This is a genomic window from Salegentibacter sp. UBA1130, from assembly GCF_002311535.1.
In the GTDB taxonomy this organism is placed as follows: domain Bacteria; phylum Bacteroidota; class Bacteroidia; order Flavobacteriales; family Flavobacteriaceae; genus Salegentibacter; species Salegentibacter agarivorans.
Map to the genome: position 1 here is coordinate 1 of NZ_DCAP01000042.1, position 57,671 is coordinate 57,671.

At 36.3% G+C, this 57,671-nt stretch carries 50 protein-coding genes (1 of these 50 running past the window's edge); 20 read left to right on the forward strand and 30 right to left on the reverse strand.

Annotated features, from left to right (window positions below; translation table 11 throughout):
• Positions 1 to 103 precede the first annotated feature (103 nt).
• Positions 104 to 565 carry a universal stress protein gene (locus B4F31_RS17415; protein ID WP_286761842.1) on the reverse strand — a complete coding sequence of 154 codons (462 nt, stop codon included), beginning with the start codon at positions 563 to 565 and terminating at the stop codon, positions 104 to 106.
• A gap of 92 nt (positions 566 to 657) precedes the next feature.
• A complete protein-coding gene (locus B4F31_RS17420; protein ID WP_075326944.1) occupies positions 658 to 1,275 on the reverse strand; it encodes a hypothetical protein in 618 nt (205 codons plus the stop codon).
• A 161-nt stretch (positions 1,276 to 1,436) separates the two neighbouring features.
• Here B4F31_RS17420 and upp point away from each other — a divergent pair, with 161 nt between their 5' ends.
• Both upp and B4F31_RS17430 read left to right on the forward strand, forming a co-directional pair.
• Positions 1,437 to 2,096, forward strand: a complete 660-nt coding sequence (upp, locus tag B4F31_RS17425) for a uracil phosphoribosyltransferase (protein WP_286761843.1) — start codon at positions 1,437 to 1,439, stop codon at positions 2,094 to 2,096.
• Between the two features lie 96 nt (positions 2,097 to 2,192).
• Entirely contained in the window at positions 2,193 to 3,206 is a 1,014-nt protein-coding gene (locus B4F31_RS17430) for a zinc-binding alcohol dehydrogenase family protein (RefSeq protein ID WP_286761844.1), read from the forward strand.
• Between the two features lie 165 nt (positions 3,207 to 3,371).
• On the opposite strand, the gene B4F31_RS17435 is transcribed toward B4F31_RS17430, so the two are convergent.
• The 6 genes from B4F31_RS17435 to B4F31_RS17460 form a co-directional block, all read right to left on the reverse strand.
• Positions 3,372 to 4,484: an alkene reductase gene (locus B4F31_RS17435; protein WP_286761874.1), complete on the reverse strand. Its 1,113-nt coding sequence runs from the start codon at positions 4,482 to 4,484 to the stop codon at positions 3,372 to 3,374.
• A gap of 118 nt (positions 4,485 to 4,602) precedes the next feature.
• On the reverse strand, positions 4,603 to 5,175 hold the full coding sequence (locus tag B4F31_RS17440; protein ID WP_286761845.1) for a Crp/Fnr family transcriptional regulator: 573 nt from the start codon (positions 5,173 to 5,175) through the stop codon (positions 4,603 to 4,605).
• 11 nt (positions 5,176 to 5,186) lie between these two features.
• The gene (locus tag B4F31_RS17445; RefSeq protein WP_286761846.1) at positions 5,187 to 7,457 is read right to left on the reverse strand and encodes a BamA/TamA family outer membrane protein; all 2,271 of its coding nucleotides are present in this window, start codon (positions 7,455 to 7,457) and stop codon (positions 5,187 to 5,189) included.
• 97 nt (positions 7,458 to 7,554) lie between these two features.
• Positions 7,555 to 12,549: a translocation/assembly module TamB domain-containing protein gene (locus B4F31_RS17450; protein WP_286761847.1), complete on the reverse strand. Its 4,995-nt coding sequence runs from the start codon at positions 12,547 to 12,549 to the stop codon at positions 7,555 to 7,557.
• Positions 12,550 to 12,633: 84 nt separating this feature from the next.
• A complete protein-coding gene (locus B4F31_RS17455; RefSeq protein ID WP_286761848.1) occupies positions 12,634 to 13,041 on the reverse strand; it encodes a hypothetical protein in 408 nt (135 codons plus the stop codon).
• Positions 13,042 to 13,100: 59 nt separating this feature from the next.
• A complete protein-coding gene (locus tag B4F31_RS17460) occupies positions 13,101 to 13,487 on the reverse strand; it encodes a hypothetical protein (protein ID WP_286761849.1) in 387 nt (128 codons plus the stop codon).
• Positions 13,488 to 13,869: 382 nt separating this feature from the next.
• Between B4F31_RS17460 and B4F31_RS17465 the strand changes: the two genes are divergently transcribed.
• Complete coding sequence (locus B4F31_RS17465) at positions 13,870 to 14,697, forward strand: OmpA/MotB family protein (RefSeq protein ID WP_075326950.1); 828 nt, start codon at positions 13,870 to 13,872, stop codon at positions 14,695 to 14,697.
• A 124-nt stretch (positions 14,698 to 14,821) separates the two neighbouring features.
• Positions 14,822 to 15,118, forward strand: a complete 297-nt coding sequence (locus B4F31_RS17470) for a hypothetical protein (RefSeq protein ID WP_075326951.1) — start codon at positions 14,822 to 14,824, stop codon at positions 15,116 to 15,118.
• Positions 15,119 to 15,203: 85 nt separating this feature from the next.
• Here the strand turns inward: B4F31_RS17470 and B4F31_RS17475 are convergent, their stop codons facing one another.
• On the reverse strand, positions 15,204 to 16,601 hold the full coding sequence (locus B4F31_RS17475; RefSeq protein WP_286761850.1) for an amidohydrolase family protein: 1,398 nt from the start codon (positions 16,599 to 16,601) through the stop codon (positions 15,204 to 15,206).
• The gene (locus B4F31_RS17480; protein WP_075326953.1) at positions 16,601 to 17,017 is read right to left on the reverse strand and encodes a DoxX family protein; all 417 of its coding nucleotides are present in this window, start codon (positions 17,015 to 17,017) and stop codon (positions 16,601 to 16,603) included. The genes B4F31_RS17475 and B4F31_RS17480 overlap by 1 nt, the downstream gene beginning before the upstream one ends.
• Before the next feature lie 291 nt (positions 17,018 to 17,308).
• On the opposite strand from B4F31_RS17480, the gene B4F31_RS17485 reads away from it, so the two are divergent.
• From B4F31_RS17485 to B4F31_RS17515, 7 genes are all read left to right on the forward strand, one after another.
• Positions 17,309 to 17,809 carry a DUF4402 domain-containing protein gene (locus tag B4F31_RS17485; protein WP_075326954.1) on the forward strand — a complete coding sequence of 167 codons (501 nt, stop codon included), beginning with the start codon at positions 17,309 to 17,311 and terminating at the stop codon, positions 17,807 to 17,809.
• Between the two features lie 177 nt (positions 17,810 to 17,986).
• A complete protein-coding gene (locus B4F31_RS17490; protein WP_075326955.1) occupies positions 17,987 to 18,472 on the forward strand; it encodes a DUF4402 domain-containing protein in 486 nt (161 codons plus the stop codon).
• A 92-nt stretch (positions 18,473 to 18,564) separates the two neighbouring features.
• Positions 18,565 to 19,059 (forward strand): DUF4402 domain-containing protein, encoded by a 495-nt coding sequence (locus B4F31_RS17495; protein ID WP_093305482.1) that lies wholly within the window; start codon positions 18,565 to 18,567, stop codon positions 19,057 to 19,059.
• An 81-nt stretch (positions 19,060 to 19,140) separates the two neighbouring features.
• Positions 19,141 to 19,959 carry a fimbrial biogenesis chaperone gene (locus tag B4F31_RS17500; protein ID WP_286761851.1) on the forward strand — a complete coding sequence of 273 codons (819 nt, stop codon included), beginning with the start codon at positions 19,141 to 19,143 and terminating at the stop codon, positions 19,957 to 19,959.
• A gap of 56 nt (positions 19,960 to 20,015) precedes the next feature.
• A complete protein-coding gene (locus tag B4F31_RS17505; protein WP_286761852.1) occupies positions 20,016 to 25,115 on the forward strand; it encodes a hypothetical protein in 5,100 nt (1,699 codons plus the stop codon).
• An 8-nt stretch (positions 25,116 to 25,123) separates the two neighbouring features.
• Positions 25,124 to 25,642 carry a DUF4402 domain-containing protein gene (locus B4F31_RS17510; RefSeq protein ID WP_286761853.1) on the forward strand — a complete coding sequence of 173 codons (519 nt, stop codon included), beginning with the start codon at positions 25,124 to 25,126 and terminating at the stop codon, positions 25,640 to 25,642.
• A gap of 18 nt (positions 25,643 to 25,660) precedes the next feature.
• On the forward strand, positions 25,661 to 28,228 hold the full coding sequence (locus B4F31_RS17515; RefSeq protein ID WP_286761854.1) for a hypothetical protein: 2,568 nt from the start codon (positions 25,661 to 25,663) through the stop codon (positions 28,226 to 28,228).
• On the opposite strand, the gene B4F31_RS17520 is transcribed toward B4F31_RS17515, so the two are convergent.
• Genes B4F31_RS17520 through B4F31_RS17530 form a run of 3 tightly spaced genes read right to left on the reverse strand, consistent with a single transcriptional unit; the run spans position 28,229 to position 31,970 of the window.
• Positions 28,229 to 29,575, reverse strand: a complete 1,347-nt coding sequence (locus B4F31_RS17520; RefSeq protein ID WP_286761855.1) for a GntP family permease — start codon at positions 29,573 to 29,575, stop codon at positions 28,229 to 28,231.
• Positions 29,575 to 31,476 carry an NADP-dependent phosphogluconate dehydrogenase gene (gene gndA / locus B4F31_RS17525; RefSeq protein WP_093305468.1) on the reverse strand — a complete coding sequence of 634 codons (1,902 nt, stop codon included), beginning with the start codon at positions 31,474 to 31,476 and terminating at the stop codon, positions 29,575 to 29,577. Before gndA ends, B4F31_RS17520 begins: the two co-directional genes overlap by 1 nt.
• Entirely contained in the window at positions 31,476 to 31,970 is a 495-nt protein-coding gene (locus B4F31_RS17530) for a GreA/GreB family elongation factor (protein ID WP_075326962.1), read from the reverse strand. The genes gndA and B4F31_RS17530 overlap by 1 nt, the downstream gene beginning before the upstream one ends.
• A 136-nt stretch (positions 31,971 to 32,106) precedes the next feature.
• Between B4F31_RS17530 and B4F31_RS17535 the strand changes: the two genes are divergently transcribed.
• Positions 32,107 to 33,918 carry an SLC13 family permease gene (locus tag B4F31_RS17535; RefSeq protein ID WP_075326963.1) on the forward strand — a complete coding sequence of 604 codons (1,812 nt, stop codon included), beginning with the start codon at positions 32,107 to 32,109 and terminating at the stop codon, positions 33,916 to 33,918.
• 42 nt (positions 33,919 to 33,960) lie between these two features.
• Positions 33,961 to 35,208 carry a glycosyltransferase gene (locus B4F31_RS17540; RefSeq protein WP_286761856.1) on the forward strand — a complete coding sequence of 416 codons (1,248 nt, stop codon included), beginning with the start codon at positions 33,961 to 33,963 and terminating at the stop codon, positions 35,206 to 35,208.
• Positions 35,209 to 35,262: 54 nt separating this feature from the next.
• Here the strand turns inward: B4F31_RS17540 and B4F31_RS17545 are convergent, their stop codons facing one another.
• On the reverse strand, positions 35,263 to 36,600 hold the full coding sequence (locus tag B4F31_RS17545) for an aspartate kinase (RefSeq protein ID WP_075326966.1): 1,338 nt from the start codon (positions 36,598 to 36,600) through the stop codon (positions 35,263 to 35,265).
• 167 nt (positions 36,601 to 36,767) lie between these two features.
• Between B4F31_RS17545 and B4F31_RS17550 the strand changes: the two genes are divergently transcribed.
• Positions 36,768 to 37,412, forward strand: a complete 645-nt coding sequence (locus B4F31_RS17550) for a hypothetical protein (protein WP_075326967.1) — start codon at positions 36,768 to 36,770, stop codon at positions 37,410 to 37,412.
• Positions 37,413 to 37,534: 122 nt separating this feature from the next.
• Here B4F31_RS17550 and B4F31_RS17555 read toward each other — a convergent pair whose 3' ends face one another.
• Together B4F31_RS17555 and B4F31_RS17560 are read right to left on the reverse strand one after the other, a co-directional pair.
• Positions 37,535 to 37,681, reverse strand: a complete 147-nt coding sequence (locus tag B4F31_RS17555; protein WP_177195705.1) for a hypothetical protein — start codon at positions 37,679 to 37,681, stop codon at positions 37,535 to 37,537.
• A gap of 61 nt (positions 37,682 to 37,742) precedes the next feature.
• Positions 37,743 to 38,618 (reverse strand): hypothetical protein, encoded by an 876-nt coding sequence (locus B4F31_RS17560; RefSeq protein ID WP_075326968.1) that lies wholly within the window; start codon positions 38,616 to 38,618, stop codon positions 37,743 to 37,745.
• A 152-nt stretch (positions 38,619 to 38,770) separates the two neighbouring features.
• Between B4F31_RS17560 and B4F31_RS17565 the strand changes: the two genes are divergently transcribed.
• Complete coding sequence (locus B4F31_RS17565) at positions 38,771 to 38,902, forward strand: hypothetical protein (protein WP_257787182.1); 132 nt, start codon at positions 38,771 to 38,773, stop codon at positions 38,900 to 38,902.
• On the opposite strand, the gene B4F31_RS17570 is transcribed toward B4F31_RS17565, so the two are convergent.
• Genes B4F31_RS17570 through B4F31_RS17580 form a run of 3 tightly spaced genes read right to left on the reverse strand, consistent with a single transcriptional unit; the run spans position 38,903 to position 41,920 of the window.
• A complete protein-coding gene (locus B4F31_RS17570; RefSeq protein WP_286761857.1) occupies positions 38,903 to 39,973 on the reverse strand; it encodes a transporter substrate-binding domain-containing protein in 1,071 nt (356 codons plus the stop codon).
• 6 nt (positions 39,974 to 39,979) lie between these two features.
• Complete coding sequence (locus B4F31_RS17575; protein WP_075326970.1) at positions 39,980 to 40,429, reverse strand: 3D domain-containing protein; 450 nt, start codon at positions 40,427 to 40,429, stop codon at positions 39,980 to 39,982.
• A gap of 24 nt (positions 40,430 to 40,453) precedes the next feature.
• Positions 40,454 to 41,920 (reverse strand): Gfo/Idh/MocA family protein, encoded by a 1,467-nt coding sequence (locus B4F31_RS17580; protein WP_075326971.1) that lies wholly within the window; start codon positions 41,918 to 41,920, stop codon positions 40,454 to 40,456.
• A 284-nt stretch (positions 41,921 to 42,204) separates the two neighbouring features.
• On the opposite strand from B4F31_RS17580, the gene B4F31_RS17585 reads away from it, so the two are divergent.
• The gene (locus B4F31_RS17585) at positions 42,205 to 42,636 is read left to right on the forward strand and encodes an FKBP-type peptidyl-prolyl cis-trans isomerase (protein WP_075327974.1); all 432 of its coding nucleotides are present in this window, start codon (positions 42,205 to 42,207) and stop codon (positions 42,634 to 42,636) included.
• Between the two features lie 151 nt (positions 42,637 to 42,787).
• Positions 42,788 to 43,201 carry an OsmC family protein gene (locus tag B4F31_RS17590; RefSeq protein ID WP_075326972.1) on the forward strand — a complete coding sequence of 138 codons (414 nt, stop codon included), beginning with the start codon at positions 42,788 to 42,790 and terminating at the stop codon, positions 43,199 to 43,201.
• Between the two features lie 152 nt (positions 43,202 to 43,353).
• Here the strand turns inward: B4F31_RS17590 and B4F31_RS17595 are convergent, their stop codons facing one another.
• Genes B4F31_RS17595 through B4F31_RS17605 form a run of 3 tightly spaced genes read right to left on the reverse strand, consistent with a single transcriptional unit; the run spans position 43,354 to position 46,705 of the window.
• Positions 43,354 to 44,034 carry an N-formylglutamate amidohydrolase gene (locus B4F31_RS17595; RefSeq protein ID WP_075326973.1) on the reverse strand — a complete coding sequence of 227 codons (681 nt, stop codon included), beginning with the start codon at positions 44,032 to 44,034 and terminating at the stop codon, positions 43,354 to 43,356.
• On the reverse strand, positions 44,031 to 45,251 hold the full coding sequence (locus B4F31_RS17600; protein WP_075326974.1) for a carboxylate-amine ligase: 1,221 nt from the start codon (positions 45,249 to 45,251) through the stop codon (positions 44,031 to 44,033). The genes B4F31_RS17595 and B4F31_RS17600 overlap by 4 nt, the downstream gene beginning before the upstream one ends.
• A 2-nt stretch (positions 45,252 to 45,253) precedes the next feature.
• Positions 45,254 to 46,705 carry a RimK family protein gene (locus B4F31_RS17605; protein WP_286761858.1) on the reverse strand — a complete coding sequence of 484 codons (1,452 nt, stop codon included), beginning with the start codon at positions 46,703 to 46,705 and terminating at the stop codon, positions 45,254 to 45,256.
• A gap of 140 nt (positions 46,706 to 46,845) precedes the next feature.
• Here B4F31_RS17605 and B4F31_RS17610 point away from each other — a divergent pair, with 140 nt between their 5' ends.
• Positions 46,846 to 48,135: a dipeptidase gene (locus B4F31_RS17610; RefSeq protein WP_286761859.1), complete on the forward strand. Its 1,290-nt coding sequence runs from the start codon at positions 46,846 to 46,848 to the stop codon at positions 48,133 to 48,135.
• A gap of 80 nt (positions 48,136 to 48,215) precedes the next feature.
• On the opposite strand, the gene B4F31_RS17615 is transcribed toward B4F31_RS17610, so the two are convergent.
• From B4F31_RS17615 to B4F31_RS17640, 6 genes are all read right to left on the reverse strand, one after another.
• On the reverse strand, positions 48,216 to 48,764 hold the full coding sequence (locus tag B4F31_RS17615) for a type 1 glutamine amidotransferase domain-containing protein (RefSeq protein WP_075326977.1): 549 nt from the start codon (positions 48,762 to 48,764) through the stop codon (positions 48,216 to 48,218).
• 130 nt (positions 48,765 to 48,894) lie between these two features.
• Positions 48,895 to 49,905 (reverse strand): YihY/virulence factor BrkB family protein, encoded by a 1,011-nt coding sequence (locus B4F31_RS17620; RefSeq protein ID WP_075326978.1) that lies wholly within the window; start codon positions 49,903 to 49,905, stop codon positions 48,895 to 48,897.
• The gene (locus B4F31_RS17625; protein ID WP_075326979.1) at positions 49,905 to 50,426 is read right to left on the reverse strand and encodes a DinB family protein; all 522 of its coding nucleotides are present in this window, start codon (positions 50,424 to 50,426) and stop codon (positions 49,905 to 49,907) included. The genes B4F31_RS17620 and B4F31_RS17625 overlap by 1 nt, the downstream gene beginning before the upstream one ends.
• A gap of 1 nt (position 50,427) precedes the next feature.
• Positions 50,428 to 53,001 (reverse strand): phosphoenolpyruvate carboxylase, encoded by a 2,574-nt coding sequence (locus B4F31_RS17630; RefSeq protein WP_286761860.1) that lies wholly within the window; start codon positions 52,999 to 53,001, stop codon positions 50,428 to 50,430.
• Between the two features lie 95 nt (positions 53,002 to 53,096).
• On the reverse strand, positions 53,097 to 53,576 hold the full coding sequence (locus tag B4F31_RS17635) for an Lrp/AsnC family transcriptional regulator (RefSeq protein ID WP_037314044.1): 480 nt from the start codon (positions 53,574 to 53,576) through the stop codon (positions 53,097 to 53,099).
• Positions 53,577 to 53,651: 75 nt separating this feature from the next.
• Positions 53,652 to 54,815 carry a M14 family zinc carboxypeptidase gene (locus B4F31_RS17640; protein WP_093305358.1) on the reverse strand — a complete coding sequence of 388 codons (1,164 nt, stop codon included), beginning with the start codon at positions 54,813 to 54,815 and terminating at the stop codon, positions 53,652 to 53,654.
• Between the two features lie 278 nt (positions 54,816 to 55,093).
• Here B4F31_RS17640 and B4F31_RS17645 point away from each other — a divergent pair, with 278 nt between their 5' ends.
• Both B4F31_RS17645 and B4F31_RS17650 read left to right on the forward strand, forming a co-directional pair.
• Positions 55,094 to 55,504 carry a helix-turn-helix domain-containing protein gene (locus tag B4F31_RS17645; RefSeq protein ID WP_075326983.1) on the forward strand — a complete coding sequence of 137 codons (411 nt, stop codon included), beginning with the start codon at positions 55,094 to 55,096 and terminating at the stop codon, positions 55,502 to 55,504.
• 49 nt (positions 55,505 to 55,553) lie between these two features.
• Positions 55,554 to 55,928, forward strand: coding sequence for a lipoprotein (locus B4F31_RS17650; RefSeq protein WP_075327975.1), 375 nt, complete (start codon positions 55,554 to 55,556; stop codon positions 55,926 to 55,928).
• Between the two features lie 2 nt (positions 55,929 to 55,930).
• Here the strand turns inward: B4F31_RS17650 and mscL are convergent, their stop codons facing one another.
• Together mscL and B4F31_RS17660 are read right to left on the reverse strand one after the other, a co-directional pair.
• A complete protein-coding gene (gene mscL / locus B4F31_RS17655; protein ID WP_075326984.1) occupies positions 55,931 to 56,386 on the reverse strand; it encodes a large-conductance mechanosensitive channel protein MscL in 456 nt (151 codons plus the stop codon).
• A protein-coding gene (locus B4F31_RS17660; RefSeq protein ID WP_093305362.1) for a DNA gyrase/topoisomerase IV subunit A crosses the window boundary here: on the reverse strand, positions 56,387 to 57,671 show its 3' end. It continues 1,364 nt past the right edge of the window; the window shows 1,285 of its 2,649 coding nt (coding positions 1,365–2,649); its start codon lies off the right edge, out of view — the gene reads right to left on this strand; the stop codon is at positions 56,387 to 56,389. It abuts the gene before it with no gap.

The following is a 57,671-nucleotide window of genomic DNA, read 5'->3' on the forward strand; positions in this document are numbered from 1 at the left end:
AAAAGAAGAAGCACTTCTCTCACAAAAACTTTTATCAATAAAAAAGGCCATCTAAATCCTTTTTAGACGGCCTCTTTTTTATTATTGGAATTTTGATTTCTTATCAATCCTTCTTAATTGGCACCATAAAAACCGGAACTTCAGTTTTTTCTAATACGCTTGAAGCAACTGTTCCCATTAAAAGTTTTTCAAAAACCGAATGGCTATGCGTGCCCATTACCACCAAATCGGCATTCCAGGTTTTAGAATATTCTAGAATAGCGGTGGCGGCATCGCCTTCGGCTAAATGCGTTTCTACATTTTCATCGTTAAGGTGTTTTGCTGCAGTTTTCAGAAAATCTTCTACAACCTCCCGCATTTCCTGGGCTATATCTAAATTTACAGCCATTTCATCATAGCCTGAATATCCCATAAACGTAGGATAATCAATTCCGTAGTAACTTACATTGGCCATTACGTGAAGTAAACAAACCCGGGCATCTAATTGTTTGGCGAGTTTGTAACCGGCTTCAGCCACTTTTTCTGAAACAGGATGATAATCTATTGCAATTAATATACGCTTCATAAGATTGGGATTTCTTATAAAGTTATTAAATGAATTTTAAAAATTAGAATAATTGGTAATGAATCGGTTGAAAAAAGAAATCTGGTTAAATTTTATTCTTTAACCACAATTAAGCTCGCTTTGGCGCCGGTTAAAAGGTTCCATTCTTTAGAAGCAACCAGGTTTCCGTTTTCTTCCAAAACTTTTAACTGCGCGGTATTAGGACCGGAAGATCCCTGGTTTATCGCTTCAAATTCAATATTATTAAATCCGCTTTCTAATGTAACCAAAACCGGGTGATACCCACTTCCCAGCACTACACGTTTTACAAAATTACCATTTACATAAATATTTACCTGGTCACCATCTACAAACTGATGGTCGCGGCAATACAGCTCCACAAATTTACCGGTAGTTTTAAAGTCGCCTAAATACTGGTCTTCCTTATATTTATTTAAAGCTTCTTTATCTGCTGTCCACTTCTCCTTTACTGCATCTCCAGCGGTTTTTAAATTATTAGGTTTTTCTCTAAAGTCTATTGTTTTAGGTTTTTCTCGCAGGTATTTGCTTTCTTCGTTAGATTCTTCGGCCCTAAGAATAGGAAAACCAGAAGATTTTGTTTCAGGCTCAGCTTTTAGAATTCCTCCGGTATTATTGGTAGCAGGAAGATCTATTTGCCCGTAGCTTATAAAGGTGAAGCAAAAAAACAAGGATGTATAGATAAACTTCATAAAATGAATTCTTTAAGCTAATTATATCAAAAATACAGCCAAATTAGCATACAGAAAAATCTTTTAAGATAAACCTGAAATGTAGCTGTCTCGCTCAGGCCATTCGAAAAACAATTACTTATCTTTACTCACCAGGAAAGTTCAAAAATTTAAAAACTACCATGCAAATAAATCATCTCTTAGAAGAAAATTCTATAGCCGGAAAATTTGTAGCACAACTCAGAGATACTGAAATTCAGAAAGATAGAATGCGTTTTCGCAGAAATATTGAGCGTTTAGGTGAGATTTTAGGCTACGAACTAAGTAAAACACTAAAATTTACTTCAAAAAATATAAATACGCCACTGGGAAATGCTGAAGTGCAATTACCTCAAAACCAGGTTGCGCTTTGTTCTATTTTACGCGCCGGGCTTCCTTTACACAATGGTTTATTAAATTATTTTGATGATGCTGAAAATTCTTTTATTTCAGCATATCGCCATCATCCAACCAACGATGAGAATTTTGAAATTGTAGTAGAATACCTTGCCTCGCCTTCCCTGGAAGGAAAAACCCTAATTCTTGCCGACCCAATGCTGGCTACCGGCCGTTCTTTTGTTAATGTGATGAAAGCCCTGGAACATATGGGTAAACCCAAAGAAATTCATTTAGTAGCAGTAATTGGTGCCGAAGAAGGCATTGCCCACGTAGCTGAAGAATTTCCTGCAGATACCAAACTCTGGATAGCAACCATAGATAAAGAATTAAACGATCGCGGATATATTGTCCCAGGCCTTGGAGATGCCGGAGATCTTTGCTATGGCGGCAAACTTCAGCATTAATAATATTCCGTTCTTATTATTTTTTTAAGTGCTGGGCGCTGACTTGTTTATTTCTTAAATTCAAATATTAATATGCTAATTCTTAAAAAATAAATTATGAAAGCCGTTGGAATAAAAAAATCGCTTCCTATAGATCATTCAGATAGTTTTATTGAATTTAATACTGAAGAACCCAAGCCGGGAGATTCAGATCTATTGGTGCGTATTAAAGCCGTTTCTGTAAATCCTGTAGATTTTAAAGTGAGGCAAAATGCCGCAAAAAACAAAGAGTTAGATACACCCAAAATTTTAGGTTGGGATGCTGCCGGAATTGTAGAACGGGTTGGAAATAAAGTTACTAAATTCAAACAGGGCGATGAAGTTTTTTATGCCGGGGAAATTGACCAGCCGGGTTGCAATGCCGAATTACAGTTAGTAAACGAAAATATTGCAGGCCATAAACCTAAAAACCTTTCTTTTGAAGAAGCAGCCGCTTTACCCCTAACCGCTCTCACAGCCTGGGAATGTATTTTTGAGCGTTTAAAAATTGAAGAAAATTCAGGGGAAAACCGGGATATTCTTGTTATTGGCGGTGCCGGCGGAGTTGGTTCCATTGGAATTCAGCTTTTAAAGAAACTTACCAAATTTAATGTAATTGCCACTGCATCCAGGAATGAAACCGAAACATGGTGTAGAAATATTGGCGCCGATGTGATTGTAAATCACAAGAATTTAGTAGAAGAAATGAAAGCTAAAGGTTATGAAAACGTAGATTATATCCTCAACTTTTCTGATACCGAATTGCACTGGGACGCAATGGCCGAACTCATAAAACCACAGGGAGAAATTTGCTCTATTGTTGAAACAAAAGATAAAGTAGATTTAAATAAACTTAAGGGTAAAAGTGTGGCTTTTCACTGGGAATTGATGTTTACCCGGGCTAAATTTCAAACTCCAGATATGCACAAACAGCACGAAATACTGGAGAGAGTTTCTAAACTTTTAGAAGAAAAAACTATTGAAACCACATTAAATAAAACTTTTTCAGGATTAAATTCCGAAACTTTTAAAGAAGTTCATAGTTTACAGGAATCTGGGAAATCTATTGGTAAAAATGTGATTTCGTTTTAAAATAAGAAAGAGGTTGTTTGGAATTAATCTTTTAGCGTCATGCTGAACTCGTTTCAGCATCTAATATGTTCATGATTTTAAACATGTTAGACCCTGAAACCAGTTCAGGGTGACGGCTTAAAACTTAACAAACAACCTCTTCTAATTACAATTAAACAGGATCTTTTAAGCTTCCTGTTTTCTGGCTTTAGCTTCGTAATCTATATAACCTTTTTCACCGGGCACATAGAAAGTATCGGTGTCCCAGTCTGAAAGCGGAATATTTTCAGCAAAACGCTCTACTAAATCGGGATTGGAAATATAAGGTTTTCCAAAGGCTACCAAATCGGCATTTCCTTCTTCAATTACTTTATTTCCAGATTCTTGATCAAAGCCTGCGTTAATCATTAAAGTACCATTATACATTGGCCGGTATCTCTTAGCGATTTCAGTTACCGCATAAGGAACATCTGAAACATCGTTAAAAGGCTCTGACAAATGCAGGTAAGCAAGATCGTAATCGTTCAATTTCTTGATAATATAATCGAAAGTTGGGATGGTTTCCTCATCCATCGTCATTCCAAAAATACCGTTCAGGGACGGGTTTAATCTTAAACCAATTTTTTGCTCTGGCATTACCTCCTTAATCGCATCTATGGTTTCAAACAAGATCTTTGCACGATTTTCTATGCTTCCGCCATATTCATCATTTCTTTTATTAGAAGTTCCATTAAAAAACTGGTGAAATAAATATCCATTTGAAGAATGAATTTCAACTCCATCAAAATCGGCCTCCATTGCATTTTTAGCCGCATTTTTAAAATCCTGGATCGTTCTTTTAATATCTTCAATGGTCATTTCTTTTGGCGTCACGGTATCTTTAAAACCTTCCGGTGTATAAGATTGCGCTTCAGGATTTATTGCTGAAGCCGATAAAGGTAAATCCCCATTATGAAAATCGGGATGAGACATTCTACCCACGTGCCACAGCTGAATAAACATTCTGCCTTTAGCTGCGTGCACTTTTTTATTTACCATTTTCCAGCCTGCAATTTGCTCTTTGCTGTAAATTCCAGGTGTATTTACATACCCCACAGCTTCTTTAGAAACCTGGGAACCTTCGGTAATAATAAGTCCGGCAGAAGCTCTCTGCGTGTAATAAACATCGTGTAGACCTTCAATAGGCGTATTTTCAGGATTATCAGCCCTACTTCGCGTCATTGGAGCCATTACTACTCTATTAGGAAGTTCTAATCCGTTTAAATTATATGATTTTAATAAATGTTGTTCTTTACTCATAGCTTTTTTTGGTTGCATTAATCAATCTTTTTCTTAGCAATTTTTGAAAGCTAAATTATATGAAAAAGGAAAGAAACTACTTGATGTATGTTAGCAGCGCCTGTTAAAAAATGTTAAGCTAAGAAAGCTCTTTTCGCAGCCTGCTTAGGCTTTCTGGTTTTATACCAAGATAGTTCGCAATATGGTAGTTAGGAACGCGTTTTTCAATTTGGGGATAGGTTTGGCAAAATTCCAGGTAGCGCTCTTTGTTATTTTTTTGAAGTGAGGAAAGAACTCTACTTCTAAGTGCCACAAAAGCATTGGTAGTTTTAATTCTGAAAAAACGTTCAAATTTCGGAATTCGCTTATATAAAGTTTCAAGGGTATCGCGATGAATTCCCAGGAGAACTGAATCTTCTATGGCTTCAACATATAATTGAGCCGGATAATTTCCGAAGAAAGCTTCAAAATCGCTTATCCACCAGTCTTCTACTGCAAACTGAATAATATGCTTATTACCATTTTCATCTAAATAAAAGGCCTTTAAACACCCCTGAACCACATAATATTCATAGTCTACAGCCTGCCCCGGTTTAAATAGAAATTCTTTTTTTGAAATACGTTTTTCTGATAGAACACCAGTAAATTCTCGTTGTTCATCTTTTGAAAGATTAATTTTTGACGTTACGTGTTTTAAAATTTCTTTATGCATTATCAACATTCTTAGAAAGGATAACCTATAGCGAAATTCAAGACCGGATTTGCATAATCAAATTCCCAGCGCTCGCCTTCCCGTAAGGAAGGATCATGTAAAGGAGCTGCCAGATCTACCCGAATCACAAAACTTTGAATATCTACCCTTAAACCAAAGCCGGTACCAATGCCCAGCTCATTCATAAAATCTTTACTGAATTCACCTCCTACCAGCGTGCTGTTTTCTCCAGTATTCCAAACATTACCGGCATCGGCAAAAACGGCACCGTACAAGTATGGAAAAAGCGGAAAACGATATTCCAGGTTAGCTTCCAGCCTAATATTACCAGCCTGGTCAAAAAATGCACCTTCTTCATCTGGCGGTGTATACGTTCCGGGACCTAAAGATCGGGTATTAAAAGCTCTTACGCTATACGGTCCACCGGCAAAATACTGTTTTGTGAATGGTAAAACATCAGAATTTCCATAAGGCAACCCATAGCCGGCAAACAGCCTGGTAGCTATTTTAGAATCTGATCCTGTTTTTAAATGATATCGCAAATCAATATCGGCCTTGGCGTATTGGGCATATTCCAGATTTAAAAAGGTTTGCGGATTTTCTTCCCCGTGCCCGCTTATGGCATCAATTAAATTTCCAGCCACATCTAAAGTAGAATTTATAAAGAATTGGTGCCTGCTATTCCCGTCTATAAGTCCGTTATAAAGAAAAGAGTAGGTTAAACCGGCAATAAATTCCTGGTTAAAACTTCGTTCTAAGAATGGGTTGTCGTCCAAAATATTCTGAAATTCCTGGGTAGTATTCCCCAGGTTGACATAATTTAAGGAAATAGGATAAAACTCGTGGGTCACAAACCTATTTGCATTCCAGAGATAACCAAACCGCGCAGAAACTGAACCAAGGCTAAACAGTTTACTTCGGGTAAGGTAATCAAAACCTAAACTGGTCTTTGTTTTGGGGATGGAATATGAAAACCAGTTTTTATCAAAATTTATGGGAAATAATAACCTGGGGAAAATAAGATCTCCCTGTAAACCTAATTGTATACTGTTTAATCCTGCCTGCGTGCCTCCGCCGGTTTGTACTTCATAACCAAAATCTCCGGTAACATTTAGAATTTCTCCGCCCTTAAAAAGATTCCTGTTAGTATATCCCAAAGCTAAACTAGGGCCGGTAAAGCCGTTAGATTTTGTTACCGCCTTGATTTCTGCACGCAAGGAGCGTTTATTTAATGGAGAAAGATAAATATTGGTTTCCAGCACTCCCAAACTATCGGTAGAGAGGCTATCAATTTCGGTATAATTTATATTTACGAATTTGTAAGCGCCGATATCTCCTAGCCTCCTGGCGGTATTTCGGGAATTTTCAGGGTTATAATACTGCCCTTCTTCCAGTAAAATGTAAGGATCTAAATGTTTAGGTTTAAAAAATATTTCTTTTTGAAAAAAGTTCTTTTCAGCATAGCGGGTTTTTGCGGTAGTACTATCGGTTCCTACTTCATACTTGGGATAAATATTAACACTTTTTAATTTATAAGGAATAATACTTTCGGTAGGAACATCCTTTTTCAATCTTAAAAAGAGATCAAAATTCTTATGTTCATATTGATTGGTATCTGCTTCAAAAATTAAAAACCCTGGATTGAAATTATAATAGCCTTTAGATTTTAAATTGGCATCAATTCTCTCTCTTTCCAATTTTAAAGCTGCAAGGTCAAATCGCATTCCTTTTTCTATTGGAGAATTTTCTAAATTGTTCCCAATTTCCTTAAAAATCTTGAGTGAATCTGAGTCTAACTTATAATTCTCCAGTAAGTATGGCGTAGGTACCTCAATATTATAAGCTACATCCATTTCTTTTTTCTTCTCTTTCCTGTTCTCGGTAGAAACTATTGTACTGTAGAAAAAGCCTCTGTTCTCCAGCCTGTTTTTCAACAAATCTTCTGTTCTAAGAGGATCTACATCACTGGCGTAAACCGGCTCTTCCCCTATTTGTTTGTTTAAAAATTTATTGATAAAACCCGGCTTTTCACGTTGAGCTTTATAATGAAAATAAAGCCCCGGTTGCATTCCCAGAAATGAACTATTGGGTTCAGGTCTTAAAACCGATTCTAATTCTGCTTTTAAACGGGCGCGTCTTTTAATACTGGTATCACTCTCCATGGTAATTTTGGCTCCCGTGTAGAGTAATTCGTCTTCGGGCACAAATTTTTTCACATTACAGGCCTGCAGCAAAAAAAAAACAGCACAGAGATAAGCGATATATTTTAAGTATAATTTCATCTATTACATTTTCAATCTCAAAGTGGTAATTAAGTCAGGATCTTATAATCTTTCCTATAATTTGCCAGTAAATAATTCTAAAAAACGCCGATTTCTATTATTTCTCTTCTTCATTATTTTGAGCCTGTTCTTCTTCGTCTTCTTTCAGGAAGAAATTATCCCATAATTCCTGAAATTCATTGAATTCACGAGTAAAGATAAAGGCTATACCACTAACAATTAGCTGGCCGTCTATTACATTTTCAAACTCATTTCTTCTAAAACCTTTCAATCTAAATCTCCCGGTTTCGGTAAGCAAATACTCTATGCTTACATTTCCAATTACCGGGCTGGCTTCTTCCCCGGGCCTATTACTTCCCTGCACATCTACTTCACTCCCCACACTCACAATTAAACGATCGTCCAGTAAGCGCTTTTGGGCTTCTATATCTACCTGGGTACGTTCGGTAGCGGTATTTCCCTGGTAATCGGTATAACTATCTACGCCAAAATTAAGTTCCACACCGGTATCTCCCAGTAATTTATCCGAGAACATATTTAATTGATCTGATAAGGCCTGATTTAAATTATCGCGGGCAATAGAAAGATTTCCGCCACCGTCTCCAGCACTTCCTGATGTTGGGTAAAAACGGTTAAGTACCAACAAGGAAAAAACCTGTTTATTTAATTCTGCTTCCTGACTGTTTAATTGTTGTAAGCGACCGTAAACCTGGCCACCACCGGCACCCCGTTCTTCTTCTGGCATTTGTAGCCCAAAAGATAATTTAGGCTGCATTAATTCTCCATCTACATTAAGATAAACCAAAAATGGTAACTCTCTTCTAAACTGGTTATTCCCTGCACCCTGTGTGGTAGCCATAAGCGAAGAAGGTGATGCTTCTACCCTATAAATAGCACTCACATCTAAAGAAGCGTCAAAAGGATCTCCCGCCCAGGAAATTCGGCTGCCTTCAGCGATATCAAATCTACGCTTTACCAAATTATATAAACTCATTTCATAGTGCCCGTCGTTCATTGTATATCGGCCAGCCAGGGTCATTCTTCCGTTAGGTGAAATATTAAAATCTAATTCTCCTTCTCCCTTTACCCTAAAATTATCGCCGGTTTGTTCATCTATAATTATACTAAATGCGGCTTCTTCATTTATATTAATCCTGGCATTAATATCATAACCCGTGAGCGTAGCCGATTCTTCTTCCTCGTTTCCGGTAAGAATATCATCTGGATCTTCCCGGTTTGTAAAAATCACAATTCCGTCTCGCTCCTGCATAGCCAATTCTTCTTCTACCATTACATAGGTGAAATCGGTATTAGAACCTATAGTGATATTCATATCTAAAATAGGAATATTAAGATCGCCGGTTAGAGTGGCATCGGCATCAAAGGTGGCGGTGCCATAGAACATTTCGTTATCTTCTTTGGTAGAATTAAGCACCTGGAAATTCCTGGCTTTAAAATTTAAATTGAATTCAGGATTTAGTAAATTTTCGGTTAAAACCTCTCCATTTATTACAAACGAGTTGGCATCTTTATCTTCCACTCTAAATTCATTAAAATAGATTCCCGCATTATCAAATTCTAAAGTTTCTGATGGGAATTTGAAAGGGGCATTAAGAAGTGCTACCCGAAATTGAGCTTCATCAAATTGAAGCTCGCCGTTATATTCCGGCTCGGTTGTAGTCCCGCTCAAGCTCAAATTTCCAGAAAAACTTCCTTCACCGTTATTAATGGCTCCCATTGAAAAACCTTCAACCGTTTTCATATTAATTTTATTAATCTGCATTTCCATATCTACCACGGTTGTAGAATCTAGCGCCTGGAAATCGCCACTCATATCAAGATCTACGTTTTCGCCTTTTATCGCCAGGCCAACATCGTATAAAAAATCGGCTTTCGGGGTAGAATTTAAACTTAGTTTACCAAGTTCAACCTGCATTACATTAAGTTGGTTGATCTCCATTCCTGCCAGAATTCCAATTTTTTGCAACGGATCTTCAAAAATTAAATGGCCGTTTAATTGCCCGGTGGCTAATTCTTCTTCGGGATTAAAATAATTAAGTATGGCACCTAAATTGAAGTTTTTAAACTCTAAGCCTATATGATTTTTATCTGAATAAGAAAGTTCACTGCTTAATAGCATTTCCTGGTTATTTCGGGTTAACCGGAAATTATTCGCAGTAATTTCCTGGTCGTAAATCACCATCTTGTTGTTAGCGGCAATATTCCACTCTTTTTTATTAAGAATTAAATCTTCCGGATTAATATGAAATTCAATACTGTCTCCTGGTTTTATAATTTCTGAAGCCATATGAATTAAACGCTCTTCACCCTGCATTGAGGTAAAATCAAGAAATAGTTTATCTTCAGTAAGACTTCCGTGAAAATCGGTTTTTTGGATTGCGATAGGCCCAGAGTTAATCGCGTTAAATCCAAGGTTAAAATTAAAATTATCGGGATCGGAATTTAAGCTGAATTCCAGGCTGTCAATCTCACTGCTATAATAATTTATATATGGCAAACTTACCAGGGCGTCAAGTTTTCGCTCTTTTTCATTAAAATCGGCTTCAATATGAATAGTGTCTAATTCTTCTAAATTAGATAAGAAAACTTCACTCAAAACAGGATCGTCCATTATAGTGCCCCGCAGTTTTAGATTGACCGGTTTTTGCACGGTATCTAACGGATCTACCTCGGTAAAATAAGATTCGTAATGGCGGTTTAGCGCATTAGATAAATCTACAGGATCGGCATTGGAGTTTAAATCCAGCTCTAAGATTTTATTATTTATTTGCAACGAAGTAGAATCGGTGCGCACAAAAGCGTGAGCGCTTAAATCTCCGGGGAGATAGGTGTTATTATCATAAACTACCACCGCATCTTTAATATCGGCATAGGTTTCATATTCTTCTGCGTTACCTTCATATTGGGCTGCCAGTTTAAAGGCCAACCGAATATCCCGGGATGCCAATCCCAGTTCCTGTAACCTGGCCCCTTTTAGATCTAAATTAAGATTCGCTCTAGGTTTAACCGAATCTAGCTCTACCTGGGAGTTTAACGCCAATTCTAAATTATCGTCTTTATAACTTGAAGTGATATTCCCGCTTCCATTTTCAATATCACCTTGAATATTAAGATCTTTTATCTCGTAGTTGTTATATGCAAATGAAGTTATTTTCGCATCTAGTGTAGCATCTAGCGTGTTTATTGTACTTCCTTTCCCGGAAGTTTCAATTTCAATATTTAATGCACCCAGGCTTTCATTTTGCAAAATATTTCCAAGCTGAAGTTCTTCTGAAGTCATGGTTCCTTCAAAAACAATTTCTTCCTGGTTTGAGAAGTTCCCATTTATACGAATATCCCCTTCTGAAGTTTGTAAAAGGGCTTTGGTAGAAAGATCTTCCAGGCCTCCTTTAAAATTCCCACTAAGCTGAATATTTTTAGGAATATTGATACCCAAATCTTTTTCACTTACAAAACCCGTGAGATCTGATTTTCGGGATTTTGCATTAAAACGAGGAATATTTAACTGAATATTATTGGGATCTGTGGCGTTGTAAATATTTCCATTAGCTGAAAATGAAGTGTTTTTCCATCTAAAATTGGCACGTGAAATATCTATAGCCGAAAGTTTTCCTGAAGCCAGAAGATTTCCTGATACGTTATTTGTGCTTAATTCCTTCATATAAGGATTAGATCTCAAATCTGGTTGAAATTTAAAAACATCTTTTAGATCTACTGAAATAGTGGGTAAATCTAACGCAAGCTCTGCATTTTCAGCATTATTAATCAACTCCTGGATGGAATTATATTTTACAGTAGCCTCACCTTCTAATTGATTTTTATTTAAAGCTAATGCCAGGTCTGAAAGGTTTAATTGCGTTTCTTCAAGTTTTAAGTTGAAATTCAGCTTTTTCAAATTTATCCCTGAAGCTTCATTAAAATTTAAGGCAGTAACCTCTGCTCCTGCATTTTGATCTTTTAAAAATAAATTATTGCCATTAAAATTAAGAGAATCAAGTACCAGGGCTTCAGGATTAAATTTCCCCGGTCTAGGCTCAGCGCTATCTATTAAATAACTCAATTTATTTTCAGAAAAATTAATTTCATTTACAGCAACTTTCCATTCGGGCCAGGTAAAAGGGGAAGCTTCGGTTGTAGTGGTATCCTGAGGTTTTTCTAAAGTTTTCATTTCAACTTTAATATCAGAATTATTCAGTGCAATACTATTCACTTTAATCTCCTGAGCTTTAAGATCCATTAATGGGACTTCAGCTAAAAATTCATTGATATCAAGATTCGCATTAATACCATCTGGAATAGAATTATAATTAGCCTGCACATTTTCCAGGTTAAAATTATCTACCACCAAATAAGGCATAGGGACCGGTTCTTCATTTTGTGGTTCAGGAAATGGTTTGGTTTGTGTATAATTTATTTGTGCATTGGTTATACTGGCATTGCCGGCACGAAAATCCATTTTTTCAAGATCGGTTTTTTCCAGTTCCACGATGAGTTCCTCAAGCTCAATCTGGGTATCAATTCCCATAACATCATCTTTAAATGTTATGTCAAAATCTTTAAAATTTAAATCGCCAATATTTATTTCCTGTGAAGCAGTAGTATCTTGTGCGGTCGTGGTTTGAGTTTGTTGGGTAGAATCTGCCGCGAAGGCTTCAATTAAAAATTCGTAGTTAAAACCTTCAATAGAATCTTTTCGGGTAATATTGGCTTTTAAGCCTTCCCAATCTATATTATCTATACTTATAGCATTGCCCTGAATAATGGGCCAAATAGGAATATCGGCCTCCAGGGATTTCGAATAGACCAGGGTATCGCCTTTTTTATCTTCCAGGTAAAGACCATCCAATTGGATATTTCCGGCAAAGGTTATAAAGAGTTTATCGAGGCTAATTTCGGTATTCGTTTTACCTGAAATATTCTTCACTATCTGCTCTTTAATGATGTCCTGGCCCCAGGGACTTCTAATAAAAAGCAGCAAAAGTATTATAAAAATAAAGAGCCCCGCAAAGAATTTTGCGAGGATCTTTAATATGCGGTATCTTTTTTTCTTCTTCTTTTTTTCTTTTTCCAAATCCCGTGATCGCTAGAATTTCAAATTTATTGTATTCTTACAATAAAATGAAGTTTTTAGGCTTAAGGTTTAGTTAATTAAGCATTATTCAGCGGGACTTAATTCAATATCTGGAATCGTTTCTGGCGGGGTGGTATCTTCAGGTTCTGAAGAAGATTCAGGCGTTGGCGCGTTGCTAAATAAGTTCAATCCCAATGCTTCAACTGCTGCATATTCTAAAATCCTGATATTTACAGAAGGAAGATCTGAATCTGAACCATCTGTTCTTTCAGTAACATTTAATACTTCAAAAGCCACTACCCCAAGATTTTCTCCCTGCAAATTTCCTACTAAAGGATCGTAATTAATACTTATATCGCTATCATAAACTACGGCAATAATGGTTTGACCAGTTAACATGGACAAGCCGGTTGCTCTAAGTGGCGTGACATCGGGAACTTCATCTAATAGATCTTCACTTTCGTCCTGTTCCAAACCGGGGCCGGCTTCCATGAAATTTCTCGCGCCACTTTCATTTGGCCCCGCTTCATCCCAGGAAGATGGAATGTCTTTTAATACAAACCAGGCTTCGTCCCCGTTTGGCCGGTATAAAGTGTGATTTCTTCCCCGGTATTTTCATTAAAATATGCGAGCACCTCTCTCTGGCCTATTTCGGAAATATCATCATTTACATCGGTTTCAGAGCAATCATTTGGTTCATTTCCGTTATCTATGCTCTCTTCATCTATTAAAACAAAAACAGCTGCGGCATCAGGATCGGGCTCACCATTTCCATCTCCATTTCCATTGCCGTCGTCAGATCCATTTATATCATCTGTAAGATCATCGGTTACATCATCTACTTCATCTACATCGTCATCATTACTACAAGCCGTCGATAAACTAAAGACAAGCAGTAATGCGAAAACCAACCGGTAAAAAGATTCTAAATTCTTCATAATTCCCCATTTTTAAATTAGTACTAATATTTATATAATTCAATCTCAACTTATTGTATTTAAGTCGTTTAAAACTGACGAGAATGGAGCAAATTTGAATTTTAAGTTTGAGGAATGTGTGTAATTTTACCACAGATTTTAAAAGAATTCCACAGGTTTCATCAAATAGAAAATATATTCAAAAACCGTTCTACAAAGTTAATTTCTCCTTAAAGGGTCTTTCTAAGTCTCATAAAATGAGAAGGTAAAAAAACAACCGGGGTTTACCTACTTTCTACTATCAACTACTTTACCAACATGGTATGATTCTCGCCCAATATCTACAAGCCTTACAAAAAACCAAATCTAAATTATACAAGGCCTAACTTAAAAAATCCGAAATATGAAAAGAACAATCGCCGTAACCGTTTTAGCCGCAACAATGCTAAGCTCGTGTGTTTCTAAGAAAAAGTATGTAACTTTAGAAGAGGAATTAAACGATACCCGTAGTACGTTGCAAAAAACTCAGGTAGAAAAAGAGGAAATCGAAGAAAAATTTGCACGTATAGAAGAACGCGTTGCAGATTACAACTCAAAAATCAATTCTTTACGCGAGGAGAACGATAGTAAGATGGAAATGAACGATCTTACTGTAATGTCTAATAATAACAAGGCCCAGATGCGGGCAACAATCGCAAAGATGGATCCTGAAAAAGTAGCGGGTGCCGAAACTTTAGAAGATTCTATTAACCTTGCGGTTTCTCATAATTTAAAAAGCAATATTTCTGAAGGCTCTGATGATGAAGATATTGATATTACTGTAGATGAAACTGTAGTAATGATCAATGTTTCAGATAAACTATTATTTGGAAGCGGAAGCTACAGAGTATCTAACAAAGCACAACCTTTACTAAAAAAGCTTGCTGAAGTTATTAACTCTGAGCCAGCCATGGAAGTGATGATTGAAGGACATACAGACGATCGTACAATGGTAGAAGGTTCTTACATCCAGGATAACTGGGATCTTAGTGTAAGAAGAGCAACTTCAATTGTTCGTTTACTTCAGGATAAGTACGATGTTGCACCAGAGAAACTTATCGCCGCTGGTAGAAGTAGCTACCAACCATTAGTAGATAATGTAGATAACGAAAGTAGAGCTAAAAATAGGAGAACCAGAATTGTAATTATACCTAACCTGGATAAATTCTTTGCAATGTTGGAATCTGAATAATCAACCGTATTTCCAATATTACTGGCCTAAAAAGATTTAATTCTTTTTAGGCCTTTTTATTTTAACCAGTTTTTAACCTGAAGGTTCTCTTCTATTTCTTAATTTAAAAGAAAAATAAAGAGATATGAGTAAGCAAGAAGAAAAGAAAAAGTATGATTCTGATGTTACTTCTGAAGATAAACAAGCCTTAAATAAAAAAGGTCGAAGTATGAATAAAGGTCAGGATAAAGAATTAGACAGGGAAAAACCGGTAGATTTTACTGCCGATAATTTAGATATCCCCGGTAGTAATCAAACTGCCAAAAATGATAGGGATGAATTGGTAGACGAAGAAAATTACCGATTTAATAAAAGAGGAACCGAGAAAGAAAAGCGAGACCTGGATGATATTCCCGATCCTGATACTACAAAGGATAACTAGTTGAATTTAAAGCAAGATAAAAGCTTAAATAGATTAACGAAAAGTTTGAAAACCTTCCTGTAAAGCTGTAATTTCGGGAAGGTTTTTAATTAATTTCTTTTTCCATTTCGGCAAAACGATTTTTAGCCTGAATTATTAAGTCTTTGGCATTTATACCAGTAAGCTTCCCATCGTACTTTAAAATCTTTCCTTTTGCCATGACCATATCAATATTTTCCTGCAACGCCGCTTCAATTGCCAGGTGATAAGGTTTATTCCCCGTAGAAAAATTAATATCAGATTTTTTAAGTAAAACCAAATCGGCGCTTTTTCCAGGAGTGATAGAACCTGTCTCCTTATCTATACCCAAATTTATAGCTCCATTTATTGTGGCCATTTTTAAAACTTCCTTTGGATGCAGGTAAAATTCATCTTTGGCATTCGCATTTGCGAGATTTTGGAGCATTTTCAAAGTATCAAGTAAATGAGCGTTACCTGTTAAAGCGGTAGTATCTATACCTACGCAGCAATTAATATTAGCTTCGTACAGCTCATTTATTTTAGGAAGTCCGTAGCCAATGCGCATTTCAGAATATGGTGTCATAGTAAGACTCGTCCCGGTATCTTCTAGCATTTTAATTTCATCTGGAGTTATTGCATTGCCGTGAATAATATTGACATCTTCAGCTAAAAGACCTTTTTTAAAAAGTGAGGTTATCTGACCTTTCTGACTCTCGTTTGAACTTGCGTGGATGGTAATTCTTAAGCCCAAATCCCGGGCACGCTTCCAGTCTTTTTCAAGATTATTATAATTCACAGAGCGCGAACCAAGACCCAAACTAATATCTTTATACTTTGAATTTGAATCGATAAACTGTTTTAATTCATTAATTCCTTTAAAATCTGTAGGCTGGCTATCGGGTAAGTCACGATAGGTTCCATAACTAATGTGACCTCGAATGCCCATTGCGGCCATAGCATCAAAACTGGCTTGTACAAATTGCGGGCTCCTGGCATTATGATTATAATCGCTTATGCAGGTAATTCCCGAATGAACTGCTTCAGCGATAGCATAAGTTGCGGCCAGTTTCATATCTTCAGGCGAGTACAGCCTGGAATAACGCGCCGTCATTTTAAAGTAACCTTCTTCGGCAGAATCCCCGGCCATACTTCTTAATAAGGAAGTCCATAAATGCCAATGACAATCTATAAGGCCGGGAATTAAAATACCGCCTTCGGCATTTATTATTTCAGTGTATGAGGGACCTTCAATATTCTTTCCCAACCTTGTTATTTTTCCATTTTCAATAAGGACATCAGCAGAATTAAAATCGCCAATTTCTTCATCCATACTGAGAACGCAGGCCTCTTTAATTAAATAGGAATTTTGCTGGAATTGAAAGCGTTTTTGTTGATTTTCAGAAAAAACAGAAAACGAACTGATAAATCCGCCGATTCCCAGCAACCCGGTTTTCTTTAAAAAATCCCTACGCTCATTTTTCATTACTTTTTCTTTAAAAGATAATAATCCAGGGAGAATTTACCTGCACCGGTAAAGAAAAGCAAGAGAAATCCTCCCATATATAGTAAAGGCAATTCCTGGCGACCAAAACCATCGGTCCAGTGAACAATAATTGCAGCCACAGCCATGGTAATAATTAAAGGAATTGCTGCAAACCGGGTAGCCCATCCAAATAATATAAGTATGGCACATACAAATTCTGCAAAAACAGCAAAAGTAAAGGTGACGGTTTCCCCTAACCCAATAGGATCTGCAAAAGCAATCTCCTCGCTCCCAAAAAATGTAATAAGTTTTGGAACCCCGTGGGTAAGCATTAAGCCAGAGATAAATATTCTAAATAAGAGTAAACCAAAATCGGTATTCTGAAGGTTCAAACTGGTGGTGTAAGCGTTTCTCATAGATAAATTGTTTTCAGATAGTAGATTAAACCTCTAATTTAAACATATTCTTATCATAAGCTACTGAATTTAGGATTTCGAAATAAAGAATTTGTTTCAGATTATTAGAAAATCCTTAATGAGATCCTCATCAACCACTACATAGACAAAAATTAAGAGCGAATTAAGCTTTTAGATTTAATAATTGGCAAAAAAAACGTATTTCATCGATATTTTATGTCTTTTATCGATGATTAATCAAGGGGGTTTTATATCTTTATAATCCGAGAATTTATTTAATGCATTATCTTAATGACACGATTTTATTTAATAACACTAATTCTTCTATTTACAGGAATGTCTCCTGTTTTTGCTCAAGCCTCGGCTACAGCAAATTTTACAGCTTCTGCCACAATTATTCAACCTATAGGAATCACTACCACTTCTAATATGCAATTCGCAAATATTGATGCTCAAAATGGTGGTGCGGTTATTCTTACTCCCGAAAATACCAGAATTACCACTGGGGAGTTAGTCTTAGCTGATGGAGGAAATTTTTCTGCCGCTACTTTTGAAGTTACCGGGCAAAGTGGTTTTGCTTTTGGGATAAGCCTGCCCAGGGGAACACACCGATTAAGCAGCGGAAGTGAAAGTATGATACTTCAGGATTTTACTACTAATTATGATGGGAGCAGTATAAATGGTGATGGTAAAACAATAAGAGTTGGCGCCAGTCTAATTGTTAATCCTAATCAGAAACCAGGAGACTATAAAACAAATAATGATTTACAGGTTACCGTAAACTACAATTGAATATTCCTCAACAAAAACTACTATATCGTTGTAGTTTTATCATAAATTTATCTAAACGTGCATTTCAACGAGTATTTTATCTTGATTATCGAATAAGTTTCATTCGTATAAGGGTTTACCCCCATATTTGCAGTGTTAAACTTTTGAACCCAAATCAAAAACTAAAAAATACTCAAAATGAAAAAAATTACTTTAATCCTACTTGTAAGCCTTATTTCTGGAACTGCTTTTGCACAAAACTCCGTAACTGGAGAAGCCCAAGTTAATGCTGAAATAGTTAGTCCATTAGGAATAGCTAGTTCTGGAGTCTTAAATTTCGGGACTTTTACTACCTCTGTCAATGACGCTACTATCGTAATTTTACCTGACGGCAGTGAGAAAAATTTCTCAGAAACTGATATGGTTCTTCCTGGCGATGTTTTCTCGGTTCCTACTTTTACTGTTACTAAGTCGGACAACGTTGCTTATAGTTTAGAACTAGATGTAGTTGATTCTCCTACTTTAGGCGAAAACACGCTTTCCTTAACTAATCTAACTTCAACAGCGGGCAGTGCTAATAATAGTGCAACTTCTTTTACCGTTGGTGGCACATTAAATGTACCATCTGATGCAGCAGAAGGAATTTATGAAGGTGAAGTTCAAGTAACGGTTTCTTACGAATAATATTATCTAAGAATATTTAAAACGCCGCCCGCTGTGGCGGCGTTTTTTAGTTTAAACCATTTTTTTGTCTAATCGCTTTAACATAAATCACAATGAAAAATTATCTTTTCATTTTATTTTTTAGCTTAATCGGATTTAGCGTATTTGCGCAAAATTCGGCTTCAGTTACGGTAAATAGCAGGGCAACGGTTATAGATCCTATTAAAATTGATAAAACGGTAGACCTTGATTTTGGTAACGTAATAAGTGCTTATAACCCAGGACAGGTGATTTTGTCGCCAGATGGTTCGCGGGTTGCTTATGGCGTACAGATTTCTAATTCTATTCCGGGAACGGTAAACCCCGCCGAAGCAGTAGTTACTCACGGCAATAATAATTATTCTATTAGCCTACCCGAACAATTTACGTTATATAACCAGGAAAATCCTACCCAGGTCCTTGTTATAGATCAGTTTATTATTCAACCCCAGGAAGGCAATGTTATCGATATCATTAAAATTGGCGGTACTTTAAACCTTGAAGCCAACCAGACTTCCGGCTTTTATACTAATTCTTCCGGATTTAATGTAACGGTATCCTATAATTAAATTTTTAGATTTCCTTAACAGGTAAATTCTTATTTAGTATTTTTGTACACAATGATATAACCCAAAATCCAGCCCCAGGATATGATAAAAAAACTACTTAGCCCCCTACTCCTTTTCTTTATTTTTGTTTTTTCAGGATTTGCTACATACGCGCAGGGAGATCTTATGATTATGCCTAAACGTTTGGTATTTGAAGGTTCTGAGCGTTCCCAGGAAATCAACCTGGCTAATACCGGCAGCGATACCGCAGTTTATGCTATTTCTTTTGTGAATTACATCATGACCGAAAAAGGAAATTTTGAACAGGTGGAAGCGCCTGAAGAAGGTCAGCGATTTGCTGAAGATTTTCTTCGCTATTTTCCAAGGCGTGTGATTCTGGCTCCTAATGAAGCACAAACTATTCGGGTACAAAAGACCCGAACCGGAGACCTGGAACAGGGTGAATACCGTTCCCATATGTATTTTCGTGCAGTAGAAGATCAAACCGCGCTTGGTGCAGAAGAAACCGAAGAAAGCGATGGAATTTCCATTAACATAAAAACTGTATTTGGAATTAGTATCCCCATTATTATTAGAGAAGGAACATTTACAACAAATATTACACTTACCGATCTTGCATTAGAGACGGATACTGAGAACCCAAGATTGTCTCTGGTAATTAATCGTTCCGGAAATATGTCAGTCTACGGGAATTTAACAGCAACTCATATCGCCCCTAATGGTACTCAAACCGAGGTTGGGATGGTAAAAGGAGTTTCGGTGTATACGCCTAATGAAAAAAGGATTTTTAGCTTTGAGCTTAGAAATGCTACTGAAGTTGATTTGAATAGTGGAAAATTGGAAGTTTCATATGCGGAAGAAAAGGGAGAAACGCTTGCGAGTAAAATTTATGAATTATAAAAATATTCAAAACACTTCGCTATAAGCAAAAACTAATTTTTCCAAATAAAATGAAGATGCCCCCTATTGCACGTATTCTTACCTTATGCATATGTCTGCTTGGGAGTTGTTTTGTGCAGGGGCAGGTTTATTCACCCGAAATCAACAATCTTACTATTAATACTAATACCAATCTAATTTGTGCCGGAGAGGAAATAGATATCTCTTTCCAGGTAAGAAATGGCTATACAAGAAACTGGTTTTTAATTTTTTATTATACCGATTTTATACCTTTTACCACCAGTACAAACTATAAAATTTTCCTTAACTCTCAAGATGGACCTCAAGAAATAAAATCATTTAGTTCTCAAACCGCACCGGGAGCTAGAAGTACAAACTTTTTTGAAATTACAACAAGCTTAACTATTCCTGAAGGATTTAGTGGCTCAAATTATACTTTAGAGGTTCAATCTACAAATCCCAATGCCCGCTCTGTTCCATCCAATACTTTTACAATAAACCCCTCTACGTTTTACCAGGAAAGTGAAGCCGGCAACGACTCCTGGATAGGCCACGTTTATGATGGAACAAACCAAAATATAACTTTTGATCAAAATTTCAATAATTATATTAGGGGATATACAGAAAATCTAAGTTTTGACCAAAGCTTTGGTGGCGACACCAACAATTTTCAAATAGGAACTGGTATTTGTGCACCTTTTATCTATACCGAAACTTTTTCTGTACGCTATAGAATGAACAGTTCTTTAAGCGGGCTATATTCTTTGAATACAGGTTCTGATGATGGTAGCAGGCTAAGTGTAGATGGTAAATTAATTTATAACGATTGGAATGATCACGCATATCGCAATCAGAATATTCTATTAAGCCTATCTGGTAATAGCAATTTAGTGCTAGATTATTATGAAAACAGCGGAGGAAACCGTATTAGTATTGGGGAGCCCCAACTTATAATAAAAAATATTTTATCTAATAATCTCAATCAAACACTTAATTTCCAGACATCTGGCCAAACAATTACCGGAGATGAATTTAATGGTCTGCCGAGTGGAATAAGTAGGTTTGGAAATGGATATCAATGGGTTTATAGTACAACAGAAAATGGGGAAACTACTGCAATTCCCGGAGCAACAAATGCAAGTTTTACTCCAAATAGAAATTTAGAACCATTTAATACCGAAGGCACTTATTATATTTATAGAATAGCTACTCTAACCAGTAGCAACAACCGCTTGGCAAATGCTTACCGGGCAAGTAAAAGATCAAATGTTGCTATTATTACTGTAGAAAAGCCGATTGATATTGTTGAGCAACCCGAGAATTTCACAGCTTGTACAGGTAATCCAATTAATTTCAACGTAATTGCTCGGGGACAAAATCTATCCTATCAATGGCAGAGAAATAACGGCGGTAATACTGGATTTTACAATATTGATAATGGAGAAATTTTTTCAGGAACACAAACATCAGGTTTAAGTATCAATGTGGTTGAAACTTCTTTAAACAATATAAAGTTTAGAGTTAAAATTTCCGACAGGAATGGTAACTCAGTCACCTCTAACCCTGCACTTTTAAATCTATACCAAAGCCCCCAAGGGATTTACACCCAACCTACTAATCAAATTGTATGCGAAGGCAATGATATTTCCTTTCAAACCTATACTTCAAACGATCAACGTCAATGGCAGGTAAGTGAAGATAGTGGTATTTCCTGGAGCAATATTTCGAACAACGAATTTTATCAGAATGTAAATTCTCAGAAACTTGATATTATAAACGCTCCTGCTCATTTCAATAACAATTTATATAGAATAGCTGTTTCCAATCAAAATTGTAAGGTATATTCTCAACCGGCAAATCTGCAAGTAAATTTAAATCCAATAACCCAACAGCCGCAAGATGTTACGGCAGGATTTGGTGAAAATGCTATCATTGAAGCTGGAGTTTCTGGTAACAACTTAACATACCAATGGCAAACCTATAGTTCAAATTGGTATGATATTAATGATAATGCTAATTACAGCGGTACCAAAACCAAAAGATTGGAACTACTTACTGTAGGGTATTTTCCGGTAGATGGTTCGCGCTACAGACTTTTAGTTACGAATGCTAATGGTTGTGTTTCTATTTCAGATACAGCTTTTCTCAACGTTGGGGAAAACCAATGCCCAGAAATGCCAACAGTTTCGTTAAACGCTCCCTTAATTATTTGTAGTGGCCAGGCTAATATTAACGGTACTTTTACCGGTACAGCACCCTGGAATATTGAAGCTTCAATAAATGGGCAAACTTTTAATTTAAGTATTAACGAAAGAAATTTTGATTACCCAATCAATATTCAGCAAAATACCACCATTGAAATCCTGGGTATTACTGATGCCAATGGCTGTACAAATAATAATCCAAATGAATCGGTTACCATAAATGTGATTAATTCTATTAAAAATAATACAATTTCCGGTGCACAAGAGTCTTGCGGAGTATTTGATGCAGAAAGACTAATTGGAGAAGATTTGGGAGAAGGATACAATTACGAATGGGAAATAAGCACTACTGGTGGGACTACTGGTTTTACCCAGGCTCCCGGAAATAATACCGAATCCGATTACAATCCCGGAACGGTGTCTGAAACTACCTGGTACCGTAGAAAAGTAAATGTTCAAAATTGTAATGAAGATATTTCAAATTCCATAGAAATTACAATCAATACTAACATAGCTAATAATAAAATTTCATTTTTCAACGGAAATACAAATACACTTCAAACAACAGCAAATGAGAATGGAGAGGTAAATATAGAGTCGCCCGAGGAAACGATTTTTACTTATGTAGATTTTGCCAGCTATGGAACTCCTGTTAATAATGCCGGGAACTTTGATATTAATGAAAATTGCCACGCCAACACCAGCCAGGCTGTTACAGAAGCTTATTTATTAGGAGAAAATTCGGCTACAATTTCTGCGACTAACGGTGTTTTTACCGATCCCTGTGTAGGTACCTTTAAACGACTTTATATTAGCGCAACCTATTCTGAAGCATTTTGTAAAGGAATAGATCCCGGCATCGTAAGCGGTACAGAAATAGAAGGAAATAATATTTCATATACCTGGCAATTAAGTACCGAAGGGCCTGCTTCTGGTTTTGCTGATGCCCCGGGCAATAATAACCAGCAAAATTATAATCCCGGAATTTTAAACACAGATATCTGGTTAAAACGAATTGTAAACTCAGGTAGTTGTACTAATGAATCCCCGGTCTTATATATTCCTGTGCAGGAAGAAAACACGTGGACCGGCGCTGAAAACACCAACTGGAACAATACCGCCAATTGGAGCTGTAACGCCTTACCTACACTCGAAACCGATGTTTTGATTCCTGAGAATTTACCTTCAAATAATTACCCGAAAATTAATTCTGGTGTTAATGCATACACAAAAAATTTAAGTATTGAAAACAATGCTTCAGTTATGGTTGAAGAAAACTGGTTACGAATTGCAGGAGATCTTACCAATAACGGAATTCTAAATACCGTAACCGGAAATATTTCTTTTCAAGGTGCTTCAGCTCAAACAATTCCTAGTACGGCTTTTCAATATAATCGCATTCAGAATTTAAGAATCGATAATACTTCAGGGGTAAATTCACAAGCAACAATAGAAATTACCGGAACTTTAAATGTAGTAGAAGGGAATTTCGATACCGGAAATGGATTAACCTTAATTTCCGATGAAAATCAAACAGCGTTAATAAGTGGTGCAGGAAATGGTGAAGTTATCGGCATCGTAAAAATGCAACGCTATCTGGATAAAGCTTTCGGGTATAAATATTTTAGTTCTCCATTTCAAAATTCCACCGTAGGAGATTTCGCTCCTTATATGGATTTTGAAGATCCAGTTACTGGATTTCCACACTTTTACAGCTATAATGAAAACCGAAATATCAATATAAATGATATTGTTCGGGATGCTACCGGTTGGGAAGTTTATACCACGACTACCAATAGTTTAAATAATGCTGAAGGTTATGCGCTTAATTTTGGAACTTCAACCGCTTCACAAACTATAGAGTTAAGTGGTGAAGTTAACAATGGTACTATTCCCACCCGGCAGTTAGAAAATAATCATCGCGAATATACAAGAGGTTTTCATTTGGTAGGAAACCCATACCCTTCCCCTATAGATTGGGATGCTTCCCAGGGTTGGACAAAAACTAATATTGATGACGGAATTTATTTTTTCACCGCCAGTGATACAAGTCAGTATACCGGTACCTATTCCGCTTATGTAAATCAGGTATCTACAACTGATGGAAAATCTTCAAATATTATTCCTTCTATGCAGGGCTTTTTTATTAAAGTAATGGATTCTGATACCCAGGATGTAATGACGGGAAGTTTTGGAATGGACAACAGGGTACGAATAAACGATTTTGAGCAGGAGTTTTTAAGAACCCAGGAAGATCTTAAACCGTTAATTCGTTTGGAGGCTGGCTTTAAAACTTCAATCCAGCAAGATCCTATGGTGATCTACTTTTCCTCGTATGCCACTCCTAATTTTGAAAAGGAAATGGACGCCCATAAATTAATGAATACCGATCCTGCTGTACCAAGTTTTTATAATATAACCGAAAATAAAAAGGAACTGGCTATTAACGCAATTCCTTTTCCGGAATCGAGAAGCTATAAAAAGATTCCATTGGGCATTAAAGCCGATGAAAATGGTGAAATGAAGATCAACCTGGTATCGGTAGAAAATTTGAATTCAAATTTCAATATTTATTTAATAGACCACGAAAAAGGTAAAGGTCAAAACCTGAGAAATAATCCGGAATATAGTTTCAACCTTCAAGCGGGAACTCATAACTCCAGGTTTGAATTAATGTTTTCTGAAGAAAGGGTAACCAGTCCTGCCATTGCTTTTAACGAACCTTTTGATGTTGAAGTTGAAAATGGAGATGTGGTGGTGAAAATGAATTTAGAAGAAAATCAGGAAGGAATTTTAAGAGCCAGTTCAATGACGGGGCAAATTCTACAAATAAAAGAAGCAGGTGGCAAAGACGAAGTTATTTTTGAAGGGATTACCAGTGAAGGGGTTTATATTATTAACCTACAGGTAGGTAAAGCTTATTATGGCAAAAAAGTATTAATAAAAAAATAATGGAAACTATGCAAAATAGAAGCTTATATAATAACACATTTTTATTGTTATTGCTTATGTTTTCAGTATTTGAAATCAAAGCCCAGGAAAATCCGCCAGTCCCCATAGAGGTTGAAGTTAGAACTTCTAGAAACCTTAATTTTGGTTCGTTTACTGCCGGTAGTGCTGGTGGGAATGTTAGTGTAAGTTATGACGACCAACGCACTGTAAATGGCGATATTGTTGAACTAAATTTTGGGGAACCGGTCTCTGCCGCTTTATTTGATGTATATGCCAACCCCGGGACAATTATTCAAATTGAAACTTTAGGAGATTATATTTTGCTAAACCAGGATACAGGAGCGGAAATAAAACTTACAATTAACAGTTTTAGCACTGGCCAGCGAACTTTTGTCACCCAGGCTGCTAATGCCCAAGTACCAAATGAAGTCTTTATTGGAGGGACCTTAACCATACCTCCAGATAATTCTGGGACTCTTCCCGGTACTTATTTTGGTAATTTCACTTTAACCTTTATTCATCAATAGATAAGAACGCTAAGCGAAATGCAAACCCTACCCTGCGCTTTTTCTGTTGAGTTTTATAAAAAACTTTGTCCGGTATTTTGCCTCTTGCTATTATCCTTTACAGGAATAGCCCAGGAAGATCTCCTGGAATACGACGAATTAAGTGTAGATATGAATGTACCGGATCTTGGTACTATTGAAATTCCCATCGCGATTAAAGGTCAGGACGCTTATATTCCGGTTAAGGAACTTTTTGATTATTTAAAGATTAAAAATGAGGAAACCACCAATGGCGTTGAAGGTTTTATAATAAATCCCGATTCTACTTATCAAATAAATCCTTCAGAAAATAGGATTATCTATAAAAATGAACAATTTTCTCTTTCAGAAGAAGATTATATTCAAACTCCGCTAAATCTTTATTTAAAATCGAATCTCTTCGGCGCAATCTTCAGTTTAAATACCAATTTCTCTTTTAGAAGTCTTTCGGTAACTATGAAAACCGAAAAAGATCTACCGGTAATTAAAGAAATGCGGCTTAAAAAGGTAAGGGAAAACCTGAATCGCGTACGCGGAGTAGTTGAAGTTGATACTACTATGGAAAGGCGTTATCCGGTTTTTAAAGGTGGGGCATTAGATTGGGGCGTGGTTACCACACAGCAAAGTGAATTCGAAAACGATAACCGATTATCCTTAGGTTTGGGAACAATGTTTCTTGGTGGGGAAACCAATTTAATGTTGAACTACTCTACCCGGGTTCCATTTGATTCCCGGAACCAGTTTTACCAGTGGCGGTATGTGAATAATGATAACCGGGTTTTTAAACAGGTAACTGCGGGTAGAATTTTTACCCGGGCTACCTCTTCCCTATTTGCCCCGGTAAGTGGGGTTCAAATTAGCAACAGCCCTTTTCAAAATCGGAGATCCTTTGGAACTTACGTATTGAATGATTATACTGAACCGCGCTGGACGGTTGAACTTTACGTAAATAATATCTTAGTTGAATTTACCCAGGCAGATGCCTCAGGCTTTTACACGTTTGATGTACCGCTCATGTATGGAAATACGGCCGTAAGTCTTCGTTTTTATGGTCCATATGGAGAAGAACGTATTCAGGAAAGGGTGATCAATATTCCGTATAATTTTGTTCCAAAAAATGAGTTGGAATATACCGTTAGCGCCGGGATTGTAGAAAATGAAAACCTTGACCGTTTTTCCAGGGCTAATTTTAATTACGGGCTCAGCAATTCTATAACTATTGGTGGTGGTGCCGAATTTCTTACCGGGGTGACCAGTGGCGAAGTAATGCCTTTTGTGAATTCATCTATTCGTTTTGCTTCAAATTTTCTATTTACAGGAGAATATATGCACGGCGTTAAAGGTGAAGGGATTTTAAGTTACCGCACCCCCGGAAATATCCAGGTAGATCTTAATTATATAAAATATGATGAAGACCAAACAGCAATCAATTTTAATTACCTGGAAGAAAGAAAATTAAGCTTTTCGGCACCTATTAGAAGTAAAAATTTCTCGATGTTTAGCAGGTTTAGTGTAAACCAGATCATTATGCCTACAACCGAGTTCACTACGGCGCAATTATTACTTTCGGGTGCAATTATGGGAATTAGCACCAACCTTACCACCTATGGCATCTACAATGACCGTGTAAAAGAACCAACTATCTATACCTCGCTTTCGCAGAATTACAGGCTTCCGAATAAATTCTTGTTTTCACCCCAGGTGCAATACGATTTTAGCCGAAATCAATTCAATAATATTATTATGGAAATTGAACGCCCGGTTTTTGAAAATGGATTTCTAAATGTGGCCTACGAAAATAATATGCTTAGAAATGCCCATATTTTTGAAATTGGCTTAAGATATGCATTCAATTTTGCGCAAACTTCGGTGACTTCCAGGTTGGGGAACCAAAATAATTCTTTTGTGCAATCGGCTCGCGGTAGTTTAATGTTAGACGACAATACTGGGTATATAATGGCAAATAATCGTACGGCAATGTCCAGAGCTGCACTAAGCATTATCCCCTTTTTGGATTATAACACTAACGGAAAAAGAGATCCTATGGAACCTGCTGTGCGGGGAATGGAAATTAAAAATACTTCTGGCCGACTTTCGTATAATGAAGATGAAAGCGTATTACGAATTACCGAACTTCAACCTTATATAGATATTATTCTTGAAGTAGATCCAAATAGCCTAGATAATATTGCCTGGAAAGTGAAAAATGAAAAGATAAAGGTACATACCGTTCCTAACCAGTTTCAGGAGATTGAAGTCCCGGTAGAGGTTTTAGGTGAAGTTGCCGGAATGGTTTATTTTAAAGAAGGAAGCAGTCTTCGCGGCCAGGGAAGAATTACCGTAAATATTCTGGATGAAAACGGAAACCTGGTAAAAGAAATTTTAACTGAAGGAGACGGATATTTCACATACCTGGGATTAAAACCCGGAAATTATACTGCTGAAATTGATCCTGTGCAAATGCAGAAATTAGATTACACTGCAAGCGAACCCATTGAATTTGAAATCAAAATAGATGAATATGGTGATATTGTAGATACCCTGGAATTCACCGTTGAAGCCGATTAATTAAATTATAAACCATATAATTAGGGAAACGGCCAAACCAACTATGGCTATTAAGGTTGTCATCACCGTCCAGGATTTAAAAGTTTGTTTTTCGGTTAAACCTAAATACTGACCAACGAGCCAAAATCCGCTATCGTTAACGTGGGATAAAATTGAAGCCCCTGAGGCAATTGCAATTACAATAAGCGAGGTTTGCGCCATAGAATAATCGCCTCCCGTTAAAACTGGCGCAGTAATTCCCGCTGCGGTTATCATTGCCACCGTAGAAGAGCCCTGTAAAATTCTCACTAAAGCAGCTACAATAAATCCAAAAACCAGCGGATTAAACCAGGCGTTATTTAAAGCATCTGCAATCATCTCTCCTGCCCCTGTTTCAATTAAAATTTGTTTAAAAGCGCCACCCGCACCGGTAAGTAGAATAATTATTCCGGCGGCCTGGAAAGATTTAGTAGCCACTTTCAGTAAAAATTCTTTTTGCATGCCTCTTCTAACTCCAAGAAAATACCACGCCACAAGATTTGCTATTATTAATGCTGAAAATGGATGTCCCACTAATTCTATCGTGTATAAAAGTCCTTCCGGAATTAAAACTCCATCAAATAATGGACTTTGCACTAAAGTATTTGCTACAATTAGAAAAATTGGAATTAAAATAATAGAAATAATAAGTCCAGGAGAAGGTGCTTTAGATTCATCGTATTCTATTTCTTCTGTAAAGGTTTTAGGTTCAATCTGGATTCTTTTAGAAATATACCTGGCGAAAATTGGTCCGCTGATGATTGCTGCGGGAATTCCTGCCAAAAATCCAAAAACAATTACCCAACCTAAATCGGCACCTAATATATCTGCAACCGCAATTGGTCCTGGCGTGGGTGGGATAAAAGCGTGCGTAATTGCCAAACCGGCCAAAAGAGGTAGCGCATACAGCAAAAGTGATTTTCCGGTACGTTTGCTCAATGCATAAGTAACCGGCACCAGAATAATAAAAGCCACATCGAAAAATACCGGAATGGCTACGGCAAAACCGGTAACCATCAATGCCCAGGGTGCTTTTTTATCACCTGTTTTCTTTAATAAGAAAGAAGCCAGGCGTTGTGCTCCACCAGATTGTTCCAAAACTCCGCCAAATAAAGCTCCTAAACCAACTACCGTGGCTACAAAACCCAGTGTGCTGCCCATCCCGTCCTTCATAGTCTCCAGGATTTCGGTAGCGGGCATTCCGGCGATAATTCCTACCGCAATGCAAACAATTAGCAAAGCCAGAAAAGCCTGTATCTTTAATCTTAAAATAAGGAAAAGCAAAAGTGCAATCCCGGCGAAAACGGCAAAGAGTAATTGTAGTTCCATTAACTATTGTTTTTCCATTGGGTATGAAAAAATTCGCCCCGGGGCTTATCAGTTCGCTCGTAAGTATGTGCGCCAAAATAATCTCGTTGTGCCTGAATCATATTTGCAGAATTTTGAGCTGAAGTAAAGTTCAGTAAATAATTGGTGGCAGCAGATAAAACCGGAACGGCAAAACCAGACTGAAGTGCAATACTAATTGTTTTCGTCAAGGAAGCCTGATTTTTCTCTACTTCTGAAATAATATTTTTATTAAGCAGTAAATGATTATTTGAATCTTTAAAAATATCAACTAAATCTTCCATCAAACCGGAACGAATAATACATCCGTTGGTCCAAACACGGGAAATCTCAGATAAATTAAGATTCCAGCTATATTCTGATGAGGCAACCCGAAGTAAATCATAACCTACGGCATGATTAATTATACTGGCAGTTTTGTAGGCCTGGAATAATTCATCTTTTATTTCTTCTAAATTTCCATTTTGGTTATCATTTTTATACAAATATGAGGCATTCACCCGAATTTCCTTCATCCCGGAAATATTCCTGGCCAAAACCGCAGCGGTAATGGTATCAAGCGGAACACCAAGTTCTAAGGCGGCGTTCGTTGACCAACCGCCAGTGCCTTTTTGTTTAGCTGCATCCAGAATTTTATCGATCAGGAAGTCTTCATTCTCCTTTTTTCGAAGAATATCTACGGATATTTCCAGTAAATAGCTTTTCATTTTCTTATTCCAGGCTTCAAAAAGACTGGCAATTGCTGTCGGTTTTGAATTCGTATAAAATCTCAAAAAATGGTAAGTTTCAGCAATTAGTTGCATTTCGGCGTATTCAATACCATTGTGAACCATCTTTACAAAGTGTCCTGAACCATCGGGTCCAATATGAGTACAGCAAGGGTTTCCGGTCTTATCTTTTGCTGCTATTTTTTCCAAAAGCGGTCCCATTTGTTTATACGCTTCTGCAGAGCCACCGGGCATAATTGAGGGACCTTTTAAGGCGCCTTCTTCCCCACCCGATATTCCACAACCTATAAAATGAATTCCCTGTTCTCTTAACATCTTTTCTCTTCTCCAGGTGTCTTTGTAATGGGAATTACCGCCATCGGTAATGATATCACCTTTTTCCAAAAAAGGAAGCAAACTTTCTATCACTGCATCAACCGCAGCGCCGGCATTTACCATCAATAAAACCTTCCTGGGCCGATTTAAAGACGAAACAAATTCCTTTAAATCATCAAAACCCTGAAATGTATATTTTTCAGCATTTTCCTGAACAAAATTTTTGGCAATATTTTCTTCAAGACCGGGTACTTGCCTATTAAAAACAGAAACATTAATATTTTTTGAAAGTAGGTTTAAAGCCAAACTCTTTCCCATTACTCCAAGTCCAATAAGCCCAATTTCAGCTTTAGGAGCTTTTAATTTTGTCATAATTTCTTTTAAAATATTTTCTTCAGAAGTATTTACATTTACTCGTAATCCATATTGTGGTTCTTCCAGGGTTTCAAATTGCGAAGTGAGCAATTCTGGTTTAAAATAATGGCCTTTCCTGGCTTTTAACCTTTCTAAAATCACTTCAAAATCAGCCGATAGGAAAATCCATTTTAAATATTCTTCAGGAATGGAAGTTAATTGTTGTCTATATTTTTCTTTTAGAGCCGAACAGGCCAAAACAGCGCCATCGCCTTGCTCCCATTTTTGAATATTTTCAGCTAAAATGGCCAACCAGCCTTTTCGATCTTCGTCCTGCAGCGGGATACCGTTTTTCATTTTTTCCACATTTTCTGAAGGATGAAAATCATCGGCATCATAAAAAGGTAAATTCAATTCTTTAGCGAGAAGTTTTCCAATAGTAGTTTTACCAGAACCCGAAACACCCATTACAATATATACGGCCATTAGTAAGTAATTTTTAAGATTTCCAGTTTTCGGATTTCTTCGCCTAATTTGAAATCAATTTTATCTCCAACCTTTTTACCGGTAACCGCTTTTGCGATAGGCGCCACAAAAGCGATCTTTTGTTTTTTAACATCAGCCTCATCTACCCCAACAATTTGAAACTTTTGAATATTTCCATTTTGCTTCAATTCAACCAAAGCTCCAAAACGCACTTCATCTTCAGGTTGTTCTTTAGGGTCTAAAACCCTCGCGGTGCTAATTCGCTCTCTTAATAATTTGAGATTGCCATCTATAACCGCCTGTGCCCTTCTACGTTCTGTTTCATTTTCTTTATCGAGATTAGCACGTTCTTCTGTGAGCTTTTCCTCTTTTTCTTTTAATTCTTTTAATCCATTTGGCGTAACATAATTTGTTTCACCCGCCGGTAAAGCCGCTCTTGGCGGGATAATAGGAGCTTCTTCCTGGTCGTCTTCTTTTACAAATCCTCTGCTCATAATTTAGTTTTAAACTTCAAAATAGGAATTAATATGCTTCGGTAAAAAATTATACTGATTTATTAATTCATAAATCTTTCAGAAGAAGAATTCTACCAGGCGGTATTCCCTTATTTTTATTTTATAAATTTAAATAATGAGCCTCGAAATAGCCATATTGTTTCTTATTATCATAGTGGTAATTGTTTTCTTTGCCCTGGAAGTTTTTCCGGTAGATAAAATTGCGTTTTTTATTCTTGCAGCCTTATTGTTAACTAACCTGGTAAGTCCCGAAGAAGCTATTTCTGGCTTTTCCAGTCCGGCAACTATTACGGTACTGGCTTTAATGATTATAGCCATAGGGCTGGAAACAAACGGGGTTATAGACTGGCTGGCCAGCGGACTCAAAAATCTAAGGGTTCTGCCAATATTTATAATGGTACCTGTCTTTATGTTTATTGCAGGGAGTATTTCAGCATTTATAAATACTACAGCTGTGGTAATTGTTTTTATAAAGATTATTACAGAATTATCTGCTAAATACGATATACCCAATTCAAAATTGCTTCTACCAATTTCTTTCGCGGGTATTATAGGCGGGAGTTGCACGCTAATGGGTACATCTACCAACCTTATTGTAAACGCAGTTGCTATAGACAGGGGTGTTGAAAGGTTTAGTTTCTTTGAATTTACGTGGTATGGAGTTATTTTTATGGTAATCACCATTGTTATAGTAAGTGCTTTAATTAAAATACTCCCCAACACCAAAAAGACTAAAATAAGTGAAGATTATAATCTTGATGAATATATTACTAAAGTAATTGTCACCGAAAACTCCAGTGTAATTGGAAAAAGTATTAGTGAAAGTTTCTTATATAATAATGAAGATATTGAAGTTCTAAGGCTAAAGCGAAATGGGATTATAAACGATCGCCCAGGAAAATTCACTACGCTCAAAGAAGGCGACCAGCTTTTACTGCGCTGTAATCTTGCAAATCTTATAAAATTAAAAGATGCTAAGGGATTTACCGTAATTAAAGAGGAAGATAATAGGAAATTAGCCGATCCTATTACTGATTCTGAAGAACTGGAGGAAAATGTACAGGTAGTGGAAATTTTAATGCTGCCAAATTCACCATTAATAGGAAAAAGTATAAAAACCGTGGGTTGGTATGATCTTCACGGGGCGGTACCCTTGGCGATTAGAAAACGAAGAAATTTTAGAAATCCCAGGCGTAGAATTTTTAATCGGGGGAAAGACGAAATAGAATTAAGGGTTGGAGACCGCTTACTGGTTGAAGTTAGCGAAAGCGCACTGGATGAACTTCAAAAGATTGAAAATGTAACGATCTTGCAGCAACACAAGAATATTGAAGTTACCACTAAAACTAAAAAATATATTTCGCTTGCAATTCTATTAGTGGTTATTGCGCTCTCTGCATTTTCTATTTTTCCCATTTTAAAAAGTGCACTTATTGGCTGCTTTTTAATGATTTTTACGAAATGTATAGACCTGGGTAAAATTTATTCCCAGGTAAACTGGCAGATTATTTTTCTTTTAGCGGGGATGATTCCTTTAGGCGTAGCAATGAACAATACCGGCGCCGATCAATGGATTTCAGACCAATTATTGCTAATTTTTGAAAACCAAACAGATATTATTGTAATTGGGATTTTATTCCTGGTGACGATGGTTTTAAGCGGATTTATCTCTAATAATGCTACGGCAATAATTATAACTCCTATCGCCATAAGTATTGCCGCGAGTATGCAAATGGATCCAAAACCCTTTATTTTATCGGTTCTGTTTGCTTCTAATTTTAGTTTTTTTACACCTGTAGGTTACCAAACCAATACCATAATTTATGGGATGGGAATTTACCGTTTTAGACACTTTTTTATCATTGGCGGTATCGTTTCCCTGGTACTCTGGGTTACTGCTTCTCTCCTGCTATCTGCTAGTTTATAATTAGGAAACTGGTTTAAATTCCGGTATTTTTGAAAAAAAATTATGCCCAATTTACTTGTAATTGGTTGTGTTTGGCCCGAACCTAATTCTTCTGCTGCCGGTAGCCGAATGCTACAATTATTAGAATTTTTTCTTGCTGAAAATTACAAAATCACCTTTGTTACCACTGCAGCGCGCAGCAAATTTGCTGTAGATTTAGAAAAGATGAATATCGCTTCTGAAGTGATAAAAATGAATCATAGTTCTTTTGATGAAATGCTGAAAAAAATTCAACCGGATTTAGTGCTATTTGATAGGTTTATGACTGAAGAGCAATTTGGCTGGAGAGTTGATGAAACCTGCCCGAAAGCAATAAAAATCTTAGATACTGAAGATCTTCATTTTCTTAGAAAAACACGGACTGAAGCTTATAAAAAAAATATTTCTGCAGAAAGTCTTTATTTTGATGTCGATATTACCAAAAGGGAAGTCGCGAGTATTTATCGCTGCGACCTGAGCCTGATAATTTCAGAAGTTGAAATGGATTTGCTTCAAAATGAATTCAATATCCCTAAAACTATTCTGCATTACCTTCCTTTTCTCCTGGAATCAATTTCCGAAGGAAATAAAGCGGAATTGCCCAGATTCAGTAAAAGACAAAATTTTATAAGTATTGGCAATTTTCTTCATGAACCTAACTGGAATGCGGTATTATATTTAAAAGAAGAAATCTGGCCGTTAATTAAACAACAACTTCCAGCTTCCAAGCTGGAAATTTATGGTGCTTATCCTTCCCAAAAGATATGGAATCTGCACAACGAAAAAGAAGGTTTTCTTGTAAAGGGCCGCGCTGAAAATGCACCCGAGGTAATGCAAAATGCTAAGGTTTGCCTGGCGCCAATTCAGTTTGGAGCAGGATTAAAAGGAAAACTCATACAGGCTATGCAATGTGGAACGCCTTCTGTAACAACTCCCATTGGTGCCGAGGGAATTGCGGGAGAACTCAACTGGAATGGTTTTATAGCCAACGATCCTAAAGAATTTGTAGAAAAAGCGATACAATTATATTCCGAAGAAAATGTATGGCTAGCCTCGGTAGAAAATGGTTTTAGAATAATTAATTCCAGGTTTAATAAAAACGCATTTCAGCAGAAATTCTTAGAAAGAATCACTGATTTATTTCAGAATATAGATTTCTATAGGCAAAAGAATTTTATTGGGAAATTGCTGCAGCATCATCAGCATAGAAGTACGTATTTTATGGCCAAATTTATTGAAGAAAAAGAGAAAAATAAAAAAACCGCCGGTTAGCCTACCGGCGGTTCCACTACACAAAAGGAACAGTTGCCTGTTCACAAACAGAAATCAAACAAATTGAGGTACTTCTCGTTCCTCAAACAATTTATGGTTTAAACCCTGCAGGGTTTGTATCTTGTTTTTAGTATCTACCAATAAAGAAATATTGTTATCGCTGCCGCCGTAAGAAATCATTCTAACGGGAATATCATTTAATAGTTCAAAAAGTCGGCTTGTACTTTTATCTTCAATTAGGCCCTCGCCTACAATGCAAATGATACTGTGTTCTTTTTCCACTGTAATCTCACCGTAAGCGTTTAATTCTTCCAGGATCAGGTCTAAATTCCGGTCATCATCTATGGTGAGGGAAATTGCAATTTCTGAAGTGGTAATCATATCAATTGCTGTTTCGTATTTATCAAAAACCTCAAAGATCTTTTTCAGAAAACCGTGTGCCATCAGCATTCGGTTAGATTTAATCTTAATGGCAGTAATCCCATCTTTAGCTGAAATAGCTTTCAATCCACGAGAATGAATTTCAGCTGAAATTTTAGTTCCGGGAAGTTCCGGAGTAAAGGTATTTTTCAGAAACAAAGGAATTTTCCTTTTTATAACCGGAGAGATCGTTTGCGGGTGCAAAATTTTTGCGCCAAAATAAGCGAGCTCGGCAGCTTCCTCAAAACTCAATTCGGCAATTGCATGGGTATTTTCAACATAACGAGGATCGTTATTATGAAATCCATCAATATCAGTCCAAATTTGAACTTCTTCGGCCTGAACTGCTGCAGCAAGTATAGTTGCGCTGTAATCGCTTCCGCCTCGTTTTAAGGTGCTAATATTATTTTGCGCATCAATTCTTACAAAACCCTGGGTGATATAAATATCTGAGGGTTCCAGGTTTTCTATATTCTGCTGAAATAATTTGCCAACTAAATCTGTATCAGGATTTTCCAGGTTTGAAACCTGCATAAAATCTTTGGCATCCAGAAAGTTATTTTGAATTCCTAAATTGGTAAGAAAAGTAGAGAAAATATAGGTAAGCATTGTCTCACCGGTAGTCACAACTTCAGCATAAACCTTTTCAGAATATGTATTGCGGCTAATTTCCTGTAAACCTTCAAGCACATTGTTCACAAAAGCTTTGGCATAAGAATTCAACCCAGGCTTATCTATAAGTTCATCTATAGTAGTTTCATGCTTTTGTTTTAATTCAGCAATAATAGAATTAATAGCTGAATGATCTTCAAGCTTAATGTTTTCGGTAATTTCTACCAGTTTATTAGTCACCCCGGCCATTGCCGAAAGTACAAGAACTTTCTTTCCTTCTCTTGAAGCTAAAATGTTCTTAACATTCCTAATGCTTTCTACAGATCCTACTGAAGTACCACCAAACTTTAATACTTTCATTGCTAAATATTTACTCACTTAGTGAGATTTTTAATTTTAAATATTCTTTTTGTTATTCCGGTTTTACTAACTGAAATAATTTGATGCATAATTAGAATTAAAGCTTCCTGTAACAAAAAATATCTATCAATTTATATACATTTGCACAAAATGTACAATATTTAACAATGAAGACGATTACTACCTGTGTTCACGATATAATTAGACACCAACCCTTTTTGGATGATGCCATTGCCCGGGATATAGTAAATTTTAGCGGACTCGCGGAAGACATCCAGCCGCAGGTAGAAAAAGAAATGCGGAAACCTGTAAAACAGGGTTCAATTATAATGGCGTTAAGACGCTATGCTCCCCGCCGAACCAAGATTAATATGCAGCATTTACGGGAACTGGGAGATATAGTAGTCCGCTCCGGCATTACCGAATATACTTTCTTAAACTCTAATACAATTATTGCTAATAAAGCTAAATTACTGGATGCGGTAAAAGATCAAACCGGGGTTTACCTTAATTATTCCAGCAATTACCAGGAAAGTAATATTTTGGTGTCCTCCAGCCTTACAAATCTTGTTGAAGATTGCTTTAGAAACGAGAGACGGGTTTCTATTAAAGAAGAACTTTCTTCTATTACCATTGCGCTGCCAAAAAACAGTTCGCAATTTGTAGGCCTCTATTTTTATCTCTTTAAGCTTCTTGCCTACGAAGGAATACCAATTTTTGAAATGATCTCAACCTCAAATTATTTCGCGCTTTTCTTAGAAAAGGAATATGTAAACCAGGCGTTTTTATTGATTAATGAGATTAAGAAGTAGATAAAAGCTCCCCTCCTTTCAAAGGAGGGGAGGGAATGAATTCAGCTTTGCGGAAAAAAGGGGTGGTTCCCATTCAAAATTTTATAAGGAGAAACCTTCAGTTAGACGGTTTGTTATCCCCATTACCAAAATTCAAAGTAAAAACCAGAGATCACTACCGCTACTATAAGAATAAGTAAAATGGTAATAATAAAACCGATACCGAAATTAGTTTTCTTATTGTCTTTTAAAATATAATCTTTTTCTTCGTCGTCTTTTTTAAATTCCATTTGGTTAGTTTTCTTCAAAATTAATATATCCAGAATTTAAGAATGATAAGGTATTCTTAAATTATTGAAGCTGGTACCACCAAACGGAATTCTGAAAATTCATAGGTAAAACCAACTGATTTTTTTCAGCATCAAATAAAATATCTCCAGAGCTTTTTTCTGAAGTTAATACTTCTTTAAGTTCCCCGTCTTTCTTAATAAGATAAATTGTACCGGTAGCCCAATCTGAAATATAGAATGCATCATCACCAACCGGTTGAACGCCGTCTAAATTGCCAATTCCTTCTTTAGATACTTTTTCGATCTCGCGTGTATCCATATCAATTTTCAGGAAATTACCGTCGGAGTTTTCCCCCCAGGCAGCAGCATACAGATGATCTTTATGTGCGTAAAGTCCGTTTACATATTCTAACCTTGTAGTATTTAAATATTCAATAATTTCTCCTTTCTTATTGTCGGGAATCATCATATTAGCTGAATCGCCGGGCATTAAATAAATAGCACTTTTCCCAGAATCTGAAATAAAAATATTACCAACCGCATCTATAGTAATATCATTTAGAGACTTTGCGTCCTCAACTTCAATTCGCTTTGTGATTTCTGATTTTTCAATACTAATTTCTATAAGTTCGGTATTATTGGTAACATATACCTTATCCTCTTTTATCAGTAAACCTTTTGGGTCTTTTAAACCATCTATCCATTTTAAGTCGATTATTTCTCCATCAGCAGAAACCCTGGAAATAAATCCGTCTCCGGCTTCGTTATCGGCCATATTTGAAATATAATACTCATTTTTTGCTTCGTTAAAAACCACAGATTCGGGATGGCTAAAACCTTCTACCTTTTTTATTAAAGTGGCAGATGTACTTTGGGCATAAAGGCCACTACTAATAAACACGCTTAAAAGAAGTATTTTAATAGAATTTAATTTCATAATATTTTTTGTTAGTTTTTATAAAGATACAAAATAGAAATCTTTAGAATTTTTAAGGTTTGTACTAATATGCTGCTAAATATTTCCTAATTCTAAATTTTGAAATTCGATTTCAGCTAAATTAGAGCTACTTAACCTATAAATTATCAATTATGAAAAATATCATTAGGGCTATACTTGCCGGTTGGGGCGCCAAAAAACTTGGCGGCGGCTGCGGGTGTATAGGAATTATCGTGGTATTTATAATCCTTTGGATTATTCTTGGTTACCTTGGGCTCGGATAGTTATTCGTACTCTGCCATAATAGTATTCCATTCCATTGTTTTCATTACTCCAATGAGAACAGGATCAATTTTATTCAATAGAGCTGAATTTTTAGGAAAACTATACCCGTAATAATCCTTTTTCAGGGTTTTGGGGAGAACTTCAATATGATTTTCTAAGCCTCTTCTTTTTAATTCGTAACGCAGAATAGGTTCATCGTAAACAAAAAGCTTTGTTTCTTTATTTTCTAAAAGTTCTATTCCTTCTTTTTCACTAATTACCTTGGTATGCTGAATATTATAAAGGTTTAGTAGTTCCTGGGCGCTACTACTTTTTACACTGGTAACTTCAAATTTAGATAAATCCTGAACGCCGGTGATTTCATCGTTCATTGTTTGAACGGTAAGTGATGATGCTATTCCAGCCGTTAAACTGGAAATAATAATTATGGACATAAACATCCAGATTAAGCCAATTATACGTCCGCCGGTAGTTCTGGGCGATTTATCACCGTAACCCACTGTTGTCATTGTAACAGCACTCCACCAGAAACCTTCCAGGATTCCACGAGAACCACCGCCAAATTCTTCGGCATTCTTTTTACGTTCAAAAATCCAAACCAAAAAGCCGAAAACGAAAATTACGGCTAACAGAATAAGTATTGCTGAAATAAAATTCCAGCTAAATAAATTGGCTAAATAACTAAAAACCTGAGATTCGCTCCTTTTGGCCACACCGGTATGAGATATGAAATATGGTTGGGAAAAATCCATTCGCTGCATCCTATTATCGGTCACCGTAACGGGATTAATACTGAAATCTACTTCGTTATTTTCAATAGCAATTAATAATTCGCCAAGAGAAGCAAATTCTTTAAACTCGTAATTAAAATCCAGCTCATCATTTACCAAATCCCACGCATCAATGCTCAGTCCGGCGTATTCACCGTTTTCGTTCATAACAAAAGGAGGAGTTGGTGTAACCCCAATTACAAAGGTTTTGTTGAGATCAAGACTATCTGAGGCTTGCTGGGCATTAAAACTGAAACTTGAAATTAATAAGATAAATAGAAAAAAGTATTTTTTAATCATTAAGAGTTATTCTTTTATGTTTCTATTCTTTGAAATTGAATCTACCGGGACCTCATAGTAAATCTTTAATTTTTTCCTTCCAAATTCCCTGGCTTTTTGTACATCTTTATCCATATAGATGTCAATTTTATTCTTCCAGCGGTAATGCATTTTATCTTTCACCAGGAAAATGCTGTCAAAACCTTCAATTTTAATCGGCGTATTATGGTCTAAGCCTTTTTTAATTAAATCCCGGGAAACAGCGATTGCTCTTAAACCTGGTTTTAAAGTATCTCCCCACGCAGTAATATTAGCACCACCGGCGCCAGTTTGCCAGCTAAGGGAATTATAGGCCGAAGCTGTAACTTCCAGGGTGTCCCAGACTGTAGATGGTTCTTCGGAATTTTTATCATTAAAATTACAAGCTATAAAGCCGAAATAAATAATTATTAAAAAAACTATTATTCCGGCTTTCATAACTTATAATTTTAAATTCTTATTCTAGCTTAACTTCCAGCCATCACGATAATCTCTACGTACAAATTGATTGGCTTCGTCAAAATTAGTAACTCTCATTTCTTCTGAATTCCAGAGCATTTTTATATCACGCCCGGGATATTCAAAATATTTATCTCCATTATCACGCATCTTTTCATTTCTAACATCGTAGCCTCTAATAGCTAAATTGGCAATTAGTAAAGTTTCAGTTAGCGGTCCTGCAATTTCAAAAGGAGAACTCAGTTCTTTTTTTCCGTAGCCGGCAATTGCGCCTTCTACCCATTGTGCATAATGGCCTTCTTCCCCACCGGGAACGCGGTCATATTTCTCAGCAACATTTACTTCGTCGGTTTTTGAAGTTGGCAATAAACGTGGATTTCTACCATAGGTACCACACATCATTTTTCCTTTATCTCCAATAAATAATACGCCGTTTCCACCATCGCCAAAAGTTTCGTTTGGTCCAAGTTCTTCCGGTCTCTTTGGTTTAATTCCACCGTCCATCCAATGTAAAGTAACATCTTCACTGGTTTTTTCGGTTTTTGGGAAGGTCATTACTGCGTGGCTGGAAGGTGGGCAACTTTCGGGGAAATAACCTCTTTGAAATTCATCTACATAAACGCTTCCTACACTACATTGTACATCTTTTGGATGGCCAAGGCCTAAAACACGGTAAGGCGCTTCAATTAGATGGCAACCCATATCGCCAAGTGCCCCGGTACCATAATCCCACCAGCCACGCCAGTTAAACGGAACTAATCCTTCAATATAATTTTTATACGGTGCGGTATTTAACCATAGATCCCAGTCTAAACCTTCAGGAACCGAAGTGGTTTTTCCTTTGGGCCACGGAATTCCCTGTGGCCATACAGGTCTATCTGTCCACACATAAACCGTATGTACTTTTCCTATAAGGTCGGCATCATACCATTCTCGCATTTTTCTAACTCCGTCGCCAGAAGCTCCCTGATTTCCCATTTGGGTCACCACTTCATATTTTTTAGCAGCTTCAGTTAATTGCCTGGCTTCATAAATATCGTGAGTAAGTGGTTTTTGAACATACACCGGTTTACCTAATTCCATAGCTGCCATTGCCTGTATTGCGTGGCCGTGATCTGGCGTAGAAATGGAAACTGCATCTATATTTTTGGCTTCTTTCTCTAGCATTTCCCTGTAATCGGTATAAAACTTAGCTTTTGGGAAACGGGCTATAGAGCGTGCCGCCCTTTTTTTATCAACATCACACAAAAAACCAATATCGGCTTTCCCAGATTGGTGAAAGCTATTAATATCACTTTCCCCTTTTCCTCCTACTCCAATTCCGGCAATTACCAGCTTATCACTTGGGGCTAAAAAACCGGGCCCTCCCATTACGTGCCGCGGAATAATACTAATTCCCGCCGTGGCCAAGGCAGTTGTTTTTAAAAAACTTCTTCTGGAATTAGATTTAGGGGTTTCATCTTTTTTCATGTGTTTCAGGATTTAAGTTAAGAGGGTTAAGCTTATTAAAATATTTCTAAATTTTGAGTTAATAAATGTATTTACTTATTCTGGGAATTCCAATTTAAATATTAAGCCCCTGTCTTTCAGAGTGTATGATTTCAAAATAAATCTCTCTGGCAAATGTTAAGATTTTTAAAAGATTTCCGGATTAAAGGGGTCATAATTTGGAAGCGGATTTTATAACTGTACCTTTGCACTCTTTAACGGGCAGATTGTTAATAAAGCCCATTATAATTTCGAAAAACAACATTATGAGTCAAGTAAAAGCAAATGACACGGTAAAGGTACATTACACAGGTAAACTGGCTGACGGGCAGGTTTTTGACAGCTCGGTAGAGAGAGGTGAGCCTATAGAATTTACTATGGGACAAGGACAGCTTATCCCTGGTTTTGAAAAAGGCCTTATCGATATGAAAGTGAACGAAAAGAAAACCATAAATATTCCTAAAGAAGAAGCTTACGGAGAGCCAAGAGAAGAGCTTGTGCAAGAAGTTCAAAAGAGCCAACTTCCAGAAGAAATTAAGCCTGAAGTAGGAATGGGACTTGTTTCTAAAAGCCCTGATGGCCAGGAAATGAACCTTGTGGTTAAAGATGTGAAAGATGAAACTATAGTGGTAGATGGAAACCACCCACTAGCAGGAAAAGACCTGGTATTTGATCTTGAAGTAGTAGAGATCAAATAAGTTTTTTTAACTTATATAGAAAGCCCGAAGCCTAATGGTTTCGGGCTTTTTTATTTATTAAATTTTAAGCTTTAGGTTAAGGTTTTGATAATAATTTGAGGTTGGGTACAATCATCTTTATCTTAGGAAGAAATCAACAAAAAGTATTATTATGAAAAGAAATGGAACCGCAGTTTGGAAAGGGAATCTTAAAGAAGGTAAAGGCACAGTAAGCACCGAAAGTGGTGTTTTAAAAGAATCGCAATATTCTTTTAAAACCAGGTTTGAAGATGGAATTGGTACCAATCCAGAAGAACTTATTGGTGCGGCCCATGCCGGGTGTTTTACCATGCAGCTTTCGGCTAATCTTACTGAAGAAGGTTTTGAGCCAGATAAATTAGAAACTAAATCTGAGATTACTTTTGCAGATGGTGCTGTGAAAAAGTCGCACTTAATTTTAAAAGCGAAAGTAAAAGGAATTGAGAAAACACAATTTGAAAAAATAGCCAAAGATGCTAAAGATAATTGCCCAATTTCTAAATTACTCAATACCGAGATCACTTTAGAATCTGAATTGATTCAATAGATTCTGAAATATTCCTAAAAGATGGAATAAATGAATATATGGGGTTGGCTAAAAGTCTACTTTCGTCAAGCTTAACTTGTTCAGTTTCTAATATATGTTTTTCTAACATCTTAGATCCTGAAACAATTTCAGGATGACGAGTAAAAAAACTTTTAGCCAACCTCTTTTAATGCTATAAACACTGCATTTTTAATCCTATATTCCATTTTGTTTTGCGGCACAAATTTCTGGTTTACTTCCAATTCAATTCCCAAATAATTTTCATGGAATTTTTTACGTAAATAAGTAGTAAACCCATCTGCTTTCCCCAAATAGGGATAATTAAATCTGATCTTTAATTCAGGATTTTGATTCTTTATATTCTGCTTAAATTTTTTACTGAATTCTTTTTCTTCACTCCTTGACGGATCGTAAAGTAGCCCAATATCTGTATTTCTAATCTCTTCGTCTAATTTTGGAGTAAACGTGTGCACCGAAAAATGTAGTACCTTCTCCCCTTTTTCTATTATACTTGAAATTTGCTTTTCTACCGAATCTCGATATGGAAAATAGTATTGAGTTAAAATTTCATTTTTCTGCTTTCCTGATAAATTTTTAGTGAATGCAGAAAACAAATTAGAATGCCCTTTAGATCTATTTACTTCCACTAACAAACGCCCCGTTTCGTGATAAAATGAAAAATCGGATAAGTCCTTTAGCTCCTTAAACAGATCTAAGGCACCGGGATCATAGCCACGGTGTGATTCCAGAGTTTCCATGGCATTAGTAAATAAATTTTGATATTCCTGCGGAATTGTATTAAAAGCGTGTTCGCAGGTTAAGACCAGTTTCACGGCTTAAAGAATTTATTTTCTTCAAGACAATCGGCTAGCTTAAAATAGGTTTTTTGAATATTTTCATCTGAAAAATCATCACCTAAGGCCTTTAAAATACGGGTTGAAAGACTTCCGTTATTCAGTAGAAACTTTATGCTTTCCTGTTGTTTTTCTGCAATATTTCTTTTCACTTTTGAAAACAAAATCCGCCAGATCTCTTTAATTTCAATGGTTTGTGAAAGTCCGAAGATCTTAAGATATTCTTTGTTACTGATTTTAGTATTTTCGGCGTCCTTTATTACGGCATCAAATATTTCAAAAAGATCATTCTCGTGCCATTTTTTCTGTTTACTAATAGCAATCAAATCTTCGCTAACCAGCAATTTCAAACATTCAATAATAAAAATAGCAATTGCCATATCGGCTTTTGGACATTCCTGAACGTCTATTACGCGAATTTCTATTGCATTTCTATCAAAACGAGCAATAGCTCCACGGGAATTCAAAAAGTGATGATCCAGGATATTTTCTGTATCGTGCGGTTTGATCTTTTTATTAATCGGTTCAAAAATGGTTTTGTAATAATCGTCTTTAGAAAAAACCTGTTCCGGAATAACTTTTCCCGTCATCTCCGGAATTTCCTTTTGATTGGTTTTATATACCTGCATCCTGGCATCTTTAAAACCAGTATCTTTTCCTTCAAAAATAGGAGAACTGGCACTTAAAGCAGGGATTATAGGTAAAAGTAAACGCACTGCAGCGTGCAGTTTTTCAAATTCAGTATCATCAAAAAACGGAAGGTTTATATGCATACTTTGCACATTGCTCCAGCCGTGGCCGCTGCAATCAAAAATTCTATTATAAAGTGCGTATATTTTACTGGAACTGTGTTTCCACAATTCGGTTTCAGTAACGGGATTCATTAAAGGATGGGCTGCCGAAGGTAAAAGCCTGGTGTTCTTCTCCTTTAGCAAAAGATTTACTTCTTTAATATTTTCAGCAAAAAGAAGATCTAGATTTTCTATATCTCCGGTTGGACCATTGGTTTTTAATTCTACAACGTGAGCCACTAATTCGTTGCTCCATTCAATTTCTCCATTTTCAATATCTGAGGTAATTTCCCCATTTTTACTAATAAAAAGTTGGTCTACAATTGGATTTACCTTAAAACTGGACGTATCTACAAGCATATATTCCAGTTCAATTCCAAAAACTTCAAAAAGATGATATTTCATAATTACTTCTTTTCTAATCTTTCTTTTAATGCCGAAATGATCTCCATATAAACCTGTTCCCCATAGTACCCGTCTTCTACACCAAAGTCGATATTCGGATTATCATTAATTTCAATAACAAGCGGCTTTCCTCCTACTTCTTTGATATCTATGCCGTAAAGTCCTTTCCCCATTAATTTAGCCGATTTTAATGCAGCTTCTAATATTTTCTTTGGAACCTTTTCTATAGGTAAGCAATCTACATTTCCGTCCTGGTCATCTTTTTCTTTAGCGTCCCAGTTGTAGATTTGCCAATGGCCTTTTGCCATATAATATCTACAGGCATAAAAAGGTTTATTATCCAGAATTCCTATTCGCCAATCGTATTCTGATGGTGAAAATTCCTGCGCAATCACTAATTCCGATTTTTTAAGCATCATAGTAACCAGTTCCTGATATTCTGCCGGGGTTGTTGCTTTTTTCACTCCGAAAGAAAAAGTAGAATCGGGAGATTTTAAAACTACCGGCAATCCGGTAATTTCAAGAACTTTATCTTTATTTTCTTTATGAATTATCACCGTTTTTGGAGTTGGAATATTGGCATTTTCTAAAGCCTCGGCCATATAAACTTTGTTGCAACATTTCAGAATAGCATCTGGGTAATCTATGATGGCGATACCTTCCTGCTGGGCTTTTCTTGCAAAGGCATAAGCTTCATTATTTACTTCGGTACTTTGCCTTATAAACAAAGCATCAAAAGCAGATAAACGCGAAAGATCTTTAGGAGCAATTATTTCTACATAGAAATCCATTTTTTCAGCAATTTCTACGAATTTCTTTAATGCTTTGGCATTACTGGGCGGGGCGGGATCGTCTGGCTGTACTAAAATTGCCAAATCATATTCCGTAGTATTTGCACGAGGAGTGTCGTAACGTTTTTTAGCAAAATATTGTGCCGCAAAATCGTACATACTTTCTAAGTGATCCTCAGGTATTTCGGCTTCAGAAATAGCTTTAATACTTTTTATATTCCATTTTGTGGTATAATTGAATTTTACCCGTAAAAACGGAATTTGAAAATGGCGGTGAAACATCGCACTCAACTCTTTATATTTTTGCGCTACGTTTTGCCCAAAATATATACTAAGGGTAAATTCCTGTGATTTTATACTTTTTAAGCTGGTTTGCATTAAATCGTCAAACTCTTCTGAAACTATTTTTACCAGTTTCGGCTCTCGTAAATCAACGATATTTTTTACCGTAGGAATTGCCAAATGCCCGCGAGCTTCGGCTAAAAGTGAGACGTAATAACCTTTTGACTGATAAGAATAATCTTTGCAGAGGTTGAAAATCCTTGCATTTTTTAGCTTAGCAAACTCCGGATTGGTTAGATAAGATTGCGCTGAAATTATCTCAACATTATCCAGTTTTAACTTCCACTTTTCAGGGTGGTTTACAATTATATATTTATTCATTTAGAAATTGAAAATTCTATCAAATGTAGGAGAAAATTAAATACGTTTTGAATGAATTTTATCAAAATAAGTCATTCAATTTATTTCTTTAATTTTTATTAGTAATTTCAGGGCTTCAATAAAAATGAAAACCCATATATATGAAATTAAATCTTCTTAGTCTTGCGCTAATTTTCACGGGAAATCTGGTAGTAGCCCAACAAAATAGCGATGATGCTTTACTGGAAAAAGCTAAAGAAATTCACGAAAAGGTAATCACCATAGATACCCACGCCGATATTAATATCAATAATTTCACTGAGGAAAGAAATTATACTATGGATCTTGAAAACCAGGTAACGCTGCCCAAAATGGAAGCGGGCGGACTCGATGTGGCCTGGTTTATTGTTTATACCGGCCAGGATGAGCTTGATGGTGAAGGTTTTAAAAATGCGTATAAAAATGCAATGAGCAAGTTTGATGCTATTCATAAACTCGTTAAAGATTTTGCTCCAAATCAAATAGGTTTGGCCACCAACTCTGAAGAAGTGCGAAAATTAACTTCTGAAGGAAAAAAAGTAGCGATGATTGGGGTAGAAAATGGATATCCTATAGGAAAAGATATTGAAAATGTTGAGAAGTTCTACGATCTTGGTGCCAGGTATATGTCACTTTCTCACCAGGGACATAGCCAGTTAAGTGATTCTAATACCGGTGAGGAAAATGATGAATGGTTGCACAACGGTCTTAGTAATTTAGGGAAAGAAGTGACTGCAGAAATGAATCGACTGGGAATGATGATAGATGTTTCGCATCCTTCAAAAGAAGCTATAAAACAAATGTTTGAGCTTTCTAAAGCACCGCTTATCGCTTCCCACTCCTCTGCTCGTCAACTTTGCAACCATAGTCGAAATTTAGATGATGAACTTCTAATGTTATTTAAAGAACACGGCGGGGTTGTTCAAACCGTTGCTTTCAGTGCTTATGTAGATACCGAAAAAACCCAGGCATTTAATAAAGCAAGCGATAAAGTTTATGAGAAAAAGGCTGAAGAAATGAGTTTTGAAGTTTTGCCACGCGATGCTGTAAGGGCTTTAAGCAATGAAGATAGAAATACTTACTACGCCGATTTTCAAAAAGTACGAGCTGCAGCAGCACCTGAAGTTGAACTATTAAAACAAAAAATTGAACCTGTAGGAGTTTCAGATTTTGTAGATCATATAGACTATATGGTAGATTTAATTGGAATTGAGCACGTAGGAATTAGCTCAGATTTTGATGGTGGCGGCGGAATTGACGGCTGGCAGGATGCTTCAGAAACTTTAAACATTACCAAAGAATTGGTAAAACGCGGTTATACAGAAGCGGAAATCGCTAAGCTTTGGGGAGAAAATTTACTAAGAGTGATGGATGAAGTTGATGCCGTAGCTGCAGAACTTAAAAAAGCATAAATCCTAAAATACTAGCATGAAAAAAGCCTGTAAGGAATATTCCTTACAGGCTTTTTAATTCTAAACTCTTAAATTTAGAATTATGCGTGCTGTAAATCGTGTTTACCTTCTTTAATCTCTTCAATCATTTTAGCGTTAAACGCCGGTAGATCGTCAGGATTTCTGGAAGTTACAAAAGCTTCGTCTACAACTACTTCTTTATCTACCCAAAGTGCTCCTGCATTTTCCAGGTCTTTTTTAATAGAGTTAAAAGAAGTCATTGTTCGACCTTCTACAACTTCTGCATTAATTAAAGTCCAGGCTGCGTGGCAAATTGCGCCTACAGGCTTACTTTGTTTAAAGAAGTCACGCACAAAAACTAAAACTTCGTCATGTCTTCTTAATTGATCTGGGTTAATCACTCCACCGGGAAGTACTAAAGCATTATATTCTTTAGCGCTTACCTCATTTATGCTGCGATCAACATCTATTTCTCCAGACCAGTCAGTTCCTTCCCAGCCTTTAATTTTTCCTTTTTCAAGGCTTACTATATCTACTTTAAAACCTTCGTTTTCTAAAGCCTCTTTTGGTGAAAATAATTCACTCTTTTCAAATCCGTTTGTAGCTAAAATTGCTATTCTCTTTTCCATAATTTCATCTTCTTTTTTGGTTCAATCAAAGATAAAATTTGTTTAAGGGAGAGTGTGCTAAGGTCTTTATAAAAGAAAACCCGGTTAAAGTTAAACTTTATTAATTCTCTTAAAACTGTTTAAAATGAGGCTATTTTTTATTTTTAGTCATTTGCTCATTTTCTCGGTTTTTCTCCCAGTTCATATTATTTTTAAGCGTATCTATAATTTCCTTTTCTTCCTCTAATTGGGTGCGCTTTTGTTGTAATTTTTCCAGTTCCTGGTAAATTGCGGGTTCTCCATATTTATTGGGGACTACTCTTTCATTTTTAAGCAGGGCGTATTGTACGGTAAATTCGGCACCAAAAAATAAAATAAGACAGGTATAATAAACCCAGAGTAGAATTAACACTACCGAAGAAGCCCCGCCGTATACCGATGCCGGTTCACTTTTACCGAAGTAGAAACTTATTAAGGCTTCACCAACAAGGAATAAAATAGTAGTTACCGCGGCTCCTAAATAAGTGATTCTCCAACGTAATTTAATATCAGGTAGTAACTTGAAAATGGCAGCAAATAAAGTGGTTATCACGAGAAATGATATACCAAAATTTACAGCCTCTACCATAAACGCGGTTACCTGAGGTGCATATTGTTCAATTTCATCTTTTAAAATTCGAATTAATGCTGAAATAACGAGGGAGAGCAAAAGTAAAAGACCTATTACCATTACCATTCCAAAGGAGATAAGTCTATCTAATAAAATTCTAAGGAAATCGGTTTGTTTGGCCGCTACATTCCAAATATTATTCATGGCCATTTTAAGCTGAAAAAACACCCCGGTAGCACCAAAAAGCAACATTCCTATTCCAAATATAATTGCCCAGGTAGATTCGGTGGCCAGAGCGGCACTCGCAATCATGTTTTCTATAGCATCTGCCGGCTCCTGCCCTACAAAACCACTAATCTCAGAAGTTAACCTTCCCTGTACGGCTTCCTGTTCAAAAAAATACCCGGCGATGGTTACCACAATAATTAATAAAGAAGGTAAAGAAAACAAGGCATAATAAGCTATGGTGGCGCTACGCGCATAGGGTTCGTTCCTATTCCAGCTTATGTAGGCCTGTTTAAAAAGTGACCAGGTAGTTTTGAGGAATTTCATTAAATCTGATATTTCTCTTTAAAAATTTCAATATGATGTTTGGTATGGCCCGCAGTAATAAAGCCCAATGCTCTGCAACTGGTAGAACTCCCGCTAACAAATCCCTGGCTTAACAACATTTCTTTTGAAAAACTTTGGTAAAGCGAAATCCCAGCATTTCTAACTGCTTTAAATTCCTTTTTGAGACTTTTTAAACTTCGCAGTTTTGCAGCGCTGGCAGGAACATAAGCTTCGTGATCAAAACCCGGTAATTTAATTTCCGGTTCTCTCGCGAGTGTAAGCGATCTATATTGAAAAATTCGTTCTACATCTATAATATGCTGAATTACTTCAGCAACGGTCCATTTACCTTCAGCATAGCTATAACTAAGGTCTTCTAGTTTTATCGTATCTAATAATCCCAGGAACTCTTCTCTGTTTTCAAGAAGTAAAATCCCCAGCTCTAAATTGCCGGGGATTTTTTGTAAATATCTGTCGTAGTACGCATTGTACTCGTTATAATTTAGGTTTTTTGCTATCATTTTAAGCAGAATTTCTACTTGCGTTAATATTTCCGTAAAGGGAACGCGTTACCATTTTCTCATAAACTTCAAGCATTTTACCGGCACTTTCGCCTTGTTCCTGAAGTTCCTGAACTTTTCTAAGCGCGTGTTGCTGAATGGTTAGCAATGGTAAAACAATTCTTTCACGTGCCTGAATTGACGCTCTACCGGCCGGCTGATTTTCCATAAGCTCATCATATCCAGTTACTTTTAAAAGCATGGCGTGGGTACGCTTATATTCAGCATAAATAATCTTCCAAAAATCTCCGAATTCCTTATCCTGCTCCATATACGCGGTTAGCGTAAAGAAAGACTTGGTAAGACTCATCATAGAATTCTCCAATAAGGTTTTAAAGAATACCGAATTTTTATAAAGCTGCTGAACTTTGTCAAACTCGCCAGCTTGCTCAAACTTCTCTAAAGCTGTACCTACCCCAAAGAATCCCGGAACATTTTGTTTTAATTGACTCCAGCTTCCTACAAATGGGATGGCTCTTAGATCGTTCAGGTTAAGTTTAGCATCCTTATTTCTTTTAGATGGTCTACTACCAATATTGGTTTTTGAGTAATATTTTAAAGTACTCATTTTTTCCAAATACGGGATAAACTTTTCGTGTTGTTTAAAATTGGTGTAGGTTTCGTAACTTATCTCAGCAAGATGCGTCATTGTTTCCCGATCTTCATCGGTTAACTGATTTTTTCCTTTGCTAAATATTTCGTTAGAAACCCCAGAACTAAGCAGTTGTTCCAGATTATATCTACAAGAATCACGAGTTCCAAAATTAGAACTAATGGTTTGCCCCTGTACAGTTAACTGGATTTCTTCATTTTCAATTCCAGAACCAAGAGATGCATAGAATTGGTGGGTTTTTCCACCACCACGTGCCGGTGGTCCTCCTCTACCATCAAAGAATACAACTTTTATGTCATATCTCCTGGAAACCTCGGTTAGCATTTCCTTGGCTTTATAAATACTCCAGTTGGCCATTAAATAACCACCATCTTTAGTACCGTCACTAAAACCAAGCATTATGGTTTGCTTGTTTCCTCTACTTTTTAAATGCTCACGGTAAACTGGATTGTTATATAAAGTCTCCATTACATCTGGAGAAGCTTTTAAATCTGGTACAGTTTCAAAAAGAGGAATAATATCTACAGTTGGTTTATTCCAGCCGCACATTCTCAAAAATGCAAAAGGCTCTAAAATACTTTGCGGTACTTCACTGTGGCTAATTATATATCTATTAGCCCCATTTTCTCCATTTTTACTCTGAATTTCCTGCATTGCATATATTGAGGAAAGTGTAGATTTGGTGATACCGTCTTCATAACTTTCAAGATCTATATTACCTTCAACCTTTGTAAGCGCTTCTATTTGTTCTTCGTTAGAAAGCGAAGCATAGTTTTTAGGCAATAAATTTGGCTGGGTTTTAATAATTTCCTCTAAAACTTCAGCGTGTTTCCCAGAATCCTGGCGTATATCTAAAGTAGCAAAATGATACCCAAAGATATTTGCTTTGTTAATAAGATCATCAATCTCTTCAACAAATAATCCCTGGTGTTTATTTTCAACTATATCTTTGATTTTATGCAATTTAGACTTGAAGTCTTCAAGTGACATTTTAATCTTTCCGGTCTTGGATATTGCACTTTGATATAGCGGAGTTTCTATTTCAGAAATAATCGCGTCTACTTCGCTAAAGGTTACCCTTCTCTTCAGTTTTCTAATGTCGCGGTAATAGTTCATCAAAATAGTACTTCTTAACCTTTGTGCTACTTTTAAAGTAATTTCAGTAGTTACAAATGGGTTACCATCACGGTCTCCACCGGGCCAAAATCCCAAATTGATTACCTGGTTACCAATATCTTCACCATCAAAAATATTCTGCTGAATATAATTATAAATCTTACTTACACTTTGGTAGAAAACATTCTCAAAATACCAGATCAAACTTATAGCTTCATCGTAAGGAGTTGGCTTCTCTTTTTTGAAAAACGGGGTTTTGCCAAGTTGAGCCAGTAATTTTTTAATAAGTGTAATATCATTTTTCTGAATAGCTTTATCCAAATCGGTGATTATTCCTAAAACGGCTCCCGGATAAAATTGTGTTGGGTGGGCAGTTAAAGTTGGCCTTACATTAAAACGCTTCAAATATTCCCGCAGCTCCGGTGTTTTGTCTTTAGCTTCGGCTTCCTCTTTTACATTTCTAAGGGTTCCGCGGCCATCCATATTGTTTACTATAGGAAAAGATGCATCTTCAATAGCATCAAAAAGCACTACCTGTCTTTCTATATATTGAATAAACCTGAAAAGTAAACTGAGTTGATGTTCTTCTGAAGGATCATCCTGATATTTACTGAAGAAGCTTTCAATAATTTCTGAAGGGTTTTTGTTTTCCTTAAAGCCTGCTTCACAAATTTCCTGAAAAAGAGGCAGCAGCGATCCTGTTTTACTAATATCGTCAAAAGGCAGCGTTAAAAATATACTGTTATAAACCTGATATTTTGAAAGTACGCTTTCATTAAAACGTTCTAGTTTTGGTTCTCTGTGCATAATTAATTTTAGTTGATTAAGATTAAATTTAAAGTTATAAAAAAACCCTTTAAACACGGAAGCCTAAAGGGTTTTTATAATAAGTTTAGGCTTATTTACATATCCTGAAAAATAGAGTGCATTAAACGTTTTTTATCATTTAAGCTCTCTTCTAGAGAAATCATAGTTTCTGTTCTGTACACTCCTTCAATATCGTCTAATTGAAAGATTACTTCTTTAGCATGTTGGGTATTACGTGCTCTAATTTTACAAAACACATTAAATTTACCTGTAGTCACGTGAGCAACAGTAACGAAAGGAATTTCGTTAATGCGTTCTAATACAAACTTGGTTTGAGAAGTATTCTTAAGGAATACGCCTACGTAGGCAATAAACGCATAACCCAGTTTCTTATAATCTAGAGTTAAAGAAGAGCCTTTTATAATACCTGCTTCTTCCATTTTTTTAACCCTTACATGAACCGTTCCCGCCGATATTAGCAGTTTCTTCGCTATATCGGTAAATGGAGTCCTGGTATTCTCAATTAACATATCGAGAATCTGGTGATCTGTTTCGTCTAATTTAAACTTGGCCATTTTTTAAATTTCTTTATTTATATGAAATTCAAAATTAATACAAAATCCTTGAATAATTGCTAAGGTTTTTGAGAATTATTCACATTTAAGAGGTAATTCTACATCATTTAGAGTGATTTTATTAACTACAACGTTTTCGATAAGCTTAGATTCCCCATTAATTTTAATTTTTTTATTCTCACAATAGAATTCTTTATGTGCGAACTTGTCAATTTTTGGTTCTATTTTTTCTATTTCCGGTAAAAACATCACTTTTTCCTCTTTCACCCCCTCTTTATATTGTATAGCGATATCTACTACTCCACTTTCGGTTTTTGCCTCCCTTAAAATAATATCGTTGAACAATTTTTTGTTTTCGGGAATATTCTCGTAATCGCGATAATCTATGTCTTTAAAACTTTCTTCACTTATTCCTTTTAAAACCGAAATTAAAGCCAAAAACACATATTTCCTGCTTTCTTCGCGCTGGTAATCTTTGGGAAAATGCCCGGCTTCAAAAAGAATGGTTGGTGTTTTAGTACTTTGAAAAGTATCTCCCGTACAGTTAATATTAAAAGCATCGTCATACCTTCCTATTCTTCCAGGAAGTAATTCAGAAAGATCTGAAGCTATTTTAGCGATTAACTGCATACTTTTAATTCGGGATGAGAATATTTGCCTGTCTTTATCCATAGAAGGCGTTAGGAACGACAAAACAGCTGCTTCTGCTTTATCCCCGGCGCTAAAAATAGTGCGTTGATCGTGTAGGTTTAGACAGAAATCAGGTTGAAAATTATCGAATTGTTCTCGTAAAATCCGGCTTTCCGGCTGACTTAAATCTTGTGCATCCCTGTTTAAGTCTATTTTATTTGCGTTAACCCGGGTGTAGGCTTCTGCTCCGTCTGGATTCAACATTGGAATTATACAAAAACTGCAATTGTTTAAAATAGATTTCACCAATTCACTCTCCTTATACTTATTCATATAATTAAGAAGATCAAAAACCGCTTTAGTGGTGGTAGATTCATTGCCGTGCATTTGTGACCAGGCAAGAATTTTAATTGTCCCTTTACCAAATTGAATACTATGAATTGGTTTTCCTAAAACCGATGCTCCAATTTCTTTTAGCGAAAATTCTTCTCCCAATTTATCAAGTAAAAGCTGAATGTCTTTTTGCCTAATATACCTACCGGAAATTTCCTGGTTTTTAAATGAATTGTAGTCTTTATAAAGCTGGGTAAATAATGCTGATTTTTCCATGTTTACAAAAGTAAACAATACAAATTTCACAATTGTAAACAGTTAAAATTACTTTTGTTTGTTACATATGTAAACATTCGTTCAACTGAATATACACGCGACATGGAATAAATCCTATGCACTTATTTTTAAAACATAAAATGTTTATTTTTAGTTATTTAATATATATTATATCAACTTATAGTTTATATGCATTAAATAAATTACAATTGTAATTTGCAGGCTATTTAAGCTTTGATTACATTTGTAAATACTAATTACACCCAATATAATTCACAATGGTAAACACTGAAGATTTTTCTAAACGCCTGCATAGAATCCTTGAGTTTTATGAATTATCTGCCGCCGGTTTTGCCGATAAAATTGAAGTTGGACGGTCCTCTATTTCCCATATTTTATCGGGTAGGAATAAACCCAGTTTAGACTTTGTGATGAAAGTTGTAAAGTCTTTTCCTGAAGTTGAATTGTATTGGCTATTAAACGGAAAAGGAAGTTTTCCTCCTTCAGAAAAACCCACACCTCCACCTGTGACCAAACAGGAAATTAGCAAAACTCAACCACCACTGGAACATACTATCCAGGAGAAAAGTGAAATGCCTTTTCCTTTTCCGCAGCAAGGAAAAAGTAAACCCATTAGAAAAATTGTTATTTTTTATGAAGATGGCACTTTTGAGGCCTTTGAAAATTGACAGTCCGGGGAAAATAGGTTTATTTTGCAGTTCAAAAGGAATTGCAATAATGAAGAAGCTTTTACTACTATTAAGCCTGGTTTTTATTTTAACGGGCTGTTTTGAACCGGAAAGAAACTGCACCGATTTTAAAACCGGCACATTTGAGTATAAAACCTATTTAAATGGCGAATTAGCCACTTCTACCTTTATAAGGAACGATTCTATAGAAATTGATAAATTCCAGGGGAAATCAGACACCTCATCGGTTAGATGGATAAACGACTGCGAGTATATTCTAAAAAATCTAAACCCTAAGAGTATGGCCGAGGAAAAACCCATTCATATGAAGATCTTAACCACCAATAAAGATGGTTATACCTTTGAATATGGGATTGTAGGCCAGGATAAGAAGCAACGTGGCTCTGTAAACCGCGTTAAATAAACTTATTTTTTGTTTGGGTAGTTATTTTTAAGCAACTGGTTTTGTTCTTCCATAAGCTGATTCATTTTTGATAAAAGCTCTATATCTTTTGGCGTAACTTCTCTTTTATCTTCGGGATCCTGGGCCTTTTTTCTAAATCGGTTCATAAATTTTATCACCAGGAATATTGTAAAACCTATAATTAAAAAATCCAGGAAAGCTTCTATTAGCGCTCCATAGCCAATAGCAACTTCTTCCACTAATTGCGTGCCTTCGGCTTCTGCAACACCTTCCCTAAGTACCCATTTCCTGTTAGCGAACTCAATACCATCGGTCATGAGGCTTAGTGGCGGCATCACTACTTCCTTTACCAGAGTGTTTACCACCGAATTAAAGGCTGTACCTATTATGATACCCACAGCCATATCGACCATATTTCCTTTTATGGCAAACTCTTTAAACTCTTTTAAAATACCCATTTACTCATCAAATAATGTTCCCTGGCTTTCAGAAGAATCACCTTTATCTTCCTTTTTGCCAACAATATTTAGCTTGGTTTTGTCATCTGAAACTGCTTCATCGTCTACCACTTCAATATCTTCTGCAGGTGTTTCTTCCTCCTCTTCGTATGGTAAAGGCTCTAACGGATTGATCTGTTTCACCTTATCTGTAGTTAATTGGTTTCCAAGAGCCTTAATACCCTTTACCGAAATGAATTCTTCAATATTAACTTCTTCGTTAGGACGCTGTTCTTTGCCACGTTGTTTGGAGAAAACTATTTCCGCTTGCGGGTAATAATCGGTAGAAACCAGTTCTAAATAGGAATTTTCATGTTCACTGATAAACTTCTCTTCTTTATCTGGATTTTCAATTAAAAAACGCTTCACATAAAAACGTTCTTTTTCCGGTTCCCAGTAAATTGCTGAAATTGGCTTTTTCGGCACCCATTTTTCCAACACTACCATTTCTTCATCAAAACGAGTTGTAAGTTCAGGAATTATGGTTTTTGCAGTTCCGTCCTGGGTAACGATCAAAATTCGATCTTCTCCCCTAAATTCACCAAGGAGTTCTCCACGTTCATCAACATTCAATCTTTTTACCGTTTCATCAAACCAGATTCTTCTTGGCTTTAAGGTAGAAACGCCTTCTTCTTTAAGCTCAACACGTTTTACAGCATATTTAGTAACAATATTTCCTTTTACATTTCTGCCCTTAATAAGCATATCGGCAAAGTCTACATCAAATTTTAATTTTTTAATGCTACCAACCTGTCTTAGAAAAATAGTCACTACTTCAGCTTCACCATTAGGGTTTGCTGTAAAGTAATGCACTTTTGAATCTTTTTTCCCCTGAGATAAATCGTATTCCCTATCCCGAGTCACAGAAGTGACCGAGAAACGTTTTATATATGAGGCACCGGATTTCCCGTCTCGGTAGATCATATTATAAATGGTGCGCTTATCTTTTTTCTTAAAAATGGCAACGTGAATAATATCTTTCCCAATAAAGGTTTTGGTATCCACCTTAGTGACCATCATCTTACCATCTGCAGTAAAACAAATAATATCGTCTATATCACTACAATCGGTTACATATTCATCTTTCTTTAGCGCGGTACCAATAAAACCTTCTTTACGGTTTACATAAAGTTTTGAATTTCTAATCACCACCTTGGTAGCTTCAATATCATCAAAAATACGAAGCTCGGTTTTTCTATCTTTTTCTTTTCCGTAATCTTTCTTCAGTTTAGTGAAATAGGCGACA

Bases quoted from the DNA above. Each gene is read 5' to 3' on its own strand.
- B4F31_RS17415 (WP_286761842.1), bottom strand. From the start codon at position 565: ATGAAGCGTATATTAATTGCAATAGATTATCATCCTGTTTCAGAAAAA.
- B4F31_RS17420 (WP_075326944.1), bottom strand. From the start codon at position 1,275: ATGAAGTTTATCTATACATCCTTGTTTTTTTGCTTCACCTTTATAAGC.
- upp (WP_286761843.1), top strand. From the start codon at position 1,437: ATGCAAATAAATCATCTCTTAGAAGAAAATTCTATAGCCGGAAAATTT.
- B4F31_RS17430 (WP_286761844.1), top strand. From the start codon at position 2,193: ATGAAAGCCGTTGGAATAAAAAAATCGCTTCCTATAGATCATTCAGAT.
- B4F31_RS17435 (WP_286761874.1), bottom strand. From the start codon at position 4,484: ATGAGTAAAGAACAACATTTATTAAAATCATATAATTTAAACGGATTA.
- B4F31_RS17440 (WP_286761845.1), bottom strand. From the start codon at position 5,175: ATGCATAAAGAAATTTTAAAACACGTAACGTCAAAAATTAATCTTTCA.
- B4F31_RS17445 (WP_286761846.1), bottom strand. From the start codon at position 7,457: ATGAAATTATACTTAAAATATATCGCTTATCTCTGTGCTGTTTTTTTT.
- B4F31_RS17455 (WP_286761848.1), bottom strand. From the start codon at position 13,041: ATGGAAGCCGGCCCCGGTTTGGAACAGGACGAAAGTGAAGATCTATTA.
- B4F31_RS17460 (WP_286761849.1), bottom strand. From the start codon at position 13,487: ATGAAGAATTTAGAATCTTTTTACCGGTTGGTTTTCGCATTACTGCTT.
- B4F31_RS17465 (WP_075326950.1), top strand. From the start codon at position 13,870: ATGAAAAGAACAATCGCCGTAACCGTTTTAGCCGCAACAATGCTAAGC.
- B4F31_RS17470 (WP_075326951.1), top strand. From the start codon at position 14,822: ATGAGTAAGCAAGAAGAAAAGAAAAAGTATGATTCTGATGTTACTTCT.
- B4F31_RS17475 (WP_286761850.1), bottom strand. From the start codon at position 16,601: ATGAAAAATGAGCGTAGGGATTTTTTAAAGAAAACCGGGTTGCTGGGA.
- B4F31_RS17480 (WP_075326953.1), bottom strand. From the start codon at position 17,017: ATGAGAAACGCTTACACCACCAGTTTGAACCTTCAGAATACCGATTTT.
- B4F31_RS17485 (WP_075326954.1), top strand. From the start codon at position 17,309: ATGACACGATTTTATTTAATAACACTAATTCTTCTATTTACAGGAATG.
- B4F31_RS17490 (WP_075326955.1), top strand. From the start codon at position 17,987: ATGAAAAAAATTACTTTAATCCTACTTGTAAGCCTTATTTCTGGAACT.
- B4F31_RS17495 (WP_093305482.1), top strand. From the start codon at position 18,565: ATGAAAAATTATCTTTTCATTTTATTTTTTAGCTTAATCGGATTTAGC.
- B4F31_RS17500 (WP_286761851.1), top strand. From the start codon at position 19,141: ATGATAAAAAAACTACTTAGCCCCCTACTCCTTTTCTTTATTTTTGTT.
- B4F31_RS17505 (WP_286761852.1), top strand. From the start codon at position 20,016: ATGCCCCCTATTGCACGTATTCTTACCTTATGCATATGTCTGCTTGGG.
- B4F31_RS17510 (WP_286761853.1), top strand. From the start codon at position 25,124: ATGCAAAATAGAAGCTTATATAATAACACATTTTTATTGTTATTGCTT.
- B4F31_RS17515 (WP_286761854.1), top strand. From the start codon at position 25,661: ATGCAAACCCTACCCTGCGCTTTTTCTGTTGAGTTTTATAAAAAACTT.
- B4F31_RS17520 (WP_286761855.1), bottom strand. From the start codon at position 29,575: ATGGAACTACAATTACTCTTTGCCGTTTTCGCCGGGATTGCACTTTTG.
- gndA (WP_093305468.1), bottom strand. From the start codon at position 31,476: ATGGCCGTATATATTGTAATGGGTGTTTCGGGTTCTGGTAAAACTACT.
- B4F31_RS17530 (WP_075326962.1), bottom strand. From the start codon at position 31,970: ATGAGCAGAGGATTTGTAAAAGAAGACGACCAGGAAGAAGCTCCTATT.
- B4F31_RS17535 (WP_075326963.1), top strand. From the start codon at position 32,107: ATGAGCCTCGAAATAGCCATATTGTTTCTTATTATCATAGTGGTAATT.
- B4F31_RS17540 (WP_286761856.1), top strand. From the start codon at position 33,961: ATGCCCAATTTACTTGTAATTGGTTGTGTTTGGCCCGAACCTAATTCT.
- B4F31_RS17545 (WP_075326966.1), bottom strand. From the start codon at position 36,600: ATGAAAGTATTAAAGTTTGGTGGTACTTCAGTAGGATCTGTAGAAAGC.
- B4F31_RS17550 (WP_075326967.1), top strand. From the start codon at position 36,768: ATGAAGACGATTACTACCTGTGTTCACGATATAATTAGACACCAACCC.
- B4F31_RS17555 (WP_177195705.1), bottom strand. From the start codon at position 37,681: ATGGAATTTAAAAAAGACGACGAAGAAAAAGATTATATTTTAAAAGAC.
- B4F31_RS17560 (WP_075326968.1), bottom strand. From the start codon at position 38,618: ATGAAATTAAATTCTATTAAAATACTTCTTTTAAGCGTGTTTATTAGT.
- B4F31_RS17565 (WP_257787182.1), top strand. From the start codon at position 38,771: ATGAAAAATATCATTAGGGCTATACTTGCCGGTTGGGGCGCCAAAAAA.
- B4F31_RS17570 (WP_286761857.1), bottom strand. From the start codon at position 39,973: ATGATTAAAAAATACTTTTTTCTATTTATCTTATTAATTTCAAGTTTC.
- B4F31_RS17575 (WP_075326970.1), bottom strand. From the start codon at position 40,429: ATGAAAGCCGGAATAATAGTTTTTTTAATAATTATTTATTTCGGCTTT.
- B4F31_RS17580 (WP_075326971.1), bottom strand. From the start codon at position 41,920: ATGAAAAAAGATGAAACCCCTAAATCTAATTCCAGAAGAAGTTTTTTA.
- B4F31_RS17585 (WP_075327974.1), top strand. From the start codon at position 42,205: ATGAGTCAAGTAAAAGCAAATGACACGGTAAAGGTACATTACACAGGT.
- B4F31_RS17590 (WP_075326972.1), top strand. From the start codon at position 42,788: ATGAAAAGAAATGGAACCGCAGTTTGGAAAGGGAATCTTAAAGAAGGT.
- B4F31_RS17600 (WP_075326974.1), bottom strand. From the start codon at position 45,251: ATGAAATATCATCTTTTTGAAGTTTTTGGAATTGAACTGGAATATATG.
- B4F31_RS17605 (WP_286761858.1), bottom strand. From the start codon at position 46,705: ATGAATAAATATATAATTGTAAACCACCCTGAAAAGTGGAAGTTAAAA.
- B4F31_RS17610 (WP_286761859.1), top strand. From the start codon at position 46,846: ATGAAATTAAATCTTCTTAGTCTTGCGCTAATTTTCACGGGAAATCTG.
- B4F31_RS17615 (WP_075326977.1), bottom strand. From the start codon at position 48,764: ATGGAAAAGAGAATAGCAATTTTAGCTACAAACGGATTTGAAAAGAGT.
- B4F31_RS17620 (WP_075326978.1), bottom strand. From the start codon at position 49,905: ATGAAATTCCTCAAAACTACCTGGTCACTTTTTAAACAGGCCTACATA.
- B4F31_RS17625 (WP_075326979.1), bottom strand. From the start codon at position 50,426: ATGATAGCAAAAAACCTAAATTATAACGAGTACAATGCGTACTACGAC.
- B4F31_RS17630 (WP_286761860.1), bottom strand. From the start codon at position 53,001: ATGCACAGAGAACCAAAACTAGAACGTTTTAATGAAAGCGTACTTTCA.
- B4F31_RS17635 (WP_037314044.1), bottom strand. From the start codon at position 53,576: ATGGCCAAGTTTAAATTAGACGAAACAGATCACCAGATTCTCGATATG.
- B4F31_RS17640 (WP_093305358.1), bottom strand. From the start codon at position 54,815: ATGGAAAAATCAGCATTATTTACCCAGCTTTATAAAGACTACAATTCA.
- B4F31_RS17645 (WP_075326983.1), top strand. From the start codon at position 55,094: ATGGTAAACACTGAAGATTTTTCTAAACGCCTGCATAGAATCCTTGAG.
- B4F31_RS17650 (WP_075327975.1), top strand. From the start codon at position 55,554: ATGAAGAAGCTTTTACTACTATTAAGCCTGGTTTTTATTTTAACGGGC.
- mscL (WP_075326984.1), bottom strand. From the start codon at position 56,386: ATGGGTATTTTAAAAGAGTTTAAAGAGTTTGCCATAAAAGGAAATATG.